56 protein-coding genes and 1 other annotated feature (2 of these 57 only partly in view) are annotated in these 57,671 nt (G+C 53.4%); of the genes, 40 read left to right on the top strand and 16 right to left on the bottom strand.

Annotation, left to right across the window (positions count from 1 at the left end):
- Window positions 1-1,312, top strand: partial view of an ATPase RavA stimulator ViaA gene (gene viaA, locus AC07RN_RS17665; protein ID WP_015961076.1) — the 3' portion only. 140 nt of this gene lie to the left of the window's left edge; only the last 1,312 of its 1,452 coding nucleotides appear in the window; its start codon lies beyond the left edge, outside the window; the stop codon is at window positions 1,310-1,312.
- On the opposite strand, the gene asnA is transcribed toward viaA, so the two are convergent.
- Window positions 1,313-2,305 (bottom strand): aspartate--ammonia ligase, encoded by a 993-nt coding sequence (asnA, locus tag AC07RN_RS17660; RefSeq protein WP_478336951.1) that lies wholly within the window; start codon window positions 2,303-2,305, stop codon window positions 1,313-1,315.
- A 150-nt stretch (window positions 2,306-2,455) separates the two neighbouring features.
- Here asnA and asnC point away from each other — a divergent pair, with 150 nt between their 5' ends.
- The 13 genes from asnC to AC07RN_RS17595 all read left to right on the top strand — a co-directional run bounded on the left by asnC (window position 2,456) and on the right by AC07RN_RS17595 (window position 13,902).
- Window positions 2,456-2,914 (top strand): transcriptional regulator AsnC, encoded by a 459-nt coding sequence (asnC, locus tag AC07RN_RS17655; protein WP_041689565.1) that lies wholly within the window; start codon window positions 2,456-2,458, stop codon window positions 2,912-2,914.
- Between the two features lie 89 nt (window positions 2,915-3,003).
- On the top strand, window positions 3,004-3,453 hold the full coding sequence (gene mioC, locus AC07RN_RS17650) for an FMN-binding protein MioC (RefSeq protein ID WP_041689566.1): 450 nt from the start codon (window positions 3,004-3,006) through the stop codon (window positions 3,451-3,453).
- Between the two features lie 373 nt (window positions 3,454-3,826).
- On the top strand, window positions 3,827-5,716 hold the full coding sequence (gene mnmG / locus AC07RN_RS17645; protein WP_015961080.1) for a tRNA uridine-5-carboxymethylaminomethyl(34) synthesis enzyme MnmG: 1,890 nt from the start codon (window positions 3,827-3,829) through the stop codon (window positions 5,714-5,716).
- A 69-nt stretch (window positions 5,717-5,785) separates the two neighbouring features.
- Window positions 5,786-6,409, top strand: a complete 624-nt coding sequence (gene rsmG, locus AC07RN_RS17640; RefSeq protein ID WP_478336950.1) for a 16S rRNA (guanine(527)-N(7))-methyltransferase RsmG — start codon at window positions 5,786-5,788, stop codon at window positions 6,407-6,409.
- 614 nt (window positions 6,410-7,023) lie between these two features.
- On the top strand, window positions 7,024-7,404 hold the full coding sequence (gene atpI, locus AC07RN_RS17635; protein ID WP_015961082.1) for a F0F1 ATP synthase subunit I: 381 nt from the start codon (window positions 7,024-7,026) through the stop codon (window positions 7,402-7,404).
- 8 nt (window positions 7,405-7,412) lie between these two features.
- The gene (atpB, locus tag AC07RN_RS17630; protein ID WP_015961083.1) at window positions 7,413-8,228 is read left to right on the top strand and encodes a F0F1 ATP synthase subunit A; all 816 of its coding nucleotides are present in this window, start codon (window positions 7,413-7,415) and stop codon (window positions 8,226-8,228) included.
- A gap of 50 nt (window positions 8,229-8,278) precedes the next feature.
- The gene (gene atpE / locus AC07RN_RS17625; protein ID WP_000429386.1) at window positions 8,279-8,518 is read left to right on the top strand and encodes a F0F1 ATP synthase subunit C; all 240 of its coding nucleotides are present in this window, start codon (window positions 8,279-8,281) and stop codon (window positions 8,516-8,518) included.
- Between the two features lie 48 nt (window positions 8,519-8,566).
- Window positions 8,567-9,037, top strand: coding sequence for a F0F1 ATP synthase subunit B (atpF, locus tag AC07RN_RS17620; RefSeq protein ID WP_015961084.1), 471 nt, complete (start codon window positions 8,567-8,569; stop codon window positions 9,035-9,037).
- Between the two features lie 14 nt (window positions 9,038-9,051).
- Window positions 9,052-9,585: a F0F1 ATP synthase subunit delta gene (atpH, locus tag AC07RN_RS17615; RefSeq protein WP_015961085.1), complete on the top strand. Its 534-nt coding sequence runs from the start codon at window positions 9,052-9,054 to the stop codon at window positions 9,583-9,585.
- A 12-nt stretch (window positions 9,586-9,597) separates the two neighbouring features.
- Entirely contained in the window at window positions 9,598-11,139 is a 1,542-nt protein-coding gene (atpA, locus tag AC07RN_RS17610) for a F0F1 ATP synthase subunit alpha (RefSeq protein WP_015961086.1), read from the top strand.
- A gap of 50 nt (window positions 11,140-11,189) precedes the next feature.
- On the top strand, window positions 11,190-12,053 hold the full coding sequence (atpG, locus tag AC07RN_RS17605) for a F0F1 ATP synthase subunit gamma (protein WP_015961087.1): 864 nt from the start codon (window positions 11,190-11,192) through the stop codon (window positions 12,051-12,053).
- Window positions 12,054-12,079: 26 nt separating this feature from the next.
- Entirely contained in the window at window positions 12,080-13,462 is a 1,383-nt protein-coding gene (gene atpD / locus AC07RN_RS17600; RefSeq protein ID WP_015961088.1) for a F0F1 ATP synthase subunit beta, read from the top strand.
- A 20-nt stretch (window positions 13,463-13,482) separates the two neighbouring features.
- Window positions 13,483-13,902, top strand: coding sequence for a F0F1 ATP synthase subunit epsilon (locus AC07RN_RS17595; RefSeq protein ID WP_003023809.1), 420 nt, complete (start codon window positions 13,483-13,485; stop codon window positions 13,900-13,902).
- A 181-nt stretch (window positions 13,903-14,083) separates the two neighbouring features.
- Here AC07RN_RS17595 and AC07RN_RS17590 read toward each other — a convergent pair whose 3' ends face one another.
- Window positions 14,084-14,236 carry a hypothetical protein gene (locus tag AC07RN_RS17590; RefSeq protein ID WP_186753239.1) on the bottom strand — a complete coding sequence of 51 codons (153 nt, stop codon included), beginning with the start codon at window positions 14,234-14,236 and terminating at the stop codon, window positions 14,084-14,086.
- 3 nt (window positions 14,237-14,239) lie between these two features.
- On the bottom strand, window positions 14,240-16,342 hold the full coding sequence (locus AC07RN_RS17585) for a right-handed parallel beta-helix repeat-containing protein (protein WP_478336949.1): 2,103 nt from the start codon (window positions 16,340-16,342) through the stop codon (window positions 14,240-14,242).
- Window positions 16,343-16,686: 344 nt separating this feature from the next.
- Here AC07RN_RS17585 and glmU point away from each other — a divergent pair, with 344 nt between their 5' ends.
- From glmU to phoU, 7 genes are all read left to right on the top strand, one after another.
- The gene (gene glmU / locus AC07RN_RS17580; RefSeq protein ID WP_478336948.1) at window positions 16,687-18,057 is read left to right on the top strand and encodes a bifunctional UDP-N-acetylglucosamine diphosphorylase/glucosamine-1-phosphate N-acetyltransferase GlmU; all 1,371 of its coding nucleotides are present in this window, start codon (window positions 16,687-16,689) and stop codon (window positions 18,055-18,057) included.
- A 237-nt stretch (window positions 18,058-18,294) separates the two neighbouring features.
- Window positions 18,295-20,124 carry a glutamine--fructose-6-phosphate transaminase (isomerizing) gene (glmS, locus tag AC07RN_RS17575; RefSeq protein WP_015961091.1) on the top strand — a complete coding sequence of 610 codons (1,830 nt, stop codon included), beginning with the start codon at window positions 18,295-18,297 and terminating at the stop codon, window positions 20,122-20,124.
- Between the two features lie 321 nt (window positions 20,125-20,445).
- The gene (gene pstS, locus AC07RN_RS17570) at window positions 20,446-21,486 is read left to right on the top strand and encodes a phosphate ABC transporter substrate-binding protein PstS (protein ID WP_015961092.1); all 1,041 of its coding nucleotides are present in this window, start codon (window positions 20,446-20,448) and stop codon (window positions 21,484-21,486) included.
- A 76-nt stretch (window positions 21,487-21,562) separates the two neighbouring features.
- Window positions 21,563-22,522, top strand: coding sequence for a phosphate ABC transporter permease PstC (gene pstC, locus AC07RN_RS17565; protein WP_015961093.1), 960 nt, complete (start codon window positions 21,563-21,565; stop codon window positions 22,520-22,522).
- Window positions 22,522-23,412: a phosphate ABC transporter permease PstA gene (gene pstA, locus AC07RN_RS17560; RefSeq protein ID WP_015961094.1), complete on the top strand. Its 891-nt coding sequence runs from the start codon at window positions 22,522-22,524 to the stop codon at window positions 23,410-23,412. The genes pstC and pstA overlap by 1 nt, the downstream gene beginning before the upstream one ends.
- Before the next feature lie 46 nt (window positions 23,413-23,458).
- Complete coding sequence (gene pstB, locus AC07RN_RS17555; RefSeq protein ID WP_015961095.1) at window positions 23,459-24,232, top strand: phosphate ABC transporter ATP-binding protein PstB; 774 nt, start codon at window positions 23,459-23,461, stop codon at window positions 24,230-24,232.
- 137 nt (window positions 24,233-24,369) lie between these two features.
- Entirely contained in the window at window positions 24,370-25,095 is a 726-nt protein-coding gene (gene phoU, locus AC07RN_RS17550; RefSeq protein ID WP_015961096.1) for a phosphate signaling complex protein PhoU, read from the top strand.
- A gap of 113 nt (window positions 25,096-25,208) precedes the next feature.
- On the opposite strand, the gene yieH is transcribed toward phoU, so the two are convergent.
- Window positions 25,209-25,874, bottom strand: coding sequence for a 6-phosphogluconate phosphatase (gene yieH / locus AC07RN_RS17545; RefSeq protein WP_015961097.1), 666 nt, complete (start codon window positions 25,872-25,874; stop codon window positions 25,209-25,211).
- A gap of 167 nt (window positions 25,875-26,041) precedes the next feature.
- Here yieH and AC07RN_RS17540 point away from each other — a divergent pair, with 167 nt between their 5' ends.
- Entirely contained in the window at window positions 26,042-27,379 is a 1,338-nt protein-coding gene (locus tag AC07RN_RS17540; protein WP_150099632.1) for an NCS2 family permease, read from the top strand.
- 54 nt (window positions 27,380-27,433) lie between these two features.
- Here AC07RN_RS17540 and AC07RN_RS17535 read toward each other — a convergent pair whose 3' ends face one another.
- The 9 genes from AC07RN_RS17535 to rpmH form a co-directional block, all read right to left on the bottom strand.
- On the bottom strand, window positions 27,434-28,000 hold the full coding sequence (locus tag AC07RN_RS17535; protein ID WP_186753234.1) for an NADPH-dependent FMN reductase: 567 nt from the start codon (window positions 27,998-28,000) through the stop codon (window positions 27,434-27,436).
- Between the two features lie 35 nt (window positions 28,001-28,035).
- A complete protein-coding gene (locus tag AC07RN_RS17530; protein WP_235134355.1) occupies window positions 28,036-28,782 on the bottom strand; it encodes a 4'-phosphopantetheinyl transferase family protein in 747 nt (248 codons plus the stop codon).
- A 142-nt stretch (window positions 28,783-28,924) separates the two neighbouring features.
- Complete coding sequence (yidZ, locus tag AC07RN_RS17525) at window positions 28,925-29,887, bottom strand: HTH-type transcriptional regulator YidZ (protein ID WP_478336947.1); 963 nt, start codon at window positions 29,885-29,887, stop codon at window positions 28,925-28,927.
- The gene (locus AC07RN_RS17520; RefSeq protein WP_478336946.1) at window positions 29,856-31,031 is read right to left on the bottom strand and encodes an MdtL family multidrug efflux MFS transporter; all 1,176 of its coding nucleotides are present in this window, start codon (window positions 31,029-31,031) and stop codon (window positions 29,856-29,858) included. Before AC07RN_RS17520 ends, yidZ begins: the two co-directional genes overlap by 32 nt.
- 112 nt (window positions 31,032-31,143) lie before the next feature.
- A complete protein-coding gene (mnmE, locus tag AC07RN_RS17515) occupies window positions 31,144-32,508 on the bottom strand; it encodes a tRNA uridine-5-carboxymethylaminomethyl(34) synthesis GTPase MnmE (protein ID WP_478336945.1) in 1,365 nt (454 codons plus the stop codon).
- A gap of 195 nt (window positions 32,509-32,703) precedes the next feature.
- The gene (gene yidC / locus AC07RN_RS17510) at window positions 32,704-34,350 is read right to left on the bottom strand and encodes a membrane protein insertase YidC (RefSeq protein ID WP_015961104.1); all 1,647 of its coding nucleotides are present in this window, start codon (window positions 34,348-34,350) and stop codon (window positions 32,704-32,706) included.
- Window positions 34,351-34,352: 2 nt separating this feature from the next.
- Window positions 34,353-34,610: a membrane protein insertion efficiency factor YidD gene (gene yidD / locus AC07RN_RS17505; RefSeq protein WP_015585463.1), complete on the bottom strand. Its 258-nt coding sequence runs from the start codon at window positions 34,608-34,610 to the stop codon at window positions 34,353-34,355.
- Complete coding sequence (gene rnpA, locus AC07RN_RS17500; RefSeq protein WP_041689569.1) at window positions 34,574-34,933, bottom strand: ribonuclease P protein component; 360 nt, start codon at window positions 34,931-34,933, stop codon at window positions 34,574-34,576. The genes yidD and rnpA overlap by 37 nt, the downstream gene beginning before the upstream one ends.
- A 16-nt stretch (window positions 34,934-34,949) precedes the next feature.
- Window positions 34,950-35,090, bottom strand: coding sequence for a 50S ribosomal protein L34 (gene rpmH / locus AC07RN_RS17495; RefSeq protein ID WP_002220736.1), 141 nt, complete (start codon window positions 35,088-35,090; stop codon window positions 34,950-34,952).
- Window positions 35,091-35,691: 601 nt separating this feature from the next.
- On the opposite strand from rpmH, the gene dnaA reads away from it, so the two are divergent.
- From dnaA to AC07RN_RS17440, 11 genes are all read left to right on the top strand, one after another.
- A complete protein-coding gene (gene dnaA, locus AC07RN_RS17490; protein WP_041689172.1) occupies window positions 35,692-37,086 on the top strand; it encodes a chromosomal replication initiator protein DnaA in 1,395 nt (464 codons plus the stop codon).
- A gap of 4 nt (window positions 37,087-37,090) precedes the next feature.
- The gene (dnaN, locus tag AC07RN_RS17485; protein ID WP_011915270.1) at window positions 37,091-38,191 is read left to right on the top strand and encodes a DNA polymerase III subunit beta; all 1,101 of its coding nucleotides are present in this window, start codon (window positions 37,091-37,093) and stop codon (window positions 38,189-38,191) included.
- A 154-nt stretch (window positions 38,192-38,345) separates the two neighbouring features.
- Window positions 38,346-39,419, top strand: a complete 1,074-nt coding sequence (gene recF / locus AC07RN_RS17480; RefSeq protein ID WP_011915271.1) for a DNA replication/repair protein RecF — start codon at window positions 38,346-38,348, stop codon at window positions 39,417-39,419.
- Between the two features lie 28 nt (window positions 39,420-39,447).
- The gene (gene gyrB, locus AC07RN_RS17475) at window positions 39,448-41,862 is read left to right on the top strand and encodes a DNA topoisomerase (ATP-hydrolyzing) subunit B (RefSeq protein ID WP_011915272.1); all 2,415 of its coding nucleotides are present in this window, start codon (window positions 39,448-39,450) and stop codon (window positions 41,860-41,862) included.
- A gap of 162 nt (window positions 41,863-42,024) precedes the next feature.
- Window positions 42,025-42,837: a sugar-phosphatase gene (yidA, locus tag AC07RN_RS17470; RefSeq protein WP_011915273.1), complete on the top strand. Its 813-nt coding sequence runs from the start codon at window positions 42,025-42,027 to the stop codon at window positions 42,835-42,837.
- Window positions 42,838-43,062: 225 nt separating this feature from the next.
- A complete protein-coding gene (gene dgoR, locus AC07RN_RS17465; RefSeq protein WP_011915274.1) occupies window positions 43,063-43,752 on the top strand; it encodes a D-galactonate utilization transcriptional regulator DgoR in 690 nt (229 codons plus the stop codon).
- Window positions 43,749-44,627, top strand: coding sequence for a 2-dehydro-3-deoxygalactonokinase (locus AC07RN_RS17460; RefSeq protein ID WP_478336944.1), 879 nt, complete (start codon window positions 43,749-43,751; stop codon window positions 44,625-44,627). Before dgoR ends, AC07RN_RS17460 begins: the two co-directional genes overlap by 4 nt.
- Entirely contained in the window at window positions 44,611-45,228 is a 618-nt protein-coding gene (locus AC07RN_RS17455; RefSeq protein WP_478336943.1) for a 2-dehydro-3-deoxy-6-phosphogalactonate aldolase, read from the top strand. Before AC07RN_RS17460 ends, AC07RN_RS17455 begins: the two co-directional genes overlap by 17 nt.
- Window positions 45,225-46,373 (top strand): galactonate dehydratase, encoded by a 1,149-nt coding sequence (gene dgoD, locus AC07RN_RS17450; protein ID WP_011915277.1) that lies wholly within the window; start codon window positions 45,225-45,227, stop codon window positions 46,371-46,373. Before AC07RN_RS17455 ends, dgoD begins: the two co-directional genes overlap by 4 nt.
- Window positions 46,374-46,547: 174 nt before the next feature.
- Window positions 46,548-47,885: an MFS transporter gene (locus AC07RN_RS17445; RefSeq protein ID WP_071818706.1), complete on the top strand. Its 1,338-nt coding sequence runs from the start codon at window positions 46,548-46,550 to the stop codon at window positions 47,883-47,885.
- 50 nt (window positions 47,886-47,935) lie between these two features.
- On the top strand, window positions 47,936-49,162 hold the full coding sequence (locus AC07RN_RS17440; protein WP_478336942.1) for a YidR family protein: 1,227 nt from the start codon (window positions 47,936-47,938) through the stop codon (window positions 49,160-49,162).
- Here the strand turns inward: AC07RN_RS17440 and AC07RN_RS17435 are convergent, their stop codons facing one another.
- Entirely contained in the window at window positions 49,163-49,495 is a 333-nt protein-coding gene (locus AC07RN_RS17435; RefSeq protein ID WP_186753229.1) for a YceK/YidQ family lipoprotein, read from the bottom strand.
- 247 nt (window positions 49,496-49,742) lie between these two features.
- Window positions 49,743-49,815 (top strand) — a sequence feature (ROSE (Repression Of Heat Shock gene Expression) occurs in the 5'-region of heat shock genes and acts as an RNA thermometer to modulate expression.).
- Between AC07RN_RS17435 and ibpA the strand changes: the two genes are divergently transcribed.
- The 3 genes from ibpA (at window position 49,809) to AC07RN_RS17420 (ending at window position 52,606) form a co-directional block, all read left to right on the top strand.
- Window positions 49,809-50,219 (top strand): small heat shock chaperone IbpA, encoded by a 411-nt coding sequence (gene ibpA / locus AC07RN_RS17430; protein ID WP_011915281.1) that lies wholly within the window; start codon window positions 49,809-49,811, stop codon window positions 50,217-50,219. Its footprint overlaps the feature before it by 7 nt.
- 132 nt (window positions 50,220-50,351) lie before the next feature.
- Window positions 50,352-50,780: a small heat shock chaperone IbpB gene (gene ibpB, locus AC07RN_RS17425; RefSeq protein ID WP_011915282.1), complete on the top strand. Its 429-nt coding sequence runs from the start codon at window positions 50,352-50,354 to the stop codon at window positions 50,778-50,780.
- Between the two features lie 164 nt (window positions 50,781-50,944).
- Window positions 50,945-52,606 carry a putative transporter gene (locus AC07RN_RS17420; protein ID WP_478336941.1) on the top strand — a complete coding sequence of 554 codons (1,662 nt, stop codon included), beginning with the start codon at window positions 50,945-50,947 and terminating at the stop codon, window positions 52,604-52,606.
- Here AC07RN_RS17420 and AC07RN_RS17415 read toward each other — a convergent pair.
- Window positions 52,574-53,320: a GntR family transcriptional regulator gene (locus AC07RN_RS17415; RefSeq protein WP_011915284.1), complete on the bottom strand. Its 747-nt coding sequence runs from the start codon at window positions 53,318-53,320 to the stop codon at window positions 52,574-52,576. The two genes, AC07RN_RS17420 and AC07RN_RS17415, sit on opposite strands and share 33 nt — an antisense overlap.
- Before the next feature lie 220 nt (window positions 53,321-53,540).
- Between AC07RN_RS17415 and AC07RN_RS17410 the strand changes: the two genes are divergently transcribed.
- From AC07RN_RS17410 to AC07RN_RS17395, 4 genes are all read left to right on the top strand, one after another.
- A complete protein-coding gene (locus tag AC07RN_RS17410) occupies window positions 53,541-55,157 on the top strand; it encodes an alpha-glucoside-specific PTS transporter subunit IIBC (RefSeq protein ID WP_478336940.1) in 1,617 nt (538 codons plus the stop codon).
- Entirely contained in the window at window positions 55,154-56,476 is a 1,323-nt protein-coding gene (locus AC07RN_RS17405) for a 6-phospho-alpha-glucosidase (RefSeq protein WP_478336939.1), read from the top strand. The genes AC07RN_RS17410 and AC07RN_RS17405 overlap by 4 nt, the downstream gene beginning before the upstream one ends.
- Window positions 56,477-56,569: 93 nt before the next feature.
- On the top strand, window positions 56,570-56,917 hold the full coding sequence (locus AC07RN_RS17400; protein WP_011915287.1) for a YidH family protein: 348 nt from the start codon (window positions 56,570-56,572) through the stop codon (window positions 56,915-56,917).
- Window positions 56,907-57,263 (top strand): DUF202 domain-containing protein, encoded by a 357-nt coding sequence (locus tag AC07RN_RS17395; protein ID WP_478336938.1) that lies wholly within the window; start codon window positions 56,907-56,909, stop codon window positions 57,261-57,263. Before AC07RN_RS17400 ends, AC07RN_RS17395 begins: the two co-directional genes overlap by 11 nt.
- Window positions 57,264-57,328: 65 nt before the next feature.
- Here the strand turns inward: AC07RN_RS17395 and dsdA are convergent, their stop codons facing one another.
- On the bottom strand, window positions 57,329-57,671 hold the 3' portion of the coding sequence (gene dsdA / locus AC07RN_RS17390; protein WP_478336937.1) for a D-serine ammonia-lyase. It continues 962 nt past the right edge of the window; 343 of the gene's 1,305 nt are visible here — the last part of the coding sequence; the start codon falls outside the window, past its right edge; its stop codon occupies window positions 57,329-57,331.

Below are 57,671 nucleotides of genomic sequence, written 5' to 3'. Positions count from 1 at the left end.
CGACGACCTGCCGCGCTGGCGCGATAGCCTGCGCAGACGTCTCAAAGAGACCGAAGTCCCGCCTGAACTGACGGAAGAGGTGGAGTGCTATCAGCAATGCCAGCGGTTATCGACACCCCAGTTCATGGTTCAACTACCACAAATCCTGACGCTACTCGATAAGGTGCACTCTCCTTATGCGGCTCAGGCCCGCAAGCTGGTGACGGACAACGCGACATTCACCCCGGCGTTGCATACCCTGTTTCTGCAGCGCTGGCGGCTGAGCCTGGTGGTACAAACCACGTCACTTAACCAGCAGCTTCTGGAAGAGGAACGTGAACAACTGCTTAGTGAAGTTCAGGAACGCATGACGCTGACCGGGCAACTGGAACAGGTGCTGGTGGAAAATGAAAATTCTGCCGGACGTCTGTGGGATATGAGCGCCGGACAAATCAAACGCGGTGATTATCAGCTGATTGTGAAATACGGCGATTTTCTGGCGCAACAACCCGAACTCATGCAGCTCGCAGAGCAGCTTGGCCGTTCGCGAGAAGCCAAGTCAGTGCCGAAAAAAGACGCCCCAATGGAAACCTTCCGCACGCTGGTGCGCGAGCCCGCCACCGTACCGGAGCAGGTGGACGGGTTACAGCAGAGTGACGATATTTTACGCCTGTTGCCGACCGAACTGGCTACGCTGGGCATCACCGAACTGGAATATGAATTTTACCGTCGGCTGGTGGAGAAACAGCTGCTCACCTATCGCCTGCAGGGTGAATCCTGGCATGAGAAAATCAGCCAGCGCCCGGTCGTTCATCAGGATTTTGACGAACAGCCACGCGGCCCCTTTATTGTCTGCGTTGATACCTCGGGTTCGATGGGCGGTTTCAACGAGCAGTGCGCCAAAGCGTTTTGTCTGGCACTGATGCGCGTCGCCCTCGCAGACCGGCGTCGCTGCTTTATTATGCTGTTTTCCAGTGAAGTCGTAGGCTATGAATTAACGGCTGAACAAGGCATCGAACAGGCGATCCGGTTTTTGAGCCAGCGCTTTCGCGGCGGGACGGATATCGCCAGCTGTTTTCGTTCCATCATCGAACGGATGCAGGGTGGGGACTGGTATGACGCCGATGCGGTAGTGATTTCTGATTTTATTGCCCAGCGATTGCCGGACGACGTGGTGGCAAAAGTGAAGTCTTTGCAGCGGGATCAACAACATCGCTTTCATGCCGTGGCGATGTCTGCACATGGAAAACCCGGCATCATGCGCATTTTCGATCATATCTGGCGCTTTGATACCGGGTTACGCAGTCGTCTTATCCGACGCTGGAAACGCTAATTAAAGAAGAGAATCCACGCTCGCACGAACCTGCTGTGGCCATACTCCGCACTGAACCTGGCCGATATGGGAAAGTTGCAGCAGCAGCATCGTTAAACGAGACTGACCAATCCCGCCGCCGATTGTCTGCGGCATCTCGCCGCGCAGCAGCGCCTGGTGCCACTCAAGTTTCAGGCGATCTTCATCACCCGTCACCGCAAGCTGACGTTTAAGCGCATCAGCATCCACGCGGATCCCCATTGAAGAAAGCTCAAACGCATCTTTAAGAATAGGGTTCCAGACCAGAATGTCGCCGTTCAACCCCGCGCGTTCGCTTTCACCGGAGGTGCTCCAGTCATCATAATCCGGCGCACGCACGTCATGACGTTTGCCGTCAGACAGTTTGCCCCCGATACCAATCAAGAATACCGCGCCCAGCTCTTTAGCGATCGCACGCTCACGGCCTTTTGCATCCAGATCCGGGAAACGGCTCAGCAGATCCTGACTGTGAATAAAGTGGATCGTGTCTGGCAGGAACGGTGTCAGACCGAACTCTTTACTGACGGCCGTTTCCGTCGCTTTGATTCCCGCATAAATCGCTTCTACGGTGGATTTCAGCGTACCGACATGGCGTTCGCCATCACCCATGACGCGCTCCCAGTCCCACTGGTCAACGTAGACAGAATGAATGGCTGTTAGACGGTCTTCATCGGGGCGCAGGGCTTTCATGTGCGTGTAAAGCCCTTCGCCCGCGCTGAAGTCGTGTTGTCCTAAGGTTTGACGCTTCCATTTCGCCAGTGAATGAACCACTTCGAACTGGGCGTCTGGCAATGTTTTCACTTTGACCTGTACCGCTTTTTCGCAACCAGACAGGTTATCTTGCGTCCCATCACCTACGCGGCTGAGGATCGGTGCCTGCACTTCAATCAGGCCCAGCTTCTCTTCAAGCTGACGTGAAAAATGGGATTTAACGAAGCTGATCTGGCGTTGTTTTACGATGTAAGCGGTTTTCATTTTTATACTCCTGCGTCCTGTTGATATTGATTAAGCAACAAAACAGGGCCTCAATTCAATAATCCAACAACAAAAAGCCACGTTCACTTTTGATTCGATAAAATAAGAGGCTAGAATAGAGTGATTACTCATTCTTCATAAGAAAAAATGATGGAAAATTATCAGATCGATAATCTGGACCGCGGCATCCTTGAAGCATTAATGGCGAATGCACGTACCGCTTACGCCGAACTGGCAAAACAATTTGGCGTGAGCCCGGGCACAATTCACGTTCGGGTAGAGAAGATGAAGCAGGCCGGGATCATTACCGGAGCGCGAATTGACGTCAGCCCTAAGCAGTTGGGTTATGACGTGTGCTGCTTCATTGGCATTATTCTGAAAAGTGCAAAAGATTATCCGTCAGCGCTGGCAAGACTCGAGAGCCTGGAAGAGGTGACAGAAGCCTATTACACCACAGGGCACTACAGCATCTTTATTAAGGTCATGTGCCGATCGATCGACGCCCTGCAACAGGTACTTATCAACAAGATCCAAACAATTGATGAAATTCAGTCCACCGAGACACTGATCTCCCTGCAGAACCCGATCATGCGCACCATCCGCCCGTAACAGGGCGTTTTAATCACCACATTTTCCACAGGTAGATCCCAGCTCACTCACAGCGTACAATGATCCCCTCTTTATATGAGCGAGCGATCATGGCAGATATAACTCTTATCAGTGGCAGTACTCTTGGCGGCGCAGAATACGTTGCAGAACATTTGGCCGAAAAGCTCGAAGATGCTGGGTTTTCGACCGAAACACTGCACGGACCGTTACTGGAAGATCTTCCTACTGATGGGATTTGGCTGCTGATCACGTCAACGCATGGCGCTGGCGACATCCCGGACAATCTGCAACCTCTCTATGATGAGCTACTTGAGCAGCAACCGAGCCTGACCGCCGTGCGTTTTGGTGCAGTGGGTATCGGTAGCCGCGAATATGACACTTTTTGCGGTGCTGTAGAGAAAGTAGAAGCTGCGATCGCGTCCTGCGGTGCAAAACAGATCGGCGAAACACTGAAGATCAACGTCCTCGATCACGATATTCCAGAGGATCCAGCCGAAGAATGGTTGAGTGAATGGAAAAATTTACTCAAAAATGATTAAAGATCACGCGATCAGATGTGGGTAAGTCTGGTTAAAAGCTTGGATTAAGCAGTAGTTATCCAACGTATAACTATTTCTTCCTTTTTGAGCTGTGGATAAGATCACGATCTAACCCCAGCTTATACTGTCCAGGATCACCGGTCATTCACAGCAAACGATCCTTTCTAACGTTATGATCTTCCTAATGAGATCCCGCTTATCCACAGAAACGTGCGATCCTAATAAGAGATCATAGTAAAACAGATCTCTAAATAAGAAGATCTTCTTTTTAATAGCCAAGATCCCAATGCTTTCTTGAAAGACTAAACTTGAGTAGAATCCACGGCCCGGGCTTAAATCCATTTTCAAACCGCTTTACGCAAGGCAGGAAAGCATGTTTTATCAGGATCCTTTTGACGTCATCATCATTGGCGGGGGTCATGCAGGCACTGAGGCCGCCATGGCCGCAGCGCGTATGGGTCAACAGACCCTGCTTTTGACACACAATATCGACACGCTGGGACAAATGTCCTGTAATCCGGCGATTGGCGGCATTGGGAAAGGACACCTGGTAAAAGAAGTCGATGCCCTCGGCGGCTTGATGGCGAAAGCGATCGATCATGCTGGAATCCAGTTTAGGATACTAAACGCGAGTAAAGGCCCGGCAGTCCGCGCCACCCGTGCTCAGGCAGACCGTGTGTTGTACCGGCAGGCGGTCCGTACTGCGCTGGAGAATCAACCTAACCTGATGATCTTCCAGCAGGCGGTTGAAGATCTGATCGTCGAAAACGATCGCGTTGTCGGCGCAGTGACCCAAATGGGACTCAAATTCCGCGCCAAAGCGGTTGTGTTAACGGTGGGGACTTTCCTCGACGGTAAAATCCATATCGGTCTGGATAATTACAGCGGTGGCCGTGCTGGCGATCCGCCATCCATTTCACTGTCCCGTCGTTTGCGTGAGCTGCCGCTGCGCGTTAATCGCCTGAAGACCGGTACGCCGCCGCGCATCGACGCGCGTACTATCGATTTCAGCGTGCTGGCTCAACAGCATGGTGACACGCCTATTCCTGTCTTCTCGTTCATGGGCAATGCTGCTCAGCATCCTCAACAGGTACCGTGTTACATCACGCATACCAACGAGAAAACCCATGATGTGATCCGCAATAACCTCGATCGCAGCCCGATGTATGCCGGGGTGATCGAGGGGATCGGCCCTCGTTATTGCCCGTCGATCGAAGACAAGGTGATGCGCTTTGCCGATCGTAACCAGCACCAGATCTTCCTGGAGCCGGAAGGCCTGACATCCAATGAAATTTATCCGAACGGCATCTCCACCAGCCTGCCGTTTGATGTGCAGATCCAAATCGTTCGTTCGATGCAGGGTATGGAAAACGCAAAAATTGTGCGCCCTGGCTACGCGATTGAGTACGATTTCTTCGACCCTCGCGATCTGAAACCGACGCTGGAAAGCAAATTTATTCAGGGTCTGTTCTTTGCCGGTCAAATTAACGGCACCACGGGTTACGAAGAAGCCGCTGCCCAAGGGCTGCTGGCGGGCTTGAACGCAGCTCGTTTTTCTGCCGAAAAAGAGGGCTGGGCGCCGCGTCGCGATCAGGCTTATCTTGGTGTTCTTGTTGACGATCTCAGCACCATGGGCACAAAAGAACCGTACCGCATGTTTACCTCGCGTGCGGAATATCGTTTGATGCTGCGCGAAGATAATGCCGATTTGCGTCTCACCGAAATGGGACGTGAGTTGGGTCTCGTTGATGACGAACGTTGGGCTCGTTTCAACGAAAAGCTGGAACGTATCGAAACCGAACGTCAGCGCCTGAAATCTACCTGGGTTAATCCGTTAGCCGATTCCGTTGCCGAAGTGAATGCTCACTTAGCAGCGCCGCTGTCGCGTGAAGCCAGCGGTGAAGATCTGTTACGTCGCCCCGGCATGACTTACGAACAACTGGTGCAGATGACACCATTTGCTCCGGGCCTTGACGATGCTGAAGCGGCTGAGCAGGTTGAAATTCAGATCAAATACGAAGGTTATATCGCTCGTCAGCAGGATGAGATCGAAAAACAGCAGCGCAACGAAAATACGCTGCTGCCAGAAATGCTGGATTACCGTCAGGTGACGGGGTTGTCTAACGAAGTTATCGCCAAACTAAACGATCACAAACCCGTCTCAATCGGTCAGGCATCGCGTATTTCTGGCGTAACACCTGCAGCTATTTCCATTCTGCTGGTCTGGCTGAAAAAACAAGGTATGCTGCGCCGCAGCGCTTAAGGCTATGATAATCGTTGCCCGGTCGCATTGCGTTGGCCGGGCCAACAATCCTCTCTACAGGTATTCACCGTGCTCAACAAACTCTCTCGTCTGCTGGAACAGGCCGGCATTTCGCTCACCGATCATCAGAAAAACCAGCTGGTGGCGTATGTCGATATGCTGAGCAAATGGAATAAAGCGTATAACCTTACGTCTGTGCGCGATCCTAACGAGATGCTGATTCGTCATATTCTCGATAGCATTGTGGTTGCGCCTCATCTTCGCGGTGAGCGCTTTATTGACGTCGGTACAGGCCCGGGATTACCCGGTATTCCGCTGTCAATTGTGCGCCCTGAATGCCACTTCACGTTGTTGGACAGCCTTGGCAAGCGCGTACGTTTCCTGCGTCAGGTGCAGCATGAGCTGAAGCTTGAAAACATCGAGCCGGTACAGAGCAGGGTAGAAGCGTTTCCCTCCGAGCCGCCATTTGATGGCGTGATCAGCCGTGCATTCGCTTCCCTCAATGATATGGTGAGTTGGTGCAAGCATTTACCGGCGCAGGACGGCCGTTTTTATGCGCTCAAAGGTCTGGTGCCTGATGATGAAATCGCCCAGTTACCTGAGGGTTATAGTGTCGAGTCCATTGCTAAACTTCAGGTTCCGCAACTCGAGGGTGAACGTCATTTGGTGGTGATTAAACCAAATCATTTTTAAAAGATGTATAAAAATGTGGAATTTGTGCTGTTCTTAGTGTGTTAAAAAACAGCATGGAAAAAAGATTCTCTTTGAGGCTGATTTAACGTGATTGTTACCAGTGATTTTCTTGAGGTTAACTTCATCAGCGTTATTCACCCAAAAGATAGTCAAGCATGAAAATATCAGCCTGCTAAAAGTCGGAATCGGTAACAACACATTCATGTTAAATTTTTATTAAAAATGTCAATGAATGGTTTTTGTTGTAGATAGGGTTGTTTTGAGAAAAGTTGCGTTAATTAACCTTTAATATCATAAAGATGAAATAATTCGATTTATGGATTTGATTAATATGACCTTATCGTAAATGTGTGTTTTGTGATCTCGTGCACGCTTTATCATCAACGTTTCAGAGCAGTTTGCTGTTTTGTATCCCGGCTCACTCTTTGATGAAAAGTTGAAAAATAGCGGTAGTGAAAAATTTTTAAACATTTATTCACCTTTTCGCTACTTATTGTTTGAATTCACGGGGGCGCACCGTATAATTTGTCCGCTTTTTGCTGCTTGACTCTGAGCCTTAAAGAACGTTTTATACGACACGCGACGTACCTCGAAGGGAGCAGGAGTTTAACGTGATGTCTGTGTCGCTCTTGAGTAGAAACGTTGCACGTAAACTTCTGTTCATACAATTTTTGGCCGTAATAGCAAGTGGACTGCTGTTCAGCCTGAAAGACCCCTTCTGGGGCATCTCCGCTGTTTGTGGAGGCCTGGCAGTGATTTTGCCAAACATGTTCTTTATGATTTTTGCCTGGCGTCATCAGGCGCATACACCCGCCAAAGGCCGCGTGGCCTGGTCCTTCGCTCTTGGCGAAGTGTGTAAGGTGTTGCTGACCTTTGCCTTACTGGTGGTGGCGCTGGCTGTTTTCAAAGTGGTATTTTTGCCGCTGATCGTGACGTGGGTTTTGGTGCTGGTGGTACAAGTTCTGGCGCCAGCTGTAATCAACAACAAAGGGTAAAAGGCATCATGGCTTCAGAAAATATGACGCCGCAGGATTACATAGGTCACCATCTGACGAACCTTCAGATGGATCTGCGTACATTCTCGCTGGTGGATCCGCATAACCCCCCGGCCACCTTCTGGACGCTCAACATTGACTCCATGTTCTTCTCGGTGGTGTTGGGTCTGTTGTTCCTGGCCATGTTCCGTAGCGTTGCTAAAAAAGCGACCAGCGGCGTTCCAGGGAAATTCCAGACGGCAATTGAATTAGTCATCGGCTTTGTTCATGGCAGCGTTAAAGACATGTATCACGGTAAGAGCAAGCTGATTGCTCCACTGGCGTTGACTGTCTTCGTCTGGGTCTTCCTGATGAACCTGATGGACCTTCTGCCTATCGACCTGCTGCCATACATCGGTGAGCATGTCTTCGGCCTGCCTGCACTGCGTGTGGTTCCGTCTGCTGACGTGAACATCACCCTGTCCATGGCGCTGGGCGTATTCATCCTGATTCTTTTCTACAGCATCAAAATGAAAGGCGTAAGCGGCTTCGTGAAAGAGCTTACCTTGCAGCCGTTCAACCACTGGGCGTTTATTCCGGTCAACCTGATCCTGGAAGGCGTGAGCCTGCTGTCCAAACCGGTTTCTCTCGGTCTGCGACTGTTCGGCAACATGTATGCGGGTGAGCTGATTTTCATTCTGATCGCGGGTCTTCTGCCGTGGTGGTCACAGTGGATTCTGAATGTGCCATGGGCCATTTTCCACATCCTGATCATTACGCTGCAAGCCTTTATCTTCATGGTTCTGACGATCGTCTATCTGTCGATGGCGTCTGAAGAGCACTGATTTTTTACCAACACTACTACGTTTTTATTTGAAACAAACTGGAGACTGTCATGGAAAACCTGAATATGGATCTGCTGTACATGGCTGCCGCTGTGATGATGGGTCTGGCGGCTATCGGTGCTGCGATCGGTATCGGCATCCTCGGGGGCAAATTCCTGGAAGGCGCAGCGCGTCAACCGGATCTGATTCCTCTGCTGCGTACTCAGTTCTTTATCGTTATGGGTCTGGTGGATGCAATCCCAATGATCGCTGTAGGTCTGGGTCTGTACGTGATGTTTGCTGTCGCGTAGTAGTAGTTCTAAAAACCTAAGCCACAGAAATTTAAGAGGTATTGTGCTGTGAACATGAACGCAACAATCCTCGGCCAGGCCATCGCGTTTATTCTCTTTGTCTGGTTCTGTATGAAGTACGTATGGCCGCCTTTAATGGCTGCCATCGAAAAACGTCAAAAAGAAATTGCTGACGGTTTGGCTTCTGCAGAGCGCGCTAAGAAAGATTTGGACCTTGCACAGGCCAACGCGACAGACCAGCTGAAAAAAGCGAAAGCTGAAGCTCAGGTCATCATTGAACAGGCTAACAAACGCCGTTCACAGATCCTGGACGAAGCAAAAGCTGAAGCAGAACAGGAACGCACTAAGATCGTTGCACAGGCGCAGGCTGAAATTGATGCTGAGCGTAAACGTGCACGTGAAGAACTGCGTAAGCAGGTTGCGATTCTGGCTGTTGCTGGCGCCGAGAAGATCATCGAACGTTCCGTGGATGAAGCTGCTAACAGCGACATCGTGGACAAACTTGTCGCTGAACTGTAAGGAGGGAGGGGCTGATGTCTGAATTTGTTACGGTAGCTCGCCCCTACGCCAAAGCAGCTTTTGACTTTGCTGTCGAACACCAAAATGTCGACCGCTGGCAGGATATGCTGGCGTTTGCCGCTGAGGTAACGAAAAACGAGCAAATGGCTGAGATGCTTTCAGGTGCGTTAGCACCAGAAACGCTTGCTGCGTCGTTTATCGCCGTTTGTGGCGAGCAGTTGGACACCAGCGGCCAGAACCTGATTAAGGTTATGGCTGAAAATGGTCGTCTACGCGTGCTCCCGGATGTTCTTGAGCAGTTCGAGCACTTACGTGCTCTCAGTGAAGCTACCGCCGAAGTTGAAGTAACCTCGGCGAACGAACTGAGTGAAGAACAGCTTGCGAAGATCACCGCCGCGATGGAAAAACGTCTGTCACGCAAAGTTAAGCTGAATTGCAAAATCGATAAGTCTGTTATGGCGGGCGTAATCATCCGAGCGGGTGATATGGTCATTGACGGCAGCGTACGCGGCCGTCTGCAACGCCTTTCAGACGTCTTGCAGTCTTAAGGGGACTGGAGCATGCAACTGAATTCCACCGAAATCAGCGAACTGATCAAGCAGCGCATTGCTCAGTTTAGTGTTGTGAGTGAAGCTCACAACGAAGGTACTATTGTTTCTGTAAGTGACGGTGTTATCCGCATCCACGGCCTGGCCGATTGTATGCAGGGTGAGATGATTTCCCTTCCGGGTAACCGTTACGCAATCGCACTGAACCTGGAGCGCGACTCCGTAGGTGCAGTTGTGATGGGCCCGTACGCTGACCTTGCCGAAGGCATGAAAGTCAAATGTACTGGTCGTATTCTGGAAGTACCAGTCGGCCGTGGTCTGCTGGGTCGCGTGGTTAACACCCTGGGTGCACCAATCGACGGTAAAGGCCCGGTTGATAACGATGGCTTCTCGCCAATCGAAGTTATCGCACCAGGCGTTATCGAACGTCAGTCCGTTGATCAGCCAGTGCAGACTGGTTATAAATCCGTTGATGCCATGATCCCAATCGGTCGTGGTCAGCGTGAATTGATCATCGGTGACCGTCAGACCGGTAAAACCGCGATGGCAATCGATGCGATCATCAACCAGCGCGACTCCGGTATCAAATGTGTGTATGTGGCCATCGGCCAGAAAGCGTCCACCATTTCTAACGTGGTTCGTAAACTGGAAGAGCACGGCGCGCTGTCTAACACCATCGTTGTGGTTGCGACCGCTTCTGAATCCGCTGCACTGCAATACCTGGCACCTTATGCGGGTTGCGCAATGGGCGAATACTTCCGTGACCGCGGTGAAGATGCGTTGATCGTATACGATGACCTGTCTAAACAGGCTGTTGCTTACCGTCAGGTTTCCCTGCTGCTGCGCCGTCCACCAGGACGTGAAGCATTCCCGGGCGACGTGTTTTATCTCCACTCCCGTCTGCTTGAGCGCGCATCCCGCGTAAACGCGGAATACGTTGAGAACTTCACCAAAGGTGAAGTGAAAGGTAAAACCGGTTCTCTGACTGCTCTGCCGATTATCGAAACCCAAGCGGGTGACGTTTCTGCGTTCGTTCCAACCAACGTAATTTCGATTACCGATGGTCAGATCTTCCTGGAAACCAACCTGTTTAACTCCGGTATTCGTCCTGCAGTTAACCCAGGTATCTCCGTATCCCGTGTTGGTGGTGCTGCTCAGACTAAGATCATCAAGAAACTGTCCGGTGGTATTCGTACCGCGCTGGCTCAGTATCGTGAACTGGCGGCGTTCTCGCAGTTCGCTTCCGATCTGGACGAAGCAACCCGTAAACAGCTGAGCCACGGTCAGAAAGTGACCGAACTCCTGAAGCAGAAACAGTATGCCCCAATGTCTGTTGCACAACAGGGCCTGGTGCTGTTCGCGGCTGAACGCGGTTACCTCGAAGATGTGGAACTGGCGAAAATCGGTAGCTTCGAAGCCGCTCTGTTGGCTTACGTTGACCGTGATCACGCTCCGCTGATGCAAGAGATCAACCAGTCCGGTGGCTATAACGACGAAATCGAAGGCAAGCTGAAAAGCATCCTCGATTCCTTCAAAGCAACCCAGTCCTGGTAACGTCCGGCGGTCTGTCTTAGGGCAGACCGCAAGGCATTGAGGAGAAGCTCATGGCCGGCGCAAAAGAGATACGTAGTAAGATCGCAAGCGTCCAGAACACGCAGAAGATCACTAAAGCGATGGAGATGGTCGCCGCTTCCAAAATGCGTAAATCGCAGGATCGCATGGCGTCCAGCCGTCCTTATGCAGATACCATGCGCAAAGTGATTGGTCACCTTGCAAACGGTAATCTGGAATATAAGCATCCTTACCTGGAAGAACGCGACGTTAAACGCGTGGGCTACCTGGTGGTGTCTACCGACCGTGGTCTGTGCGGTGGCTTGAACATTAACCTGTTCAAAAAACTGCTGGCGGATATGAAAGTCTGGTCCGATAAAGGCGTTCAAAGCGATATCGCGATGATCGGCTCTAAAGGCGTCTCTTTCTTTAATTCCGTAGGCGGCAATATTGTCGCTCAGGTGACGGGCATGGGTGATAACCCATCCCTGTCCGAGCTGATTGGCCCGGTAAAAGTGATGTTGCAGGCCTATGATGAAGGCCGTCTGGACAGACTTTACGTTGTCAGCAACAAATTTATTAACACCATGTCTCAGGTTCCGACCCTCACTCAACTGCTGCCTTTACCGGCATCAGAAGATCAAGAGCTGAAGCAGAAAGCCTGGGATTACCTGTATGAACCCGATCCGAAACCGCTGCTGGATACCCTGCTGCGTCGTTACGTTGAATCTCAGGTTTATCAGGGTGTGGTAGAAAACCTGGCCAGCGAGCAGGCCGCACGTATGGTGGCGATGAAAGCCGCGACCGACAATGGCGGCAGCCTGATTAAAGAGCTGCAGTTGGTATACAACAAAGCTCGTCAGGCCAGCATTACTCAGGAACTCACCGAAATCGTCGGTGGTGCATCCGCGGTATAACCAGGTTAATTCGTAGAGGATTCAAGATGGCTACTGGAAAAATTGTCCAGGTAATCGGCGCCGTGGTTGACGTCGAATTCCCTCAGGATGCCGTACCGCGCGTGTACGATGCTCTTGAGGTACAGAATGGTAACGAGAGTCTGGTGCTGGAAGTTCAGCAGCAGCTCGGTGGTGGTATCGTACGTACTATCGCCATGGGTTCTTCCGACGGTCTGCGTCGTGGTCTGGCCGTTAAAGATCTCGAGCACCCGATCGAAGTCCCAGTAGGTAAAGCAACACTGGGTCGTATCATGAACGTATTGGGTCAACCAATCGACATGAAAGGCGATATCGGTGAAGAAGACCGTTGGGCAATCCACCGTGCAGCACCTTCCTATGAAGAGCTGTCTAGCTCGCAGGAACTGCTGGAAACCGGCATCAAAGTTATCGACCTGATGTGTCCGTTCGCTAAGGGCGGTAAAGTCGGTCTGTTTGGTGGTGCGGGCGTGGGTAAAACCGTAAACATGATGGAGCTGATCCGTAACATCGCGATCGAGCACTCCGGTTACTCCGTGTTTGCAGGCGTGGGTGAGCGTACTCGTGAGGGTAACGACTTCTACCACGAAATGACCGACTCCAACGTTCTGGATAAAGTATCCCTGGTTTATGGCCAGATGAACGAGCCACCAGGAAACCGTCTGCGCGTTGCGCTGACCGGTCTGACTATGGCTGAGAAGTTCCGTGACGAAGGTCGTGACGTGCTGCTGTTCGTAGATAACATCTACCGTTACACCTTGGCCGGTACTGAAGTATCTGCACTGCTGGGCCGTATGCCTTCAGCGGTAGGTTACCAGCCGACGCTGGCGGAAGAGATGGGCGTTCTGCAGGAACGTATCACTTCTACCAAAACCGGTTCGATCACCTCCGTTCAGGCGGTATACGTACCTGCGGATGACTTGACTGACCCATCTCCAGCGACCACCTTTGCTCACTTAGATGCAACCGTGGTACTGAGCCGTCAGATCGCGTCTCTGGGTATCTACCCAGCCGTTGACCCGCTGGACTCCACCAGTCGTCAGCTGGATCCACTGGTCGTTGGTCAGGAACACTACGACACCGCGCGTGGCGTACAGTCCCTGCTGCAACGTTACCAGGAACTGAAAGACATCATCGCCATCCTGGGTATGGATGAGTTGTCTGAAGAAGATAAACTGGTGGTAGCTCGCGCGCGTAAGATTCAGCGCTTCCTGTCCCAGCCGTTCTTTGTAGCGGAAGTATTCACCGGTTCTCCAGGTAAATACGTTTCCCTGAAAGACACCATCCGTGGCTTTAAAGGCATCATGGAAGGCGAATACGATCACCTGCCGGAGCAGGCGTTCTACATGGTTGGTTCCATCGACGAAGCCGTGGAAAAAGCCAAAAAACTTTAACGCCTTAATCGGAGGGTGATATGGCAATGACTTACCACCTGGACGTCGTCAGCGCAGAGCAACAAATGTTCTCTGGTCTGGTCGAGAAAATCCAGGTAACGGGTAGTGAAGGTGAACTGGGTATTTTCCCAGGACACGCGCCGCTGCTCACCGCCATTAAGCCTGGTATGATCCGCATCGTAAAACAGTTCGGTCATGAAGAGTTTATCTATCTGTCCGGCGGCATTCTTGAAGTGCAGCCTGGCAGTGTGACCGTTCTTGCTGATACCGCTATTCGTGGACAGGATCTCGACGAAGCGCGAGCTCTGGAAGCGAAGCGTAAAGCAGAAGAGCATATCAAAAGCTCTCATGGCGACGTGGATTACGCACAGGCGTCTGCTGAACTGGCCAAAGCGATCGCGAAATTACGCGTTATCGAGTTGACTAAAAAAGCGATGTAACACCGGCTTGAAAAAGTACAAAAGCCAGTCTGGTTCCAGACTGGCTTTTTTTATGTTTGTGTTTCAGGATAATTGAAACTGAAAAGGTGTTTTATTATTTTGTGATATAGCTCACAAAAATGTTGATCGGTAAAATGTTGAAGTGTAGACTTGTTTTTGTGATGTGTATCACATAATTAATTCAGATTAAAAACAGGATGCCAACATGAAACTGATCAATAAAATCATCGCCCTTTTCAGCAGCATGAATATCTCTTTCGGGACTTTCAATCTGTAATACCGCTGATATGCAATGTGGCGCTGTGCTTACAGTGGTTCGATAAGCAAGCGCCATCTGCTACATCTTCAGCTCAGCCACCGTGACTTTCTCGTCCAATATCTTCCCTTCGCTATTCACGCTTTTTCCTTTCTGCATAAAGTAATTCGTCTCATCAACGTTGCCTACGACGGCGTCGTCATAGCGTCCAGGTTGCGTACGTACTGACTTATTACCGGAGAAAATGCCCTGTGTAGAGGGATCGCCGTACGGGCTTGGTCGGAAGATAAAGTTAAAGCGCTGGTTGTCCACCGCCACATTATTTTCGACAATCAGTTGGCCTGGGTTGAAATTATCGGTAAACCCATCCAGATGATTGCCCACCGCCTTACTGTTACGCACCTCATGCGCTACGGGTTGCCCTTCACCGCCGAGTTTAAAACCGTTGCTGGTGTTGTTGCGTGCAATGGAATTCTCGATCACCACAACGCCGTTAGCACCGTCTTCAATCTTATTGAACAGATCAAAGCCGTCGTCGATATTGTCATGAGAATTGCAGTTCTCGAGGCGATTACCCTCACCGACGCGCATCTTCACCGCAAATCCATCGGCGTTAATTTTTCCAGGATCTTCATTGGCATAGGATTCGGAATTGATCACCCGGTTATAGCTTGCCCACAGAGGTCGGCCCACATTATCCGGAGATGAAATCTGAATGCCGGTATCGTCATTACGATAAGCCGTCACACCCTCAATCAGATTATGACTGCCCTGAATACGCAGGCTTTTCCCGGTAACGTTGATTCCGTTGATATGCCAATAGCTCGCATCCACCAGCAACCCCTGAATCACCACTTTCCCATCCGCTTGCAGCGTTTTGATTTTGTCCGCGCTACCGCTGGCCGAAACCGGGATTTCGCTGCGTGGATAATCGCCTTTCGCCATAATGATTTTCCCGCCAGGCGCCAGCAGGCCAATGGCAGTCGTTAAATCCATCGGTGAAGCGACCGTTCCCTGACCCTCCGCTTTCCCTTCAGGTGAAACGTGCAGTGTCGTTGCCGTGATACCCGCCACTTTTTCGACGGTAAATTTCTGCTGAACAGGTTCACCACTGACAGGCGTAAAGGTCAAGTCAAAGGCGTTGTTATCATTCAGTTTCGCAGGCACAGAATACATTTCACCCGCTTTAACGGATTTATCATTGCCGATCACCACTTCGTTTTGGCGAAGACGGAAGACGCCATCGTAGTTGGCGCGGGCTTGTACCAGGTAATGCTCAGAGGCGCTCTTGCCAGGCGAGGCTATCTGGACAACAGGCGGTAATGCTTTTGGCTGCCAGGGCTTGCTGGCAACCGTTTCTGCCGCAGATGTTGTCAGAGCCGCATTGGTCACGGTGATTTTTGCGTTACGGGAAGCAAAGAAACCCACGTAATAGTGATCCTGATTTTGTACTGAAATCAAATTGGCACGGGGAACGCTTTGGCTGACCCACGCGTCACTCCCTGCGGGTGCCCACGCGGTGACAAACCCCTCGTTCGTTCTTTGCAGCTTAAGCCGAAATTCAGGCGTCTGGCTTAAATCCACTTCTTCTTTATAGCTCTGTTTTTTTATCGCCGCGCCTGCGTTGCCCCACGGACGGGAAATCCCCTCACGCGTGATAGCCTGCATTTTTACCCGCTGATGGTCCTTTTTATCCTGCGTCATAATGGCGTTCATCACCAGATTAGACGCTGCGGGAAACTCTTCGTAGCCCTCTTTCAGCGGTTGCTGACGCGGCACGCCGATCACATCACGCACTAACAAACCTGCGCCTTCCTGAGCCGCTGGCTTCGCCCCATTCTCCGGACCAAACTGATCAACTCTGACGGTCGCTTCTAAAACAAAATTCTCGCGGGTTGGGAGCTCGGTAAAGAAGAACGTCAATCCGTCGTGCGAATTGGCGATTTTGCCTCCCCGGCTTTCAATCGTGATGGGTTTTGAGAGATCGACCGCATCTTGCGGCGTCAGTTTTTTTCCATCAATAGTGACGTCGTTGACACCGATTTTCTCGGGCAATACGTTTGACGAGAAATTCACGTCTGTCGATTGGCCAAACGCGATGGCTTTCCAGACATGCGGCTGTTCTGCTGCGTTGACGATAAAGGAGCTACACATCATTAGGGCCAGAGGTATTTTATAATTCATCTTATTCTCCTGATTGATATTTGAGCGCCATTATCATCAAGATGAAACGTCGTTTCTTTTTTGGTTGTCACAATATTGGATAATTAAAACGTTGTTTTGCTTTGAGGCGATCTTTATTCATGAGGCGAAAAAATAACTAAGCTGTTGTTGGCGCTCGCGACTTCCCGTAAGAAAGCTATTTTCCAGAGGAAAAGTGATTTACTCTGCCCTTAAAAGTATCTTCAAATAGCCATTAATGCCGGATGTTGAGCGTTTTACCAGCAGCCCATTTTATGCTGCAAAATATGTAGAATTTTCAACGTCAAAGGGTTCTACTTCTCACTCAAATTACAGTCAGGACGCGTATGTTGAACAATACGATGAGCGTGGTCATCCTTGCCGCAGGCAAAGGCACCCGCATGTATTCCGATCTTCCTAAGGTGTTGCACACGTTGGCAGGAAAGCCGATGGTGCAGCATGTCATTGATGCTGCAAATGAATTGGGCGCGAGCAACGTTCATCTGGTCTATGGCCACGGTGGCGATTTGCTTAAAAAGACGCTGAGCGATGACAAACTCAACTGGGTGCTTCAGGCTGAGCAGTTGGGTACCGGCCATGCCATGCAGCAGGCCGCGCCGTTCTTTGCAGACGATGAAGACATCCTGATGCTTTACGGCGACGTACCGCTGATTGCTGTTGAAACCTTAACGCGCCTGCGTGAAGCCAAACCGCAGGGTGGCATCGGTTTACTGACTGTAAAACTGGATGACCCGACGGGCTATGGCCGTATCACCCGTGAAAACGGCAAGGTGACGGGCATTGTCGAGCATAAAGACGCTTCCGACGAGCAGCGCCAGATTCAGGAAATTAACACCGGCATTCTGATTGCCAACGGCGCGGATCTGAAGCGCTGGCTGTCAAAACTGAACAACAACAACGCGCAGGGTGAATACTACATCACCGATATCATCGCGATGGCGCATCACGAAGGTCACGAAATTACAGCCGTTCATCCGACGCGCATCAGCGAAACAGACGGCGTAAATAACCGTCTTCAGCTTTCCCGTCTGGAGCGTATTTATCAGGCTGAGCAGGCGGAAAAACTGCTGCTGGCGGGCGTGATGCTGCGCGATCCGGCGCGTTTCGACCTGCGCGGTACGCTTGCTCACGGGCGTGATGTCGAAATTGACACTAACATTATTATTGAAGGCCAGGTGACGCTGGGCCATCGCGTTAAAATCGGTACCGGGTGTGTGATCAAAAATAGCGTCATTGGTGACGATTGTGAGATTAGCCCGTACAGCGTGGTGGAAGACGCCCGTCTGGAAGCGGCCTGTACCATTGGTCCTTTCGCGCGTCTGCGCCCAGGCGCTGAACTGCTGGAAGGTGCCCACGTTGGCAACTTTGTCGAGATGAAAAAAGCCCGTCTGGGTAAAGGCTCGAAAGCCGGTCATCTGACCTATCTCGGCGATGCGGAAATTGGCGATAACGTTAATATCGGCGCGGGCACGATTACCTGTAACTACGATGGTGCCAATAAATTCAAAACCATCATCGGCGATGATGTATTCGTCGGTTCTGACAGCCAGCTGGTGGCTCCGGTCACGATCGGCAAAGGCGTTACGATTGCGGCGGGAACAACCGTGACACGTGATGTGGCGGAAAATGAGCTCGTGCTTAGCCGCGTGCCGCAGGTTAACAAGCAAGGCTGGCAACGTCCGGTGAAGAAAAAGTAACTGACCTCACCTGAACCGTCCTCGCAAAGAGGATCGTTCGATGCGGTGTTTTCTCCCTCGCCCCTTTGGGGAGAGGGTCGGGATGAGGGGATAACATAATCCCCCGCCCAAATGAAGTAACCAAAATATAGCCCCACTCTCTACAAGGCTCGGGGCGCCCGGAAGGGCATTACCCAAAAGGGTAAATACAGATCAGCGGCAACGCATGGCATAACGCCATTATCAGGAAATCTAACTATGTGTGGAATTGTTGGCGCAGTTGCGCAGCGTGATATTGCTGAAATCCTTATCGAAGGATTACGTCGTCTGGAATACCGTGGTTACGACTCTGCCGGTCTGGCAGTGGTCGATGCAGAAGGGCACATGACCCGCCTGCGCCGCCTCGGTAAAGTGCAAATGCTGGCGCAAGCCGCGGAAGAAACGCCACTGCATGGCGGCACCGGTATTGCGCATACGCGCTGGGCGACCCACGGCGAACCCTCAGAAGGCAACGCGCACCCGCATGTGTCTGAACACATCGTCGTGGTGCATAACGGCATTATCGAAAACCACGAACCGCTGCGCGACGAACTCAAAGCGCGGGGTTACACCTTCGTTTCTGAAACTGATACCGAAGTTATTGCGCACCTGGTTCACTGGGAACTGGCGCAAGGCGGTACGCTGCGTGAGGCGGTGCTGCGTGCGATCCCTCAGCTGCGCGGTGCATACGGTACGGTGATCATGGATTCTCGCGATCCGAGCACCCTGCTGGCTGCCCGTTCCGGTAGCCCGATGGTCATCGGCATGGGTATGGGCGAAAACTTTATCGCCTCCGATCAGCTGGCTTTGCTGCCGGTTACTCGTCGCTTTATCTTCCTCGAAGAGGGTGATATCGCCGAAGTGACGCGTCGTAGCGTCACGGTCTTCGATAAGTCTGGCGCGCAGGTGAAGCGTCAGGAGATCGAATCCAATCTGCAGTACGACGCGGGTGACAAAGGTACTTATCGTCACTACATGCAGAAAGAGATTTACGAGCAGCCGAACGCGATCAAAAACACGTTAATCGGGCGCATCAATCACGGCGAAGTGGATTTGAGCGAGCTGGGTGCAAACGCAAATGAGATGCTGGCGAAAGTTGAGCACATTCAGATTGTTGCTTGCGGAACGTCTTACAACTCCGGCATGGTTTCGCGTTACTGGTTTGAAGCGCTGGCTGGCGTGCCGTGCGATGTGGAAATCGCATCGGAGTTCCGCTACCGCAAATCAGCGGTGCGTCGCAACAGCCTGATGATCACTCTTTCCCAGTCTGGTGAAACGGCGGATACCCTGGCGGCACTGCGTTTGTCGAAAGAGCTGGGATATCTCGGTTCTCTGGCAATCTGTAACGTGCCGGGCTCGTCGCTGGTGCGTGAATCCGATCTGGCGCTGATGACCAAAGCGGGTACGGAAATCGGTGTAGCGTCGACCAAAGCGTTCACCACGCAGCTGACCGTTCTGCTGATGCTGGTGGCGAAACTGGCACGTCTGAAAGGCCAGGATGCGGCGATTGAGCACGATATTGTGCATGGTTTGCAGGCGCTGCCGAGCCGTATCGAGCAGATGCTGTCTCAGGACAAACGCATTGAAGCGCTGGCGGAAGATTTCTCTGACAAACACCACGCGCTGTTCCTGGGCCGTGGTGATCAGTATCCAATTGCGCTGGAAGGCGCGCTGAAGCTGAAAGAGATCTCTTATATTCACGCCGAAGCCTACGCGGCAGGTGAGCTGAAACATGGCCCACTGGCGCTGATTGACGCGGATATGCCGGTTATCGTCGTTGCACCGAACAACGAACTGCTGGAAAAACTGAAATCTAACATCGAAGAAGTGCGCGCCCGTGGCGGCCAGCTGTACGTCTTCGCCGATCAAGATGCCGGTTTTGTCAGCAACGACAACATGCACATCATCGAGATGCCGCATGTGGAAGAGGTGATTGCGCCTATCTTCTATACCGTTCCGCTGCAACTGTTGGCTTATCACGTCGCGCTGATTAAAGGCACCGACGTTGACCAACCGCGTAACCTGGCGAAATCAGTCACCGTAGAATAATCCCTTCAGGCTCCATCTTCGGGTGGAGCTTTTCTCTTTCCTCCTGGTTTGTTTTTAATCAATTCTCCTCTCTTTATATTGATGACAATCTGTCATTTTCAGCTACTTTTTCAGTGTCACACAAATAAAATTTTTCTGAAAACAGAGTGTCATAAAGATATCTAACTTACTGTTTATTAAAAATTATTTAGTGGATTTTTAAGCTAAATTTTTCATGTCATAAAACTGTCATATTTCGTACATTTATCTGTCACCTGATTGTCCTATTTTGCTCATCGTAGCCACTAAACAACGATTTACGAAATCCTTGCAGGAGACATTATGAAAGTTATGCGTACCACTGTCGCAACTGTTGTCGCCGCGACCTTATCTATGAGCGCGTTCTCTGTATTCGCAGAAGCAAGCCTGACTGGCGCTGGTGCAACTTTCCCTGCGCCGGTGTATGCCAAATGGGCAGATACCTATAATAAAGAAACCGGTAACAAGGTGAACTATCAGGGTATCGGCTCCTCCGGTGGCGTTAAACAAATTACGGCTAATACCGTCGATTTCGGTGCATCTGACGCACCATTGTCCGATGACAAACTGGCTCAGGAAGGTCTGTTCCAGTTCCCAACCGTCATCGGTGGTGTTGTGTTGGCTGTGAATATCCCGGGCCTGAAATCTGGCGAACTGGTGCTGGATGGTAAAACCCTCGGTGATATCTACCTCGGCAAAATCAAAAAATGGGATGACGAAGCCATCACCAAACTGAACCCAGGCGTGAAACTGCCTTCGCAGAACATCGCTGTGGTTCGCCGTGCTGACGGTTCCGGTACGTCCTTCGTCTTCACCAGCTACCTGGCGAAAGTGAACGAAGAGTGGAAATCCAAAATCGGTTCTGGCTCTACTGTTAATTGGCCGACCGGTCTGGGCGGTAAAGGGAACGACGGTATCGCCGCGTTCGTACAGCGTCTGCCGGGTTCAATCGGTTACGTTGAATACGCTTACGCCAAGCAAAACAACCTGGCTTACACCAAGCTCATTTCAGCTGACGGTAAAGCGGTTAGCCCGACCGAAGAAAACTTCGCTAACGCTGCGAAAGGCGCTGACTGGAGCAAATCCTTCGCACAGGATCTGACTAACCAGAAAGGTGATGGCGCGTGGCCAATCACGTCCACCACGTTCATCCTGGTGCACAAAGATCAGAAGAAACCTGAGCAGGGCGCTGAAGTGCTGAAGTTCTTCGATTGGGCATACAAAAACGGTGGCAAACAGGCTAACGACCTGGATTACGCAAGCCTGCCGGACAGCGTGGTTGAGCAGATTCGTGCTGCATGGAAAACCAACGTGAAAGACAGCAGCGGTAAAGCATTGTATTGATTTGGCATACTGACGAAAATGGCGGGTGAATTTCACCCGCTTTACTTCGTAAACGTATTTAACAGAAGAGTAATTTATGGCTGCAACCAAGCCTGCTTTTAACCCTCCGGGTAAAAATGGTGACAAGATTTTCAGCGCGCTGGTAAAACTGGCTGCGCTGATTGTGCTATTGCTGCTGGGCGGCATTATCGTGTCACTGATTTTCTCCTCCTGGCCGAGCATCCAGAAATTCGGGTTCGCCTTCCTGTGGACCAAAGAGTGGGATGCGCCGAACGATATTTACGGTGCGCTGGTGCCGATTTACGGCACGCTGGTCACCTCGTTTATCGCCCTGTTGATTGCCGTTCCGGTGAGTTTTGGTATCGCGCTGTTCCTGACGGAGCTGGCCCCTAACTGGCTCAGGCGTCCGCTGGGTATCGCGATTGAACTGCTGGCGGCGATTCCGAGTATCGTTTACGGCATGTGGGGTCTGTTTATCTTTGCTCCGCTGTTTGCGAAATACTTCCAGGAACCGGTGGGCAATGTCCTGTCGAATATTCCTTTTGTCGGCGCGCTGTTCTCCGGCCCGGCGTTCGGGATCGGTATTCTGGCCGCGGGCGTGATTCTCGCCATCATGATCATTCCGTACATTGCGGCGGTCATGCGCGATGTGTTTGAACAAACGCCGGTGATGATGAAAGAGTCGGCCTACGGTATCGGCTGCACCACCTGGGAAGTTATCTGGCGCATCGTTCTACCGTTCACCAAAAATGGTGTCATCGGCGGCGTCATGCTGGGTCTGGGTCGTGCGCTGGGTGAAACCATGGCGGTGACCTTTATCATCGGTAACACCTACCAACTCGACAGCGCCTCGCTGTTTATGCCGGGTAACAGCATTACCTCCGCGCTGGCAAATGAATTTGCCGAAGCGGAATCAGGTCTGCATGTGGCGGCGTTGATGGAACTGGGTCTGATTCTGTTCGTAATCACCTTCATCGTTCTGGCGATCTCCAAGCTGATGATCATGCGCCTGGCGAAAAATGAGGGGGTACGCTAATGGCTACGCTTGAAATGCAAAGCACTACTGCGCTGGCAGAATCTCGCCGCAAAATGCAGGCGCGCCGTCGCTTCAAAAACCGCCTTGCGCTGACGCTTTCTATGGCGACGATGGCGTTTGGCCTGTTCTGGTTAGTGTGGATCCTGTTCTCGACAATCACGCGCGGCATCGACGGGATGTCGATTGCGCTGTTCACCGAGATGACGCCACCGCCAAACACTGCGGGTGGCGGGCTGGCAAACGCCCTGGCAGGCAGCGGCCTGCTGATCTTCTGGGCGACCGTTGTCGGAACGCCTCTCGGCATCATGGCGGGGATTTATCTGGCGGAATATGGCCGTAAATCCTGGGTTGCTGAGGTGATTCGTTTTATTAACGATATTCTGCTTTCCGCGCCGTCTATTGTGGTCGGCCTGTTCGTCTACACCATTGTGGTCGCGCAGATGGAGCATTTCTCTGGCTGGGCGGGCGTGATTGCGCTGGCGCTGCTGCAAGTGCCTATCGTTATCCGTACGACCGAGAACATGCTGAAACTGGTGCCGGACAGCCTGCGTGAAGCGGCTTATGCGCTGGGTACACCGAAATGGAAGATGATCTCCGCGATTACGCTGAAAGCGTCAGTCTCCGGGATCATGACCGGTATCCTGCTGGCGATTGCGCGTATCGCGGGCGAAACCGCACCGCTGCTGTTTACCGCGCTTTCGAACCAGTTCTGGAGCACCGACATGATGCAGCCCATCGCTAACCTGCCGGTCACCATCTTTAAATTTGCGATGAGCCCGTTTGCCGAGTGGCAACAACTGGCCTGGGCAGGGGTGTTAATTATCACCCTGTGCGTACTGTTGCTGAACATTCTGGCGCGCGTCATTTTCGCGAAACAGAAACACGGTTAATTTTTACGGCGCGGCATCACGCGGCGCCGAATGAGGAAATGAGTCAATGAGTATGGTTGATACTGCACCGGGTAAGATTCAGGTTCGTGATTTGAACTTCTACTACGGTAAATTCCATGCACTGAAAAACATCAACCTGGATATCGCCAAAAACCAGGTGACGGCATTTATCGGTCCATCAGGCTGTGGCAAATCCACCCTGCTGCGTACCTTTAACAAAATGTACTCGCTCTATCCGGAGCAGCGTGCGGAAGGCGAAATTCTGCTGGATGGCGACAACATTCTGACCAATACCCAGGATATCGCGCTGCTGCGTGCCAAAGTGGGCATGGTATTCCAGAAACCGACGCCGTTCCCGATGTCCATTTACGATAACATCGCCTTTGGCGTGCGCCTGTTCGAAAAGCTGTCTCGCGCCGATATGGACGAGCGCGTGCAGTGGGCGTTGACCAAGGCCGCACTCTGGAACGAAACCAAAGATAAGTTACACCAGAGCGGATATTCTCTCTCAGGGGGTCAGCAGCAGCGTTTGTGTATCGCTCGTGGTATCGCGATCCGCCCGGAAGTGTTACTGCTTGATGAGCCGTGTTCAGCGCTGGATCCTATCTCCACGGGTCGTATTGAAGAGCTGATCACCGAGCTGAAGCAGGATTACACCGTGGTGATTGTCACCCATAACATGCAGCAGGCTGCGCGGTGTTCAGACCATACGGCGTTTATGTACCTGGGCGAATTGATTGAGTTCAGCAACACGGACGATCTGTTCACCAAGCCCGCCAAAAAACAAACAGAAGACTACATTACCGGTCGTTACGGCTGATATGTCCTTCATCTTTTAGGCTGTACCCGCGTTGGCTGCCTTTGCTCACCCCGGTCACGTAGAGAACTACGATTCCGGGGATTCGCTCAGTTGCCGCCTTGTTGCAGCCAGAAATATTTTGGGCATCTGGAGGAATGATGGACAATCTCAACCTTAATAAACACATTTCCGGTCAGTTTAACGCCGAGCTGGAAAGCATTCGCACTCAGGTAATGACCATGGGTGGCATGGTGGAGCAGCAGCTTTCTGATGCGATTACCGCGATGCACAATCAGGACAGCGAGCTGGCAAAGCGCGTGGTCGAAGGCGACAAAAACGTCAACATGATGGAAGTCGCGATCGACGAAGCGTGCGTGCGCATTATTGCGAAACGTCAGCCGACGGCGAGCGACCTGCGTCTGGTGATGGCGATCATCAAAACCATCGCAGAACTGGAACGTATTGGTGACGTAGCCGATAAAATCTGCCGCACGGCGCTGGAGAAATTCTCTCACCAGCATCAGCCGCTGCTGGTCAGCCTTGAGTCGCTGGGCCGCCACACCGTGCAAATGCTGCATGACGTGCTGGATGCCTTTGCGCGTATGGATCTGGACGAAGCGGTGCGTATCTACCGTGAAGACAAGAAAGTCGACCAGGAATATGAAGGCATTGTGCGTCAGCTGATGACCTACATGATGGAAGATCCGCGCACCATTCCAAGCGTCCTGACCGCGCTGTTCTGCGCACGTTCTATCGAGCGTATCGGCGATCGTTGTCAGAACATTTGCGAATACATCTTCTACTTCGTGAAGGGACAAGATTTCCGTCACGTTGGCGGCGATGAGCTGGACAAACTGCTGGCCGGTAGCGATCCGAAAGAGTGATGTTGGCCTAACCCTCTCCCATCGGGAGAGGGAAGGTTTCGCGACGTTCCCTCAATCACTGCGCGTTTCGCTTTTCTCCCTCTCGTTTGGGAGAGGGTTGGGGTGAGGGAAACTTAGCGGGTAATCTTCCATCCACGCGCTTTCCACAATTCAGGCAGTTGCGCTAAATCGGTAAACGTCGTGACTTTCGGGTGGTCAATCGGCTTGTTATGCGGATCGGCGCAGAAGTAAAACACCTCCATTCCCGCATCAATCCCCGACTGCGCGCCCGCGCTGGAATCGTCCACCAGAATACAGTTCTCCACGTTCACGTTCATCGCTTTCGCCGCATGGAACATCAACGCAGGATCTGGCTTCCAGCGCTGGATATCGTAACCGCTGAACAGTTTTTCCGGGAAGTGATGCAACATCTTCAGTTTGCCAAGAGAGTGCTGCATTTTGGTGACCGGGCCGTTAGACACCACGCACATCGGTACCGCCATGGAATCCAGCAGCGCATTCGCGCCCGCGATGACGTCCAGTTCCGAGTCGAAGAGGCGTGCGACCTCGGCGCGGTAAACAGGTTCTAAGTCCGCTTTCGCAAGACTGACGCCGTGCTCGGCGTTGATGATGTCAATAATCTCGTAAAGCTTCACGCCTTTAAAGCGCTTAAAGATCTCTTCGAGATCGAGCGTAATGCCAAATTCCTGGAACATGCTGACATACGCGCGGGAACAAATGACCTCACTGTCGACCAGCGTACCGTCGCAGTCGAAAAATACCGCTTCAATCTCAGACATGCTTTTCCCTTTTAACAAGTTTAACGTTTACGTAATGCAGAATCACGAGACGCAATCGTTGCCGTATAAGCAAATTCAATGAAAAAAAGTATCTCGTAACTGCCCTTATTGTCGCATTTTGGTATAGGATAGCGACGAATTTTCCCTCCTATGTTCGGAAATTGATGATGAGTCAACAACACACTACCCAGACGTCTGGTCAGGGTTTGCTTGAGCGCGTGTTCAAATTGCGCGAGCACGGCACGACGGCACGCACCGAAGTGATCGCTGGTTTCACCACCTTCCTGACGATGGTGTATATCGTTTTTGTTAACCCGCAAATTTTGGGCGTTGCTGGCATGGATACCAGCGCCGTCTTCGTCACCACCTGTCTGATTGCTGCTCTCGGCAGTATTCTGATGGGCGTGTTTGCTAACCTCCCGGTGGCACTGGCGCCAGCGATGGGTCTTAACGCCTTCTTCGCGTTTGTCGTCGTGCAGGCGATGGGCCTGCCGTGGCAAGTGGGGATGGGTGCCATCTTCTGGGGCGCTGTCGGCCTGTTGCTGCTGACCATTTTCCGCGTGCGTTACTGGATGATTGCCAATATCCCGGTGAGCCTGCGCGTGGGGATTACCAGCGGTATCGGTTTATTCATCGGCATGATGGGTCTGAAAAACGCGGGCGTTATCGTCGCGAACCCAGAAACGCTGGTGAGCATTGGTAATCTGGCGTCTCACAGCGTTCTGTTGGGTGTGCTGGGCTTCTTTATCATCGCGATTCTGGCGTCCCGTAATATTCATGCGGCGGTGCTGGTGTCTATCGTGGTGACCACGCTGCTGGGCTGGATGATGGGCGACGTGCAATATCACGGCATCGTCTCCGCACCACCGAGCGTGTCTAGCGTGATTGGCCACGTTGATCTGGCGGGGTCGTTTAACCTGGGGCTGGCGGGCGTGATTTTCTCCTTCATGCTGGTCAACCTGTTCGACTCCTCCGGGACGCTGATTGGCGTGACCGACAAAGCCGGTCTGGCGGATGAGAACGGCAAATTCCCGCGCATGAAACAGGCGCTGTTTGTTGATAGCGTGTCGTCTGTCGCGGGCTCTTTTATCGGTACGTCGTCCGTTACCGCTTACATTGAGTCGTCGTCTGGCGTTTCCGTCGGTGGCCGTACCGGTCTGACGGCCGTTGTGGTGGGTCTTCTGTTCCTGCTGGTGATCTTCCTTTCGCCGCTGGCAGGCATGGTGCCACCGTATGCAGCTGCAGGCGCGCTGATTTACGTGGGCGTGCTGATGACCTCTAGCCTGTCGCGCGTGAAGTGGGACGATTTAACCGAAGCGGTTCCGGCGTTTATTACTGCCGTGATGATGCCGTTCAGCTTCTCGATTACCGAAGGTATCGCGCTGGGCTTTATCTCTTATTGCGTGATGAAAATCGGTACAGGACGTTTGCGCGAGCTCAGCCCATGCGTTGTTGTCGTGGCGCTGCTGTTTGTGCTGAAGATTGTGTTTATTGATGCACACTAAGGTGCTACGTGAGTTCCCTCTCCCTGTGGGAGAGGGCAACTGACCGCAATGAGCTTATGCTTTAACCCGCTGAATATACTCCCCAAACGCGGTCAGCTGACCGGTCAGATGATCCAGCGTGCTTTGATCGACCACTTCGCCCGTTTGCGTATCCACTTTATTCTGAATCACACCGCCCATAAATTCCGGCTTATTCATCACCATCGCATCCAGGAATACCAGGATTTGGCGCAGGTGATACTGACAGCGTGCACCGCCAATCGCCCCCATTGAGCTGGTCTGAATCAGCACCGGTTTACCGGCAAGCGGCTGATTGGGTAAGCGTGACAGCCAGTCGATCGCATTCTTCAACCCACCCGGCACCGAGTAGTTATATTCCGGTGTGACAATCACCACGCCGTCCGCCTGGCGAATTTGCTCTGCAAGCGCTTCCACACTGTGCGGGAAACCCTCTTCCTGCTGAACATCGGCGTCATACAGCGGAATATCACCAATGGAGGGTAATGCCGATACGTCCATTCCCGCAGGGGCAATCTTGGGTAACGTGCGGGCAACCATCCCATTAAATGAGCCTTTACGCAGGCTTCCCAGTAACGTAACAACTTTCAACGTATCAGACATGACTACTCCTTTACACCATGATGGCCCAGGACGGGTCAGTTGAGGGTTAGCGCTTTTTCGATCGGTAAACTGATTAATCTTATCAGGCGTGCTGCAGGTATGTTAGCGCGAGCCGGGACATCCGGCAGGCTATGCCACCCGTGTCGACTGTCAAATTCCCAGACTCTCAGGCGTTCAATGGCAGGGGTCACGGCGATGGACCAGATCAAGACGTCTTCGGCGTCGCTAAGCGCTTCAACGCGTGCCGCTTTGGCTGAACGCAGGCGGCCTGAACCGGGCAGGAGCTGCAACAAGCTCGCATCGTCGACCGCGCAGCCCGAGAGTTTTTGGATACTCTGACGTAGCGTAATGAGCTGCGCTTTGGCTTCGTTGGGATCGTTTTGATTGCGCACCCAAAGCTTTTCATTGCTGGAGAGCGGGTAATCGTCATGCGCGTGAGGACCGTGGAAGCTATGCGTCACGCGCTGGAGTTCCATATCCAGGCCGCAATCACCCTCTGTCGTCAGCGCCACACCCACGATATTCCCCGTATACGCCACCGAGAAACGCGGGAGTTCGGGGTCAGCAAAAACGGGACGGCCCTCGGGCTGCGTGAGCATTTCCGGGAGTTCGCTGGTGCCATAAAGCATAAACATCAGTTCGGCGAGTAACGCTCGGGAGGCCAGGAATCGCGAGCGTCGATGTTCCGGCAGCGTACGCGCCTGATTGTGGCAGGCCGAAGAGAGCCTGACGGAAGCAAGTCGTCCTTCTGTCAGTATCCCTCTTGCAAAATGCGTTGCCATTTTTCGCTCCATGATAATGGTCAGTGACAGGTTAAACGGTTACACCATTATCGCTTAACTTTGCATCTGTTTTAATCGGTAAATGGAAGTATGAGAAGCCAATGAACCGAACTTTACATTTGCAGAGGCAAAAAAGAGATCTTTAGCGCAGTGAATCGCAGTACAACGCCTTGATCGTCTCTTTCAACCAGACAATTTTGGGATTGTGACTGTTCCGTTTATGCCAGATCAGCGTGAAGGGCACGGTGAGTTTTTCAGACAGCGCTTCGTCAATGGGGATTGGGCGGCTGACGAGATTGCGCTGGTGGATCTGATTATAGTGATGGCAATACTGCGGCGCGGTCGCAATGTAGTTGTGATGAGGCTGCGCGGCCATAAACATCGACTGCTCAAAACCCGGCAGACTGAGGGCAATATTGCGCTCGCGCCCCATCTCTCTGAGCACTTCGTCCAGCGCCCAAGTGTCGCTGCGTTCCCAAAAGATGCTGATGTGCGGATAACGCAGAAACGTGTCCAGATTCCACTCTTCATTGAGTGCGGGGTGATCTTCGCGCAAATAGACGCACGGACGGTCGCTAAACAGGATTTCGTAGTCGATAAACCACGGCATCAACTTCAGGAGCTCGCGCGAGCGTGGATGCGTTTCGCGTCCGGTAAAGCCGAGATCGACCTCCCCCCGCGTTATGGCATCCAGCGAATCGTAATCCCAGTGCCGCATGCGCACGGTCGCCTGCGGATACCGCTGATTCACCTGTTCCAGCAGGGTATTAAAACGGATGAGCATCAGCGGCGTTTCCGCCGCCAGTTCGAATTTCAGTCCACCCGGAGAGTCGTGGTGGAATTTATCGAGGATCTGATTGCCAATCTGCATCCAGTCCGTGAGGTCCTGTTCGAGACTGACCGTCAGCGGTGTAGGAAGCAGGCCCAGCGGCGTTTTGACAAATAGCGGGTCGTCAAACCAGTCGCGCAGTTTCGCCAGCGATTTGCTGACCGCCGACGGCGTGACGTTCATGCGCTTGGCCGCTTTGGTGACGCTGCGCTCCTGCAGCAACAGCTGCAGGCACAGTAACAGGTTAAGATCGAGACTGCTGAGGGGCTTCTTCATAATGCGCCGCGGGCTGTATCGCCAAAAGTAACAGGATACACAGCATGCTACAGCCAATCAGAATCCCGATCAGCATATTCAGGGCATTAAGACCGATCACCGCCGCGAGCCAAATCCATAGCGATGAACCACACACCTGCGCAATACCCAGCGCGGAACTGGCGACGCCAGCGCGCAAAGAGAACGGCCCTAACGCCTGGCTCATCGCCACGCCAAATCCCACGGAGAAACCAGCGCAAATCAGCGTAATGCCCCCCAGCATGATGGCATGCGAACTTGCGGTGGCCAGGATCACGCCTGCGGCCAGGAACAGTACCTGAGAAGTGAGCATCAGCGTGCGCTGGCTAAAGACGTTCAGTGCAAAGGGGGTGGAAAACGATACCGCCATGCTGACCATCGCCGTCAGCGCCATCACCGTGGAATATTCTCCGCGATCAAAACCCATCGTTTCCATCAGCAACACTGGGGAAACGTTTACAAAGGTGAGAATGACGGCCACGTTCAGGGTGGTGACCAGCAGACGGCTGATGAAAAAGCGGTTAAGCAGTTTTTCGGCAGGTTGAACCGTCGCGGAGTGCCCGGAATGATGCGAGCCGGGGTGCGTCTCTTTGAGCACGGTGATCGACAAAATAAAGACCAATGCGCCCATGGCGGCCATCGTCCAGAACAGGCTCTGCCACGGCAGTTTGAGCATAATGAGATAGCCGACCACCGGCGCGAGCACTGGAATAATACAGGTGATGCCGTTAAGCATGGAAAGCACTTTGGCGCGACGCTGAGCGCTGAGGGTATCGCGTAAAATCGCAAATGCCACCACGTAGCAACCGCCCGCGCCGATGCCCTGGATAAAACGGCCTGACAGGAACAGCGTGCTGTCTTGCGCCATTGAGCAGAGTACGGAAGCCAAGGCAAAGATCACTGCGCCGGTAATGGCGACAGGTTGTCGTCCGGCTTTGTCGGCGATCTTCCCGGCAAATAGCATCGACGATGCCATACCCGCCAGATAGGCTGAAAACGCGATATGCAGTTGCGCTTCGCTGGCCCCTAAATCGCGCGCGATGTGCGGGAGGCCAACCAGATACATATCTATGCCTGATGGATAAAGTAAAACCAAAGCAAAACTACAAAACAGAAAACGCGCCATAAATCCCCCATGTCAGGCAGGCGCAAAGCATAGGGGGATAAAGGTCAAAGCGCGAGTTGCCATTTGGACACTAGTGATTTCCTGCCAGGAAATCACTAGTGGGTCGTGAGGATTATTTACCGATACAGAAGCTAGAGAAAATCCGTCCCAGCAAATCATCTGACGTAAATTCGCCCGTGATCTCGCTCAGACTCTGCTGCGCCAGACGCAGCTCTTCTGCCAGCAATTCACCCGCCCACGCGCCGAGCAGCTGTGCTTTGCCCTGATCGAGGTGATTTGCCGCCGCTTCAAGCGCCTGAAGGTGACGACGACGCGCCAGGAAGCCGCCTTCCATATTGGTTTCAAAGCCCATGCTCTGCTTGAGATGGTTGCGCAGGTCTTCAACGCCTTCACCCGTTCGAGCCGACAGACGAATCAGTGAGTGACCGTTCACATCGCTCAGGCCCAGCGTTTCGCCGGTCATATCGGCTTTGTTACGCACGACGGTAATCGGCAGTTTTGCGGGCAGGCGAGCAATAAAGTCAGGCCAGATATCCGCCGGATCCACTGCGCTGGTGGTGGTGCCATCTACCATAAACAGCACGCGGTCGGCTTGTTCAATTTCCTGCCAGGCACGCTCGATGCCGATACGTTCAACTTCGTCGCTGGCATCGCGCAGGCCAGCAGTATCAATGATATGCAGCGGCATGCCGTCGATATGAATGTGTTCGCGCAATACGTCGCGGGTCGTGCCCGCGATATCTGTCACAATCGCCGCTTCGCGGCCTGCAAGGGCGTTCAGCAGGCTCGATTTGCCGGCGTTTGGACGCCCGGCAATCACGACTTTCATCCCTTCGCGGAGCAAACTTCCCTGACGGGCTTCGGCACGGACCGCATCCAGATCGGCCATCACGGTGTTCAGCTGCGCTTCGATTTTGCCGTCAGAAAGGAAGTCGATCTCCTCGTCCGGGAAGTCGATAGCCGCTTCGACGTAGATTCGCAGGTGAGTAAGTGCTTCCACTAAGTGATTCACGCGTGTGGAAAACGCACCCTGCAGCGAGTTCAACGCGGAGCGCGCTGCTTGTTCGGAGCTGGCGTCAATCAGGTCGGCAATGGCTTCTGCCTGGGCCAGATCAAGCTTATCGTTCAGGAATGCACGCTCGGAGAACTCACCCGGTTTAGCGATGCGCAGGCCCGGTAGCGTCAGAATGCGTTTTAAAAGCAGGTCGAGGATAACGGGGCCGCCGTGACCCTGCAGCTCCAGCACGTCCTCACCGGTAAAGGAGTTGGGGCCGGGGAACCATAGCGCGATGCCCTGATCCAGCGCGGTGCCGTCAGCATCTTTAAAAGGGAGGTAATCGGCGTAGCGCGGCTTTGGCAGTTTGCCCAGCACGGCTTCAGCCACCTCGCGCGCCTTCAGGCCGGAGATACGCAAAATACCTACACCACCGCGTCCCGGTGGAGTTGCCTGGGCGACGATAGTGTCGTTATGGCTCATGGTTTTTTCTCTTTGTAGATGTAAAAAAGGCGGTCTATTGACCGCCTTCTCTGGCATTAACTCTACCGTAGTAACGCGAAATAATTCAAGTTGCAGGAAGGCGGCAAGTTTATGCGCCCCAGGAGCTTGACTTCCGTAAGCTCCTGGGGCAAGCAAAGGCAGCCAACGCGCCTGCAGCTTAAAGAATGAAGCGTATTAGGATTTTTTCTTTTCGCGGCTATGTAAACCACGTTTTTCCAGACCACGGTAAATCAGCTGTTGCTGCAGGATCGTCACCAGGTTGCTGACGATGTAGTACAGCACCAGACCTGACGGGAACCACAGGAAGAACACGGTGAAGATGACCGGCATAAAGGTCATGATCTTCTGCTGCATCGGGTCGGTCACAGTGGTCGGCGACATCTTCTGAATGAAGAACATCGTGATACCCATCAGGATCGGCAGGATGTAGTACGGGTCCTGTGCAGACAAGTCATGGATCCACAGTGCGAAAGGCGCGTGGCGCAATTCAACGGAACCCATCAGCATGTAGTACAGCGCAAGGAAGATTGGCATCTGAATCAGCAGCGGGAAGCAACCACCCAGAGGGTTTACCTTCTCCGCTTTGTACAGGGCCATCATTTCCTGGCTTTGACGCTGTTTGTCATCGCCCAGACGCTCACGCATCGCCGCAATCTTCGGCTGCAGCATACGCATCTTCGCCATGGAGGTGTACTGCGCTTTGGTCAGCGGGTACATGATGCCACGAACGATAAAGGTGATAACGATGATGGAGAAGCCCCAGTTGCCCAGGAAGCTATGGATCCATTTCAGCAGTTTGAACAGCGGCTGAGAGATGAACCACAACCAACCGTAATCTACGGTCAGATCCAGGTGCGGTGCGACGGCGGCCATCTTATTCTGGATTTCCGGACCGACCCACAGGGTGCTGCCCAGCGTACCTGTTTGACCCGGCTGAACCAGAACCGGCTGTGACTTATAGCCGATAGCGGCGATGCCATTGCCCAGATTCGCGGTGTAGAAGTTGTTCACACCGTCGTTGTTTGGCACCCACGCTGTCGCGAAATACTGCTGCAACATCGCAACCCAGCCGCCTTTAGCACTGACGTTCAGGTTTTCGTTATCCGCGATGGTGTCGAATTTGTATTTCTCGTACTTGGTATCTGGCGTGGAGTACGCCGCGCCACGGAAGGTATGCAGCGCAAAGTTGCTGCTTCCGGTGTCACGGTGAGACGGCAGATTGATGGACTGCTTCAGCTGACCAAACGTTGAGACTTCCAGTGGTTTCGCACTGGTGTTCTGCACGTTATAGCCCACGCTCACCGCATACTCACCGCGTTTCAGGGTGAAGGTTTTGGTGAAAGTATTGCCAGCCGCGTCAGTGTAAGTCATCGGGATCGCGAGTTCGTTCTGGCCATCAGCCATCACAAACGTATCTTTATCGACGTTATACAGCGGACGAGCACCGTTAGCCGGGTTGTCCGGGCCATCACGACCTGTCAGGCCGCTCTGTGCCTGATAGAGGAACTCTGGCGTCGTTTCCAGTAACTGGAACGGTTCGTTTGACTTCAGCTCTTTCGGGTAGGTCAACAGCAGCGCCTGCTCAATATCACCACCACGGGTGTTGATTGTCAGCTCAAGCACATCGGTTTTAACCGTAATCTGTTTTCCCTGGCCACTGGCCGGTACGCCCTGGTCGGCGGCGCTACCCGCTGCGGTGGTCGTTGTCTGCGTGGTCTGCTGTTGCTGGGGTTGAGGATTTTTATCCTGTTCCCATGCTTGCCAGATCATGAAAGACACGAACAACAAAGCGATGACTAAAAGATTGCGTTGCGAATCCATCGTTAGTGTTCTCTGGTATCAAATGGTCCGGGCGGGACGGGGTCGTCACCACCAGGGTGTAAAGGGTGGCATTTTAATACGCGTTTCACCGTCAACCAACTGCCTTTTATCACTCCAAACCTGCGCAATGCCTCAATTCCGTAGCTAGAGCACGTTGGCGTGAAACGACAATGCGGCCCCAACAGCGGACTGATCAGGCGCTGATAGACCCTGATAAGGCCTATCAGGACCCGTGAGCCAGGCGACAGTGGCGGCGCCATAGTTTTTCCAACGCTTCCGAGAGAGCACGGTTATCGAGGTCAGCAACCCCCTTTTTCGCCACCACAACGAAATCCATTGACGGAAGTTCGTGTTGACGTAAACGGAAGCTTTCACGCGTCAGACGTTTAATCCGATTGCGTTCATGCGCACGCTTAACGTTTTTCTTGGCGACTGTGAGACCGATGCGGGGATGCCCCAGCGAATTTTGGCGGCCGAGGATGGTGATTTGCGGCGTGCCAGCCCGATATGGCTGCTGGAAGACGAATGTGAAATGAGTGGGAGTTAACAAACGTAACTCCCTGGGAAATGCTAGCTTAACCACTCAGGGGTTAGCTTTATTACTTGGAAACGGTCAGACGAGAACGGCTTTTAGCACGACGACGTGCCAGAACCTGACGACCATTTTTAGTAGCCATACGAGCACGGAAGCCGTGAGAACGGTTGCGCTTCAGTACAGACGGTTGAAAAGTGCGTTTCATGGCGATTTCTACCTAAACTTGAATAAATTCACTGACTTTCGCGTATACCCGAACGATTAACGAACGACTAACGCCTCAGCGTGGGTGATTAAAGAGGCCGGATTGTAATAATTGTACACTCCGGAGTCAATTCTCTTTCCTTATTTCCCGCGTATTTCCGCACCTTTTCGTGTGGAAAATGAACAACGGTCCGACGCAGGAAGTCGAGCATCACGCGCCGGGTGGAGGATTATACGACCTCCCAACCAAATCGCAAGGATCGTCCTGGATCTTCATGAGATCATTTAAGCAGAAAATTGTCTTTGCTCATTAAATTTTCCAATATACGGACCAAATCGTGGGTGCTCCAGCCAGGATCGATTACACTTACCCGGTTTCGGATCTTCCTGTGGATAAATCGGGAAGAATCTGTGAGAAACAGAAGATCTCTGGCTCAGTTTAGGCTATGATCCGCGGTCCTGATCGGGATCCCAGTGGGTCTGGTCAGGTAAAATTGCAGATAGCAATTCGCACGTCACCCTTTTGCACAGGGTCTTGTCGACGTGTGCCAACAATCACGATTATTCAGTGTCTTTCTTTTATTGTTCGAGTGGAGTCCGCCGTGTCACTTTCGCTTTGGCAGCAATGTCTTGCCCGATTGCAGGATGAGTTACCAGCCACAGAATTCAGTATGTGGATCCGCCCGTTGCAGGCGGAACTGAGCGATAACACGCTGGCTTTGTATGCGCCAAACCGTTTCGTGCTCGATTGGGTAAGGGATAAATACCTTAATAACATCAATGGATTGCTTAACGATTTTTGCGGTGCAGATGCCCCGCAGCTGCGTTTTGAGGTGGGGACGAAACCCGTCACCCAGACCGTCAGAGAGACCGTGAACGTTGCGGCTCCCGCGCAGATTCATGTGCCCACGCCACGCATTATCCAGCCCGCGCGTTCGGGTTGGGACAATGTTCCAGCCCCCGCTGAACCGACCTACCGCTCCAACGTTAACGTCAAACATACGTTTGATAACTTTGTAGAAGGTAAATCGAACCAGCTGGCGCGTGCTGCGGCCCGACAGGTTGCGGACAACCCTGGCGGCGCCTATAACCCACTGTTCCTTTATGGCGGCACTGGCTTAGGTAAAACGCACTTGCTGCATGCTGTGGGTAACGGCATTGTGGCACGTAAGCCCAATGCGAAAGTGGTGTATATGCACTCCGAGCGCTTCGTTCAGGACATGGTAAAAGCCCTGCAAAACAACGCGATCGAAGAGTTTAAACGCTACTACCGTTCCGTCGATGCGCTGTTGATCGATGACATCCAATTCTTTGCCAATAAAGAACGATCCCAGGAAGAGTTTTTCCACACCTTCAACGCATTGCTTGAAGGCAACCAGCAGATCATTTTGACCTCGGATCGTTATCCAAAAGAGATCAATGGCGTTGAAGATCGTCTAAAATCTCGTTTTGGCTGGGGACTGACCGTGGCGATCGAGCCACCGGAGCTGGAAACCCGCGTTGCGATCCTGATGAAAAAAGCGGATGAAAATGACATTCGCCTGCCGGGTGAAGTGGCGTTCTTTATTGCTAAACGACTTCGCTCCAACGTTCGTGAGCTGGAAGGCGCACTGAACCGTGTGATTGCCAACGCCAATTTTACCGGCCGGGCGATTACCATTGATTTCGTGCGTGAAGCGCTACGCGATCTGCTGGCGCTTCAGGAAAAACTGGTCACCATCGACAATATCCAGAAGACGGTGGCCGAGTATTACAAAATCAAAATTGCAGACTTGCTGTCCAAGCGTCGTTCTCGCTCGGTAGCGCGTCCGCGTCAGATGGCGATGGCACTGGCAAAAGAGCTGACCAACCACAGTCTGCCGGAAATTGGCGACGCGTTTGGTGGCCGTGACCATACGACCGTCCTTCATGCCTGCCGCAAGATTGAGCAGTTACGTGAAGAAAGCCACGACATAAAAGAAGATTTTTCCAATTTAATCAGAACCCTATCATCGTGACGCTATGAAATTTACCGTTGAACGTGAACATTTATTAAAACCGCTGCAACAGGTGAGTGGCCCATTAGGTGGCCGCCCGACGCTTCCTATTCTTGGTAATCTGCTGTTGCAGGTCGCTGATGGCACGCTGTCGCTGACGGGTACCGATCTTGAAATGGAAATGGTTGCTCGTGTGACGCTGTCCCAGCCACATGATGCAGGCGCAACGACTGTCCCCGCGCGTAAATTCTTTGATATTTGCCGTGGATTGCCAGAGGGCGCGGAAATCGCGGTGCAGCTGGAAGGCGACCGTATTCTGGTTCGTTCTGGCCGCAGTCGTTTTTCGCTCTCAACGCTGCCAGCGATTGATTTCCCGAATCTGGACGACTGGCAAAGTGAAGTTGAATTCACCCTGCCGCAGGCGACGATGAAACGTCTGATTGAAGCCACCCAATTTTCGATGGCGCATCAGGACGTTCGTTACTATCTAAACGGCATGCTGTTCGAAACCGAAGGTGAAGAACTGCGTACCGTGGCGACAGATGGCCACCGTCTGGCGGTCTGCTCGATGCCCATCGGCGTGACGTTGCCCAACCATTCCGTCATCGTCCCGCGTAAAGGCGTGATTGAACTGATGCGGATGCTCGACGGCGGCGAAAACCCGCTGCGCGTGCAAATTGGTAGCAATAATATTCGCGCGCACGTTGGCGACTTTATCTTTACCTCCAAGCTGGTTGATGGTCGTTTCCCTGATTATCGCCGCGTATTGCCGAAGAATCCGGACAAAACGTTGGAAGCAGGCTGCGATATCCTCAAACAGGCCTTTGCCCGTGCGGCGATTCTCTCAAACGAGAAATTCCGCGGCGTGCGTCTGTACGTGAGTGAAAACCAGATCAAAATCACCGCGAATAACCCGGAGCAGGAAGAGGCAGAAGAGATTCTGGACGTCACCTACGCTGGGACTGAAATGGAAATCGGCTTCAACGTCAGTTACGTACTGGATGTGCTGAATGCGCTGAAATGCGAGAACGTTCGCATTCTGCTGACCGATTCTGTTTCAAGCGTGCAGATTGAAGATGCGGCCTCGCAAAGCGCAGCCTATGTCGTCATGCCAATGCGCCTCTAGTGGAAAATATCGGGCTATCTTACTTGTCATTTTCAACCTGGGCTGTGCTCGCCCCTGTCACGTACTCCGTGTACGCTCCAGGGTCTGCGCGCAGTCCGCGTTGAAACTGGCTGCGCCGATAACGCCCTGGATCTCTGGATCAATGTACTGATATATGTCACTGACGCGCCTTCTCATCAAAGATTTTCGCAATATCGAAAATGCGGATCTCGCTTTATCTCCCGGCTTTAATTTCCTGGTCGGCGCTAACGGCAGCGGCAAAACCAGCGTGCTGGAAGCCATCTACACGCTGGGTCATGGCCGCGCCTTTCGCAGCTTGCAGGTGGGTCGCGTCATCCGTCATGAACAGGAATCGTTTATTCTGCACGGGCGATTACAGGGCAGCGAGCGTGAAACCTCGATTGGTCTGACGAAAGATAAGCAGGGCGACAGCAAAGTGCGCATCGACGGCACTGACGGGCACAAAGTCGCTGAACTGGCTTTATTGATGCCAATGCAACTGATTACGCCTGAGGGATTTACATTACTCAACGGCGGCCCCAAATACAGAAGAGCATTCCTTGATTGGGGATGTTTTCACAACGAAGCGGGTTTCTTTAACGCCTGGAGCAATCTCAAGCGACTGCTCAAACAGCGCAATGCCGCGCTGCGACAGGTCACCCGCTATGCTCAGGTGCGCCCGTGGGATATGGAACTGGTCCCCCTTGCGGAGCAAATTAGCCGCTGGCGCGCCGAATACAGCGCAGGTATTGCTGAAGATATGGCGGATACCTGCAAACAATTTCTACCCGAGTTTTCTCTCACCTTCTCCTTCCAGCGTGGCTGGGAGAAAGAGACGGATTATGCCGAAGTGCTGGAGAGAAGCTTCGAACGCGACCGCATGCTGACCTATACCGCGCACGGCCCACACAAAGCGGACTTCCGCATTCGTGCCGACGGCGCACCGGTCGAAGATACCTTGTCGCGCGGACAGCTCAAACTCCTGATGTGCGCGCTGCGTTTGGCGCAGGGGGAGTTCCTTACCCGTGAAAGCGGGCGGCGCTGTCTGTATCTGATAGATGATTTTGCCTCGGAACTCGACGACGCACGGCGCGGACTGCTTGCCAGCCGCTTAAAAGCCACGCAGTCGCAGGTTTTCGTCAGCGCCATTAGCGCTGAACACGTTCTGGACATGTCGGACAAAAATTCGAAGATGTTCACCGTGGAAAAGGGTAAAATAACGGATTAACCCAAGAATAAATGAGCGAGAAACGTTGATGTCGAATTCTTATGACTCCTCCAGTATCAAAGTCCTGAAAGGACTGGATGCGGTGCGTAAGCGCCCAGGTATGTATATCGGCGATACCGATGACGGCACCGGTCTGCACCACATGGTATTCGAGGTTGTGGATAACGCTATCGACGAAGCACTCGCGGGTCACTGTAAAGATATTATCGTCACCATTCACGGCGATAACTCCGTTTCCGTACAGGATGATGGCCGTGGTATCCCGACCGGTATTCACCCGGAAGAGGGCGTGTCTGCTGCAGAAGTCATCATGACCGTTCTGCACGCGGGCGGTAAGTTCGATGATAACTCGTACAAAGTGTCCGGCGGTCTGCACGGTGTTGGCGTTTCCGTTGTGAACGCCCTGTCGCAGAAGCTGGAACTGGTTATCTACCGCGAAGGCAAAGCGCATCACCAGGTTTATTCGCACGGCGTGCCGCAGGCTCCGCTGGCGGTCACTGGCGACACGGAAAAAACGGGTACCACCGTACGTTTCTGGCCGAGCCACGAGACGTTTTCTAACGTCGTTGAATTTGAATACGAAATTCTGGCGAAACGCCTGCGCGAGCTCTCATTCCTGAACTCCGGCGTGTCGATTCGTCTGCGCGATAAGCGTGACGGCAAAGAAGACCATTTCCACTACGAAGGCGGCATCAAGGCATTTGTTGAGTATCTCAACAAAAACAAAACGCCTATCCACCCGAATATCTTCTATTTCTCCACCGAAAAAGACGGTATCGGCGTCGAAGTTGCGCTGCAGTGGAACGATGGTTTCCAGGAAAATATCTACTGCTTTACCAACAACATTCCGCAGCGTGATGGCGGTGCACACCTTGTCGGTTTCCGTACGGCGATGACTCGTACGCTGAATGCCTACATGGATAAAGAAGGCTACAGCAAAAAAGCGAAAGTCAGCGCAACCGGTGATGATGCCCGTGAAGGCCTGATTGCTGTGGTGTCGGTTAAAGTCCCGGATCCGAAATTCTCCTCTCAGACCAAAGACAAATTGGTTTCTTCTGAGGTGAAAACCGCCGTTGAACAGCAGATGAACGAACTGCTGAGCGAATACCTGCTGGAAAACCCGTCTGACGCGAAAATCGTGGTCGGCAAAATTATCGATGCGGCTCGTGCGCGTGAAGCGGCGCGTAAAGCCCGTGAAATGACTCGCCGTAAAGGTGCGCTGGATCTGGCGGGCCTGCCGGGCAAACTGGCAGATTGCCAGGAACGCGATCCGGCTCGCTCCGAACTGTACCTGGTGGAAGGGGACTCCGCGGGCGGCTCTGCGAAGCAGGGGCGTAACCGTAAGAACCAGGCGATTCTGCCGTTGAAGGGGAAAATCCTCAACGTTGAGAAAGCGCGCTTCGACAAAATGCTCTCCTCTCAGGAAGTCGCTACCCTTATCACCGCGCTTGGCTGTGGTATCGGTCGTGACGAGTACAACCCGGATAAACTGCGCTATCACAGCATCATCATCATGACCGATGCGGACGTTGATGGTTCACACATCCGTACGCTGCTGCTGACCTTCTTCTATCGTCAGATGCCTGAAATTGTTGAACGTGGCCACATCTACATTGCACAGCCACCGCTGTACAAAGTGAAGAAAGGCAAGCAAGAACAGTACATTAAAGACGATGAAGCGATGGACCAGTACCAGATCTCTATCGCTCTGGACGGTGCTTCTCTGCACGCCAACGCTTTCGCTCCGGCGCTGGCGGGTGAGCCTCTTGAAAAACTGGTTTCTGAGTACAACGCGACGCAGAAAATGATCGGCCGTATGGAGCGTCGCTTCCCGCGCACGCTGCTGAAGGCGCTGGTTTACCAGCCAACGCTGACCGAAGCCGATCTGAGCGATGAGCAGACCGTGACTCGCTGGATTAACCAGCTGATTACCGATCTGAATGAGAACGAGCAGCACGGCAGCATGTGGAAGTTTGATGTCCGCGAAAATGCCGAGTTGCACCAGTTCGAGCCAATCGTTCGTGTGCGTACTCACGGTGTTGACACCGATTATCCGCTGGATCACGAGTTTGTGACCGGTGGCGAATACCGTCGTCTTTGCACGCTGGGTGAGAAGCTACGCGGTCTGATCGAAGACGACGCCTTCATCGAACGCGGCGAGCGCCGTCAGCCCGTTGCCAGCTTTGAGCAGGCGCTGGAATGGCTGGTGAAAGAGTCCCGTCGTGGTCTGTACATTCAGCGTTATAAAGGTCTGGGCGAAATGAACCCGGATCAGCTGTGGGAAACGACGATGGATCCGGAAAGCCGCCGTATGCTGCGCGTGACCGTGAAAGATGCGATTGCCGCCGACCAGCTGTTCACGACTCTGATGGGCGACGCCGTAGAACCTCGCCGCGCCTTCATTGAAGAGAACGCCTTGAAAGCCGCAAATATCGATATCTAAGTTGTAAAACCCCTCACTCCGTCTTCGGGGTGAGGGGAAAAAGGCCCCACAAAAGAGGAATCCCCTTCCTCAACTCTATCCCCCTTTCTCCACGACTCTTTTACTGTTTTCCATGCGGAATCGCGTTAGCATGAGGACAGACTCATTTAAATCGGGGATCTCATGGCCATTAAACTCATTGCAATCGACATGGACGGCACATTGCTGCTGCCGGACCACACTATTTCTCCTGCTGTTAAAAAGGCGATTGCCGCCGCGCGCGCAAAAGGCGTGAATGTGGTGCTGACCACGGGCCGTCCCTATGCCGGTGTTCACAGCTATCTGAAAGAGCTGCACATGAATGAGCCGGGTGATTACTGCATCACCTATAACGGCGCGCTGGTTCAGAAAGCCGCTGATGGCAGCACCGTGGCGCAAACAGCACTGAGCTATGACGATTACCTGTACCTCGAAAAATTGTCCCGCGAGGTCGGTTCCCATTTCCACGCACTCGATCGCAATACGCTGTACACCGCCAACCGCGATATCAGCTACTACACCGTGCATGAATCCTTTGTCGCCACCATTCCGCTGGTGTTCTGCGAAGCCGAGAAAATGGATCCGAGCACGCAATTCCTGAAAGTCATGATGATTGACGAGCCCGCGATTCTGGATCAGGCGATTGCCCGCATTCCGGCGGAGGTAAAAGAGAAATATACCGTGCTAAAAAGTGCGCCGTATTTCCTCGAAATCCTCGATAAACGCGTCAATAAAGGCACTGGCGTGAAATCACTGGCCGACGCGCTGGGCATCAAGCCGGAAGAGATCATGACCCTGGGCGATCAGGAAAACGACATCGCGATGATTGAATACGCAGGAATGGGCGTGGCGATGGAAAACGCAATCCCATCGGTGAAAGAGGTCGCCAATTTCGTGACCAAATCCAATCTGGAAGACGGCGTTGCCTACGCCATCGAGAAATTCGTCCTTAATTAAGCCTGTTTCAACTTATCAGCCTCGGTTATAGACCGGGGCTTTTTTTTGCCTTCAGATTAATGAATTGTTCTTTTTGTGATCCAGATTGTAGTACAACTTATATTTGTTGTACTACATTACCGGCATGGCAATGACGAACAACCTCACGTTTGTACTGCAAAAGTGAGGCGAAAATCAGCGGTCGCGGTAAAGTAGTGATGGACACATAGAGCACAAGGACTCTCCATGACGCTGAATAAAACCGACCGCATCGTTATCACGCTGGGCAACCAGATTGTGAGCGGCAAATACGTACCCGGTTCGCCGCTGCCCGCAGAAGCCGAACTCTGCGAAGAGTTTGAAACCTCGCGCAATATCATTCGCGAAGTGTTTCGTTCGCTGATGGCGAAGCGGCTGATCGAAATGAAACGTTACCGTGGCGCGTTTGTTGCCCCGCGTAACCAGTGGAATTACCTGGACACCGATGTCCTGCAATGGGTACTGGAAAACGACTACGACCCGCGTCTGATTGGCGCGATGAGCGAAGTGCGAAATCTGGTGGAACCGGCCATCGCACGCTGGGCGGCGGAACGCGCGACCTCGGGCGATCTGGCGCAAATTGAGTCGGCGCTCAACGACATGATTGCCAACAATCAGGATCGGGATGCCTTCAACGAAGCGGATATTCGCTATCACGAGGCGGTGTTGCAGTCTGTTCACAACCCGGTTTTGCAGCAGCTTAGCGTCGCGATCAGCTCGCTACAGCGCGCAGTATTTGAACGAACCTGGATGGGCGATGAGGCCAACATGCCGAAGACGCTCCAGGAACATAAAGCGTTGTTCGATGCGATACGGCATCAGGACAGCGATGCGGCAGAGCAGGCGGCGCTCACCATGATCGCCAGCTCAACACGAAGGCTAAAGGAAATCACATGACATCTCGCTACATCGCTATTGACTGGGGATCGACCAATCTGCGCGCCTGGCTTTATCAGGACGACAGATGCCTGGAAAGCAGGCAGTCCGAAGCAGGCGTCACGCGCCTGAACGGTAAATCCCCCGAAGCGGTGTTAGCAGAGGTGACATCAGGCTGGCGCGATGGCACCACACCGGTGGTGATGGCCGGAATGGTTGGCAGCAACGTCGGCTGGAAAATTGCCCCGTACCTGCCTGTTCCTGCCCATTTCTCGGCCATTGGCGAGCAGTTAACGTCCGTTGGCGACAAGATGTGGATCATTCCAGGCTTATGCGTTTCTCGCGACGATAACCATAACGTGATGCGCGGCGAAGAGACCCAACTGCTCGGCGCGCGCTCACTTTCTCCATCTTCTGTGTACGTGATGCCCGGTACCCACTGTAAATGGGTGCTGGCGGATGGCGAGCAAATCCACGATTTCTGCACCGTGATGACCGGTGAACTGCACCATTTGCTGCTGCGTCATTCGCTGGTGGGCGCAGGTTTACCGGAACAAAAAAACGCTCCTGACGCGTTCACTGCCGGGCTTGAGCGCGGTCTCGCCTCGCCTGCCGTTTTGCCACAACTTTTTGAAGTTCGCGCGTCGCACGTGCTGGGAAATCTCCCGCGTGAAGAGGTCAGCGAATTTCTGTCCGGCCTGCTGATTGGCGCAGAAGTCGCCAGCATGCGCGATTTCATCGCCAGCGAGCAGGCCATCACGATCGTCGCCGGTTCATCGTTAACGACGCGCTACCAGCAGGCGTTCAGCGCCATTGGGCGCAAGGTTGCAACCGTGGCAGGCGATACGGCATTTCAGGCAGGCATAAGGAGCATCGCTCATGCAGTGGCAAACTAATCTTCCTCTTATCGCGATTTTACGCGGCATCACGCCGGACGAGGCGCTGGCGCACGTTGGCGCGGTTATCCACGCCGGTTTTGACGCGGTCGAAATCCCGCTGAACTCTCCGCAATGGGAAAAAAGCATTCCTGCGGTCGTTGATGCTTACGGCCACAAAGCACTGATTGGCGCCGGTACGGTTCTGAAACCTGACCAGGTGGACCAGCTCGCGAAAATGGGCTGCAAGCTCATCGTCACGCCGAATATCAATCCAGAGGTGATCCGCCGCGCGGTCGGTTACGGCATGACCGTCTGCCCAGGATGCGCCACGGCGACAGAGGCGTTTACCGCGCTGGACGCAGGCTCGCAGGCGCTGAAAATTTTCCCGTCGTCAGCCTTCGGCCCGGACTACATCAAAGCATTGAGAGCCGTGCTTCCGGCGGATGTTCCGGTCTTCGCTGTGGGCGGCGTCACGCCAGAAAACCTGGCGCAATGGTTGAAAGCCGGTTGTGTGGGCGCAGGCCTTGGCAGCGATTTGTATCGCGCCGGACAGTCCGTGGAACGTACCGCAGAGCAGGCAGCCGCATTTGTTAAGGCGTATCGAGAGGCAGTGAAATGAAAATAACCAACATCACCACGTACCGTTTACCCCCGCGCTGGATGTTTTTGAAAATCGAAACTGACGAAGGCGTCGTGGGCTGGGGCGAACCGGTCATCGAAGGCCGCGCACGCACCGTAGAAGCGGCGGTACATGAGCTAAAAGAATATTTAATTGGTCAGGATCCGGCGCGCATTAACGACCTGTGGCAAGTCATGTACCGCGCAGGCTTTTACCGCGGCGGCCCGATTCTGATGAGCGCTATCGCGGGTATCGATCAGGCGCTGTGGGACATCAAAGGCAAAGTACTGAACGCGCCGGTGTGGCAGCTGATGGGTGGTTTGGTTCGCGACAAAATCAAAGCCTACAGCTGGGTCGGCGGTGACCGTCCGGCGGAAGTGATCGACGGAATTAAAACTCTGCGCAACATCGGCTTTGACACTTTCAAGCTGAACGGCTGCGAAGAGATGGGCGTGATTGATAACTCGCGTGCGGTAGACAAAGCGGTAAATACCGTGGCGCAGATCCGCGAAGCCTTCGGCAATGAAATTGAGTTTGGTCTCGATTTCCACGGCCGCGTCAGCGCGCCGATGGCAAAAGTGCTAATCAAAGAACTCGAGCAATATCGCCCGCTGTTTATTGAAGAACCGGTTCTGGCGGAACAGGCCGAGTACTATCCGAAACTGGCGGCACAAACCCATATTCCGATTGCCGCGGGTGAACGTATGTTCTCGCGCTTCGAATTCAAACGCGTGCTGGAAGCCGGCGGCCTGGCCATTCTGCAGCCGGATCTGTCGCACGCAGGCGGTATCACCGAATGCTACAAAATCGCCGGAATGGCCGAAGCCTACGACGTGGCGCTAGCGCCGCACTGCCCGCTGGGACCGATCGCTCTGGCAGCCTGTCTGCACGTGGACTTTGTTTCGCGCAACGCGGTGTTCCAGGAACAAAGCATGGGCATCCACTATAACAAGGGCGCGGAATTGCTCGATTTCGTGAAAAACAAAGAAGACTTCAACATGGAAGGCGGTTTCTTTAAACCGTTGACGAAGCCGGGCCTGGGCGTCGAAATCGACGAAGCCAAAGTCATTGAGCTGAGTAAGAATGCGCCGGACTGGCGTAATCCATTATGGCGGCATGAGGATGGCTCGGTCGCCGAATGGTAATGTCTTTCATTCTTCGCGCTACAGGGGCGTTGGCTGCGTTTTCTTACCCCGGTCACATACTTTTGTATGCTCCCGGGGACGCGAAAACTTGCCGCCTTCCTGCACCACGAATTATTTCAGACAACTTTTTTAAATAAAAAATAGATCAAACACACCCTCTGTAATTTACAGGGCATGGTGAGTGGCCTCGCTATGCCCAAAATCTGGAGACAGATTACGATGGATATTCCAGTTACTACTGCAAAACCAGGGCGTCGTCGCTATCTGACGCTGATTATGATCTTTATTACCGTGGTGATTTGCTACGTCGACCGCGCCAACCTTGCCGTTGCGTCGGCCCATATTCAGGAAGAATTTGGCATCACTAAATCGGAAATGGGCTACGTGTTTTCCGCGTTTGCCTGGCTTTATACGCTCTGCCAAATTCCCGGCGGCTGGTTCCTTGACCGCGTGGGTTCACGACTGACCTATTTTATCGCGATATTCGGCTGGTCAGTGGCGACGCTTTTCCAGGGTTTTGCGACGGGTTTAATGTCGCTGATCGGCCTGCGCGCCATCACCGGGATTTTCGAAGCACCGGCGTTCCCAACCAATAACCGGATGGTCACCAGCTGGTTCCCGGAGCACGAACGCGCTTCCGCCGTGGGCTTTTACACCTCGGGTCAGTTTGTCGGTCTGGCATTCCTGACGCCGCTGCTGATCTGGATTCAGGAGCTGCTGAGCTGGCACTGGGTGTTTATTATCACCGGCGGCATCGGCATTATCTGGTCGTTCATCTGGATTAAGGTTTATCAGCCACCGCGCCTGACCAAAAGCATCACCAAAGCCGAGCTGGATTATATTCGCGACGGCGGCGGTCTGATCGATGGCGACGCGCCAGCCAAAAAAGAAGCGCGCCAGCCGATGACCAAAGCGGACTGGAAACTAGTCTTCAACCGCAAGCTGGTGGGCGTATACATCGGGCAGTTCGCGGTCACGTCAACGCTGTGGTTCTTCCTGACCTGGTTCCCGAACTATCTGACGCAAGAAAAGGGCATCACCGCGCTGAAAGCCGGATTTATGACCACCGTGCCGTTCCTGGCCGCATTCTTCGGCGTGCTGCTGTCGGGCTGGCTGGCCGATAAGCTGGTGAAAAAAGGCTATTCGCTGGGCGTGGCGCGTAAAACGCCGATTATCTGCGGCCTGCTGATTTCGACCTGCATCATGGGCGCAAACTACACCAACGATCCGGTGTGGATTATGACCCTGATGGCGATTGCGTTCTTCGGCAACGGCTTTGCGTCGATCACCTGGTCGCTGGTCTCATCGCTGGCACCGATGCGCCTGATCGGCCTGACGGGCGGCGTATTTAACTTCGTTGGCGGCCTCGGCGGGATCACAGTTCCACTGGTGGTGGGCTATCTGGCGCAGGATTACGGCTTTGGCCCGGCGCTGGTGTATATCGCCGCCGTGGCGCTGATCGGCGCGCTCTCTTACATCCTGCTGGTTGGCGATGTGAAACGTGTAGGCTAATGCTTTGCGATGCTTTACCCTGATGCGATAACCGCGCATCAGGGTATCCCATGAAACAAATCACTTTCGCCCCCCGCCATCATCAACTCACGAATATCAACACCTGGACCGCAGACAGCCAGTGGCTGGTGTTTGACGTGCGCCCGTCCGGTGCGTCGTTTACCGGCGAAACCATTGAACGTGTGAATGTCGAAACGGGCGAGTGTGAGGTGATTTATCACGCCGGTCATGGCGCGTATGTTGGCGTGGTGACCGTTCATCCGACCGATGATAAGTACGTGTTTATCCATGGCCCAGAAAATCCGGACGCGAACTGGCAATACGATTTTCATCACCGCCGGGGTGTGACGGTGCAAAACGCGCAGGCAGAAAATCTCGACGCGATGGATATCACCGCGCCCTACACGCCTGGCGCGTTGCGCGGCGGCAGCCATGTTCATGTTTTTAGTCCCAACGGACAGTTTGTCAGCTTTACCTATAACGACCATGTGCTGCACGAGCGCGATGCGAAACTTGATTTACGCAACGTGGGCGTGGCCGCACCGTTTGGCCCGGTGACGCCGCGCGGCAATCATCCGCGAGAATATGCAGGCGCATTCTGGAGCGTGCTGGTGAGCCACACGACGCCGACGCCGCTGCCAGGCAGCGATGAGATCAATCGTGCTTACGAAGAAGGGTGGATAGGTAACGATCGTGTGGCGTTTATCGGCGATACGCTGAGTAACAGCGGCGAAAAAGTGCCCGAACTGTTTATTGTCGATCTGCCAAAAGACGAACAGGGCTGGAAACGTGCTGGCAGTGAACCGCTGGAAGGAACGGCTGAAAAGATGCCCGCACCGCCCGCCGACGTGGTGCAGCGTCGTTTAACCTTTACCCATCAGAATCGCTTTCCGGGCCTGGTCAATGTCCCGCGCCATTGGGTGCGCAGTCATCCTCAGGCCAAAGAGATTGCGTTCCTGATGCGCGATGATAACGGCGTGGTGCAACTGTGGCTGATCGCGCCAGAGGGCGGAGAACCGCGCCAGCTGACGCATAACGCCAGCGATATTCAGTCGGCGTTTAACTGGCATCCGTCGGGCGATGTGCTTGGATTTGTGCTGGAGAATCGCATTGCGCTTGCGGATTCACTCACCGGAAAAGTGACCTTTTTGACGTCCGATCACGGCATTCCGCCATCAGGCGACGCCATCGTGTTTTCACCGAACGGACAGCTTATAGCGTGGATGGAAGAGACGGCCGGTTTCCGTCAACTTTGGGTCACGGAAACCGGAAAGTAATTACGGGGCAGGCATTGCAGCAGGCGGGATAACAGCATTGGTCGCCAGATTCTGTTTCTCGCTGGCTTCGACCCGTGAGCGCACGGAGCTGTCGGTGCGGAACAGGTCCCATGGGACTAATAGCGTGTCCATCACTGCCGTAAAAGGCAGATCCAGGATCGCCAGGGATTTGGTGCCCCAGTTTGTCTCGTCATCCGAAATCATCGCAGCGCTGGCGCGCGTGCCAGGATATGTTCCTTCTTTACCGCCGGTGTGAGACATCACGCTCGAACACCCGCAAAGTAAAACCATCACGCTGCACGCTGTCAGCTTTATCAGAACATTTTTCATCATCAGTTAATCAACGTTAATGGCCCGATAGAATAGCGATATCAATTTATAGCGAGCCATGTGCGAAATGAATAGTTGAAAAGCACTGCTCTGTGGCAGCCATCGCAGTTTAACCCTTTGTGCTGTAGCCCCAAGTCTATGCGAGTGCCAGCAAAGTGCAAAAAAATCTTACACGTTGAGTCTTGAAAAGAACGGAAGCAGACCCATTTTATGTGTGTAGCCCAAGAACGAACACGCCTGCGGGGTGTTTGGTGGCTCAGTGGTCTGTCCATCGTGGAAGGCCAAAATGACTTGCTGATTTCAGGAGCTTTGATTTATGCGTAATTTCGACTTATCTCCGCTTTACCGTTCTGCTATTGGTTTTGACCGTCTGTTCAACCACTTAGAAAATAATCAAAGCCAGGGCAACGGCTACCCTCCTTATAACGTTGAACTGGTGGACGAAAACCACTACCGCATCGCCATTGCTGTCGCCGGGTTTGCTGAAAGCGAACTGGAGATCACCGCGCAGGACAACCTGCTGGTGGTGAAAGGCGCGCATACGGCTGAGCAAAAAGAGCGCACCTATCTTTACCAGGGCATCGCTGAGCGCAACTTTGAGCGCAAATTCCAGCTCGCCGAAAACATTCATGTTAAAGGCGCAAACCTGGTGAACGGTCTGCTGTTTGTCGATCTGGAACGTGTGATTCCGGAAGAGAAAAAACCGCGCCGTATCGAGATTAACTAATTAAGCGGGTCGCGCTGGCGGCCCACCCAGAATTGCTTGCCGTAAGGGAGCAAATGCGAATCCATCCGGATTTGCAGGTATAACTACGCACAAAAAATGTGCTGAACTCGCTTCTCAGAAGGAGAAAATAGTATGCGTAATCATGATTTATCCCCACTTCTGCGTCAGTGGATCGGTTTTGACAAACTGGCTAACGCCCTGCAAAGCACCGCTGAACACCAGGCTTTCCCGCCGTATAACATCGAAAAAAGCGATGACAACCACTATCGCATCACGTTGGCGCTGGCCGGGTTCCGTCAGGACGACTTGGATATCCAGCTCGAAGGCACGCGTTTAACGGTGAAAGGGACGCCTGAAAAACCGGAAACCGAGACCAAATGGCTGCATCAGGGTCTGGTTATTCAGCCGTTCAGCCTGAGCTTTACGCTGGCCGACCATATGGAAGTCACCGGTGCGACCTTTACCAACGGGCTGTTACATATCGATTTGACCCGTAACGTGCCCGAAGCGTTGGCTCCGCAGCGTATCGCCATCAGCGACCGTCCGGCACTGAACAGCTAATCCCCTGCGGGGTGATGCTCTCACTCCGGCCTCTCCCACAGGGAGAGGGTGAAAAGATAAGGCCCTGCCTCGGCAGGGCTTTTTTGTGCGCCATCGCCCATACAACCCCCTCACGCTCTGAGAGAATCCTTAAAATAACTCAGGTTATGCTCAGGGAATCGATCATGAGTGATATCGCATTAACGGTTAGCGTGCTGGCCCTGGTGGCGGTGGTTGGGCTGTGGATTGGCAATATCAAAATTCGTGGTGTTGGGCTTGGCATCGGCGGGGTGCTGTTCGGCGGGATTTTTGTTGGCCATTTTGCCGAGCAACTGGGCATCACGCTCAGCGCTGAGATGCTGCATTTCATTCAGGAATTCGGCCTGATCCTCTTTGTGTACACCATCGGCATCCAGGTCGGTCCGGGTTTTTTCGCCTCTCTGCGCGTCTCCGGCTTACGGCTCAACCTCTTTGCGCTCGGGATTGTGGTGATGGGCGGCGTAGTGACCGCCATTCTGCACAAACTCTTCGAGATACCGCTGCCGGTGGTGCTGGGGATTTTCTCCGGTGCGGTCACCAACACGCCAGCGCTGGGTGCTGGACAGCAAATATTGCGCGATCTGGGCATCGCGCCTGACGTCGTAGACCAGATGGGGATGAGCTATGCGATGGCTTATCCGTTCGGGATCTGCGGGATTCTGCTGACCATGTGGCTGGTGCGCGTTCTGTTTCGCATCAACGTTGACGACGAAGCCAAAAAGCACGAATCCGCGATAACCAACGGCCACGCGCTGATCAAAACCATCAATATCCGTGTCGAAAACCCTAACCTCAGCAATATGGCGATTCAGGATGTCCCGATTCTGAACAGTATCAGCATCATCTGCTCGCGCCTCAAACGCGGCGATATGCTGATGGTGCCATCGCCAGGAACCGTCATTCAAATCGGCGATTTACTGCATCTGGTCGGGCAACCGGGGGATTTACACAGCGCGCAGCTGGTGATCGGCCAGGAGGTCGAAACCTCTCTTTCCACACGCGGAACCGACATGCGTGTGGAGCGTGTGGTGGTCACGAACGAACAGGTTTTGGGCAAGAAAATCCGCGATCTACAGGTGAAAGAACGCTATGACGTGGTGATTTCACGCCTTAATCGCGCGGGCGTTGAACTGGTCGCAAGCCCGGATGCCAGCCTGCAGTTTGGCGATATCCTCAATCTGGTGGGGCGTCCGTCGTCTATCGACGCGGTAGCCGATATGGTGGGCAACGCTCAGCAAAAATTGCAGCAGGTACAGATGCTGCCGGTGTTTATCGGCATTGGGCTTGGCGTGTTGCTCGGGTCTATTCCGCTGTATATGCCGGGGTTTCCGGTGGCGCTGAAGCTTGGCCTGGCGGGCGGGCCGCTGATCATGGCGCTGATTCTTGGGCGTATCGGCTGCATCGGTAAGCTGTACTGGTTTATGCCGCCGAGCGCGAACCTGGCGTTGCGCGAGCTGGGCATCGTGCTGTTTCTGTCCGTTGTTGGGCTAAAATCGGGCGGTGATTTTATTGATACGCTGGCTCACGGCGAGGGCATCAGCTGGATTGGCTACGGCTTTTTCATCACCGCCGTTCCACTGCTGACGATCGGGATTCTGGCGCGGATTTTCACCAACATGAACTACCTGACGCTGTGCGGCATGCTGGCCGGTTCGATGACCGATCCGCCTGCTCTGGCCTTTGCCAATAACCTGCACGCCACCAGCGGCGCGGCAGCGCTGTCCTATGCCACGGTTTATCCGCTGGTGATGTTCCTGCGCATCATCACCCCGCAGCTACTGGCCGTGCTGTTCTGGGGGATGGGCTAATAGCGCCTCAGGATGGATGCGCCGCAGATGGTAGTCCACCTGGTAATCACTGGTATTGCGGAACATCACGGAATAATTGAGGAACTCGCCGCTGTCGCTGTAGGAAAGAGACGTTATCCGCAGCAGCGGCGTATGCTCAGGTAAGTTCATATAGCTGGCAAGTTGTTTATCCGCCAAAACCGGTGTCAGGCTTTCAATGTTGCCGCTGATCGTTATCCCGCACTCCTTCTCAATATAATCAAACTTCGACCCTTCAAGATGCGCCAGCGAAAGATGACGGAACAGTTTTACTGGCATAAAACTGTCTTCCAGCATCAGCGGTTTCCCCTCGACGTAACGCACCCGGCGCGAAAAATAGATTCGCTCATCAATCTGGATGCGCAACTGGCTGGCAATGGCTGGCGGAGCGGGCATCACTTCAAACTGCAATACCTTGCTCTGCACCTCTTTTCCCTGCTGGCGCAGCACCTCCACTAACCCCGTCAGGTTGGTGGTTTCATGATGGACGTCTTTTCGCGCCACAAAGGTGCCGCTGCCATGGCGACGTACCACCAGGCCCCAACTGACCAGCAGATCCAGGGCTTTGCGGATGGTCATACGCGCGACGCCAAACTCCTGCGCCAGCGTTTTCTCACCGGGTAAGGGACTGCCGATATTGTAGTCGGAGGAATTCAGCCGCAAACGTAATCTGTCAGCAATAGATTTGTAGATCACCTGTAGACCTCTCTGCCCCTATTTATACGGTCATTTCACTCAAACATGTCCAGATTTTAAGTTAAAAGTAGACCTCACTGAGCAAAATAAAACCATGAATGCGATCACGAATCGCAGCGGCGCGCAATGTTAACGACTGAGCAAATTCTTATTCTGATTTCAGGCCAGCAAAAAACCATAAAGGCCTCTACTCCTACAGGTTGTTAAATGAGGATTTAAAATGCTCAGTCAAATACAACGTTTTGGCGGCGCCATGTTTACCCCGGTGCTGTTATTTCCCTTCGCAGGCATTGTCGTCGGTATTGCCATCATGCTGGGCAATCCGCTTTTTGTGGGTGAGGCATTAACGGCACCCGATCATTTATTTGCACAGATTATTCATATTATTGAAGAGGGCGGCTGGGCGGTGTTTCGTAATATGCCGCTTATTTTCGCCGTTGGCTTACCGATTGGTCTGGCGAAACAGGCTCAGGGCCGTGCCTGTCTGGCGGTGCTGATTAGCTTCCTGACCTGGAACTACTTTATTAACGCGATGGGAATGACCTGGGGTCATTTCTTTGGCGTGAACTTTATGGCCGAACCCACTGCAGGAAGCGGGTTGGCGATGATCGCCGGTATCAAAACCCTCGATACCAGCATTATTGGCGCGATTGTTATTTCCGGTCTGGTGACGGCGATTCACAACCGCTATTTCGATAAACAGCTTCCCGTCTTTCTTGGCATATTCCAGGGCACTTCGTTTGTGGTGATCATCGCTTTCTTTGTGATGATTCCGTGTGCGTGGCTCACGCTGCTCGGCTGGCCGAAAGTTCAGATGGGCATTGAATCCCTTCAGGTCTTTTTACGCTCTGCCGGGGCGCTCGGGGTGTGGGTTTATACCTTTCTGGAACGCATTCTGATCCCAACCGGCCTGCATCACTTTGTCTATGGTCCGTTTATTTTCGGTCCGGCAGCGGTAGAGGGCGGCATACAGGTGTACTGGGCGCAGCACTTACAGGAATTTAGCCAGAGCACCGAACCGCTGAAAACCCTGTTTCCGGAAGGCGGCTTTGCCTTGCACGGTAACTCGAAAGTGTTTGGCTCTGTCGGGATTGCACTGGCGCTGTGGTACACCGCCTCGGCGGAGAATCGCGTTAAAGTTGCCGGGCTGCTGATCCCCGCCACGCTCACCGCCATGCTGGTGGGCATTACCGAACCGCTTGAATTTACCTTCCTGTTTATATCGCCGCTGCTGTTTGCCGTCCACGCCGTGCTGGCTGCCACAATGGCGATGGTGATGTACATCTTCGGCGTGGTGGGCAACATGGGCGGCGGGTTGCTTGACCAGTTCCTGCCGCAAAACTGGATCCCAATGTTCCACAACCATGCCTCGATGATGTTCACCCAGATAGGCATCGGTCTGTGCTTCACCGCGCTCTATTTCATCATCTTTAAAACGCTGATCGAACGCTTCAACTTCAAAACGCCGGGCCGCGAAGAGAGTGAAATCAAACTCTACAGCAAGGCCGACTACAAGGCTGCGCGTGAGCAAACCACCGTTGCGGCGAATACCTCCGCAGGCCAGGCCGCGGGTTATCTGCAGGCGCTGGGCGGGGCGGGCAATATCGAAAGCATCAATAACTGCGCCACCCGGCTGCGTATCGCGCTGGTCGATATGGCAAACACACAAAGCGACGACGTCTTTAAATCCCTTGGCGCCCACGGTGTGGTTCGTCGCGGCAACGGCATTCAGGTGATTGTCGGGCTGCACGTCCCGCAGGTGCGCGATCAGCTTGAATCGCTGATGAAAACTCCTTCCACCCTTGAATCATCTACCCTGACAGAGGCTGTATCATGAAAAAATTCTCAGTTGTTATTGCAGGCGGCGGCAGCACGTTTACACCTGGTATCGTCCTGATGCTGTTGGCAAACCGCGATCGCTTCCCGCTTCGCGCGCTGAAGTTCTATGACAACGACGGTGCGCGTCAGGAGATCATCGCCGAGGCGTGCAAAGTGATTCTTCAGGAACAAGCACCAGAAGTTGATTTTAGTTACACCACCGACCCAAAAGCGGCGTTTACCGACGTTGATTTTGTGATGGCGCATATCCGCGTCGGCAAATATCCGATGCGTGAAAAAGATGAAAAAATCCCGCTGCGTCACGGCGTGTTGGGTCAGGAAACCTGCGGCCCGGGCGGGATCTCCTACGGTATGCGCTCTATTGGTGGCGTCCTTGAGCTGGTGGATTATATGGAACAATACTCGCCGAACGCGTGGATGCTGAACTACTCCAACCCAGCGGCGATCGTGGCGGAAGCGACCCGCCGACTGCGCCCGAACGCCAAAATCCTCAACATCTGTGATATGCCGATCGGCATTGAAGGGCGCATGGCGCAGATTGTCGGCCTGAAGGATCGCAAAGAGATGCGCGTGCGTTACTACGGGCTTAATCACTTTGGCTGGTGGACGTCGATTGAAGATTTAGACGGTAACGATCTGATGCCGAAACTGCGGGAGTATGTCTCGAAAAATGGATATTTACCGCCGTGTAACGATGCGAATTCCGAAGCGAGCTGGAACGATACCTTTGCCAAGGCGAAAGACGTCCAGGCGTTGGACCCGGACACGATGCCAAACACGTACCTGAAATATTACCTTTTCCCGGACTACGTGGTGGCACACTCCAATCCAGAACGCACCCGGGCGAATGAAGTCATGGATCACCGCGAGAAGCACGTGTTCAGCTCCTGCCGGGCGATTATCGAAGCCGGGAAATCCTCCGCGGGTGAGCTGGAAATCGACGAACATGCGTCTTACATCGTCGATCTGGCGACCGCTATCGCCTTCAACACGCAAGAACGCATGCTGTTGATTGTGCCAAACAACGGCGCTATCCATAACTTTGATGCGGACGCGATGGTCGAAATTCCGTGCCTGGTGGGCAAAAATGGCCCAGAACCGTTAACCGTGGGTGATATTCCGCACTTCCAGAAAGGGTTGATGGGCCAGCAGGTGGCCGTCGAAAAACTGGTGGTTGACGCCTGGGAACAGCGCTCTTACACCAAACTGTGGCAGGCGATTACGCTGTCGAAAACCGTGCCGAGCGCCTCTGTGGCGAAAGCCATTCTTGATGACCTGATCGACGCGAACAAAGCGTATTGGCCAGAGCTGCATTAATCCTGACCCCCGGCATCGTCATGATGCCGGTCTCCTTGTCCGTGTCGATTTACGCTATGCTGAGGCCAGCATGCGGCACGACAAGGAGTTTTCATGAGAATTTCCCGCTTCGGCGAAGCGCCGGATTATCGCTTTTCGCTGGCAAATGAACGTACATTCTTGGCGTGGATCCGCACCGCGCTGGGCTTTCTGGCGGCGGGCGTTGGGCTGGATCAGCTCGCCCCGGATTTCGCCACCCCGCTGATTCGCGAAGTGCTGGCGTTACTGCTCTGCCTGTTCGCGGGCATCCTGGCGATCTACGGGTATCTGCGCTGGCTGCGCAATGAAAAAGCGATGCGCCTGAAGCAAGACCTGCCCTACACGCGCGGGCTGTTTATCATCAGCGTGATGTTGCTGTCGGTAGCGGCCGTGGTAATGGCGCTGGTGTTTTATGGTGGATAGCCGCAAATCGCGGCGCGAGGCCGATCCCGGCCTGCAACCGGAGCGCACTTCGCTCGCCTGGCTGCGCACAATGCTGGGTTACGGCGCGCTGATTGCACTGGCGATCAAGCATAACTGGCATCGTACGGGACTGCCGTTCTGGATATCGATGGTAGTGCTGGCCTTGGTTGGGGTTATTTTGTGGCGCTACACCCGCAGCCGCAATGTGATGGACGTGAATCACGCTGATTTCGTGCAGCCGAAAGCCGTGCGTGACAAATTCCTGATCGCTCTCGCGGTGCTCTCTCTCGCATTACTGTTTGCGGTCACGCACCTACAGCAAATCTTTCTGTTTTTAGGAACATAAATCCCAGGCGTTAAACCTCTGCGACTGACGTTCTCCAGAAAAGAAATACGCCAGCCGCAGAAAAATCATCTTCCCTTCGCCAGATATTTCGCCATCTCATCCTGCGGAACCATACCGCCGCCGGTCGCCCAGACCAGGTGCGTTGCCTTATCCAGCACGTATTTTTGGCTCGCGCAGACGCGAATCGGCCCGGCCATACCCGCCAGCGCTGACGGCTCAAGCTGGATGCCTTCTTCCTGCGCCAGCCAGCTCAGCATGTCGTACATACTCTGATCGGACAAGGTGTAGAATCCGTCCAGCAGGCGCTCCATCGCGCGGCCCACAAACCCCGATGCGCGCCCCACGGCCAGCCCGTCAGCTGCCGTCACGTTATCGATCCCCAGATCCTGCACCGCAATTTCGTCGTGC

It is taken from the genome of Lelliottia sp. GFLA7 (assembly GCF_056490165.1).
Note: the sequence above shows the minus strand (reverse complement) of the source record. Positions and strands in the feature narration are given on the sequence as shown.

Coding starts and splice junctions, on each gene's coding strand:
- asnA (WP_478336951.1), bottom strand. CDS start 2,305: ATGAAAACCGCTTACATCGTAAAACAACGCCAGATCAGCTTCGTTAAA.
- asnC (WP_041689565.1), top strand. CDS start 2,456: ATGGAAAATTATCAGATCGATAATCTGGACCGCGGCATCCTTGAAGCA.
- mioC (WP_041689566.1), top strand. CDS start 3,004: ATGGCAGATATAACTCTTATCAGTGGCAGTACTCTTGGCGGCGCAGAA.
- mnmG (WP_015961080.1), top strand. CDS start 3,827: ATGTTTTATCAGGATCCTTTTGACGTCATCATCATTGGCGGGGGTCAT.
- atpI (WP_015961082.1), top strand. CDS start 7,024: ATGTCTGTGTCGCTCTTGAGTAGAAACGTTGCACGTAAACTTCTGTTC.
- atpB (WP_015961083.1), top strand. CDS start 7,413: ATGGCTTCAGAAAATATGACGCCGCAGGATTACATAGGTCACCATCTG.
- atpE (WP_000429386.1), top strand. CDS start 8,279: ATGGAAAACCTGAATATGGATCTGCTGTACATGGCTGCCGCTGTGATG.
- atpH (WP_015961085.1), top strand. CDS start 9,052: ATGTCTGAATTTGTTACGGTAGCTCGCCCCTACGCCAAAGCAGCTTTT.
- atpA (WP_015961086.1), top strand. CDS start 9,598: ATGCAACTGAATTCCACCGAAATCAGCGAACTGATCAAGCAGCGCATT.
- atpG (WP_015961087.1), top strand. CDS start 11,190: ATGGCCGGCGCAAAAGAGATACGTAGTAAGATCGCAAGCGTCCAGAAC.
- atpD (WP_015961088.1), top strand. CDS start 12,080: ATGGCTACTGGAAAAATTGTCCAGGTAATCGGCGCCGTGGTTGACGTC.
- AC07RN_RS17595 (WP_003023809.1), top strand. CDS start 13,483: ATGGCAATGACTTACCACCTGGACGTCGTCAGCGCAGAGCAACAAATG.
- AC07RN_RS17590 (WP_186753239.1), bottom strand. CDS start 14,236: ATGGCGCTTGCTTATCGAACCACTGTAAGCACAGCGCCACATTGCATA.
- AC07RN_RS17585 (WP_478336949.1), bottom strand. CDS start 16,342: ATGAATTATAAAATACCTCTGGCCCTAATGATGTGTAGCTCCTTTATC.
- glmU (WP_478336948.1), top strand. CDS start 16,687: ATGTTGAACAATACGATGAGCGTGGTCATCCTTGCCGCAGGCAAAGGC.
- glmS (WP_015961091.1), top strand. CDS start 18,295: ATGTGTGGAATTGTTGGCGCAGTTGCGCAGCGTGATATTGCTGAAATC.
- pstS (WP_015961092.1), top strand. CDS start 20,446: ATGAAAGTTATGCGTACCACTGTCGCAACTGTTGTCGCCGCGACCTTA.
- pstC (WP_015961093.1), top strand. CDS start 21,563: ATGGCTGCAACCAAGCCTGCTTTTAACCCTCCGGGTAAAAATGGTGAC.
- pstA (WP_015961094.1), top strand. CDS start 22,522: ATGGCTACGCTTGAAATGCAAAGCACTACTGCGCTGGCAGAATCTCGC.
- pstB (WP_015961095.1), top strand. CDS start 23,459: ATGAGTATGGTTGATACTGCACCGGGTAAGATTCAGGTTCGTGATTTG.
- phoU (WP_015961096.1), top strand. CDS start 24,370: ATGGACAATCTCAACCTTAATAAACACATTTCCGGTCAGTTTAACGCC.
- yieH (WP_015961097.1), bottom strand. CDS start 25,874: ATGTCTGAGATTGAAGCGGTATTTTTCGACTGCGACGGTACGCTGGTC.
- AC07RN_RS17540 (WP_150099632.1), top strand. CDS start 26,042: ATGAGTCAACAACACACTACCCAGACGTCTGGTCAGGGTTTGCTTGAG.
- AC07RN_RS17535 (WP_186753234.1), bottom strand. CDS start 28,000: ATGTCTGATACGTTGAAAGTTGTTACGTTACTGGGAAGCCTGCGTAAA.
- AC07RN_RS17530 (WP_235134355.1), bottom strand. CDS start 28,782: ATGGCAACGCATTTTGCAAGAGGGATACTGACAGAAGGACGACTTGCT.
- yidZ (WP_478336947.1), bottom strand. CDS start 29,887: ATGAAGAAGCCCCTCAGCAGTCTCGATCTTAACCTGTTACTGTGCCTG.
- AC07RN_RS17520 (WP_478336946.1), bottom strand. CDS start 31,031: ATGGCGCGTTTTCTGTTTTGTAGTTTTGCTTTGGTTTTACTTTATCCA.
- mnmE (WP_478336945.1), bottom strand. CDS start 32,508: ATGAGCCATAACGACACTATCGTCGCCCAGGCAACTCCACCGGGACGC.
- yidC (WP_015961104.1), bottom strand. CDS start 34,350: ATGGATTCGCAACGCAATCTTTTAGTCATCGCTTTGTTGTTCGTGTCT.
- yidD (WP_015585463.1), bottom strand. CDS start 34,610: ATGGCGCCGCCACTGTCGCCTGGCTCACGGGTCCTGATAGGCCTTATC.
- rpmH (WP_002220736.1), bottom strand. CDS start 35,090: ATGAAACGCACTTTTCAACCGTCTGTACTGAAGCGCAACCGTTCTCAC.
- dnaN (WP_011915270.1), top strand. CDS start 37,091: ATGAAATTTACCGTTGAACGTGAACATTTATTAAAACCGCTGCAACAG.
- recF (WP_011915271.1), top strand. CDS start 38,346: ATGTCACTGACGCGCCTTCTCATCAAAGATTTTCGCAATATCGAAAAT.
- gyrB (WP_011915272.1), top strand. CDS start 39,448: ATGTCGAATTCTTATGACTCCTCCAGTATCAAAGTCCTGAAAGGACTG.
- yidA (WP_011915273.1), top strand. CDS start 42,025: ATGGCCATTAAACTCATTGCAATCGACATGGACGGCACATTGCTGCTG.
- dgoR (WP_011915274.1), top strand. CDS start 43,063: ATGACGCTGAATAAAACCGACCGCATCGTTATCACGCTGGGCAACCAG.
- AC07RN_RS17460 (WP_478336944.1), top strand. CDS start 43,749: ATGACATCTCGCTACATCGCTATTGACTGGGGATCGACCAATCTGCGC.
- AC07RN_RS17455 (WP_478336943.1), top strand. CDS start 44,611: ATGCAGTGGCAAACTAATCTTCCTCTTATCGCGATTTTACGCGGCATC.
- dgoD (WP_011915277.1), top strand. CDS start 45,225: ATGAAAATAACCAACATCACCACGTACCGTTTACCCCCGCGCTGGATG.
- AC07RN_RS17445 (WP_071818706.1), top strand. CDS start 46,548: ATGGTGAGTGGCCTCGCTATGCCCAAAATCTGGAGACAGATTACGATG.
- AC07RN_RS17440 (WP_478336942.1), top strand. CDS start 47,936: ATGAAACAAATCACTTTCGCCCCCCGCCATCATCAACTCACGAATATC.
- AC07RN_RS17435 (WP_186753229.1), bottom strand. CDS start 49,495: ATGATGAAAAATGTTCTGATAAAGCTGACAGCGTGCAGCGTGATGGTT.
- ibpA (WP_011915281.1), top strand. CDS start 49,809: ATGCGTAATTTCGACTTATCTCCGCTTTACCGTTCTGCTATTGGTTTT.
- ibpB (WP_011915282.1), top strand. CDS start 50,352: ATGCGTAATCATGATTTATCCCCACTTCTGCGTCAGTGGATCGGTTTT.
- AC07RN_RS17420 (WP_478336941.1), top strand. CDS start 50,945: ATGAGTGATATCGCATTAACGGTTAGCGTGCTGGCCCTGGTGGCGGTG.
- AC07RN_RS17410 (WP_478336940.1), top strand. CDS start 53,541: ATGCTCAGTCAAATACAACGTTTTGGCGGCGCCATGTTTACCCCGGTG.
- AC07RN_RS17405 (WP_478336939.1), top strand. CDS start 55,154: ATGAAAAAATTCTCAGTTGTTATTGCAGGCGGCGGCAGCACGTTTACA.
- AC07RN_RS17400 (WP_011915287.1), top strand. CDS start 56,570: ATGAGAATTTCCCGCTTCGGCGAAGCGCCGGATTATCGCTTTTCGCTG.
- AC07RN_RS17395 (WP_478336938.1), top strand. CDS start 56,907: ATGGTGGATAGCCGCAAATCGCGGCGCGAGGCCGATCCCGGCCTGCAA.